Source organism: Rhodosalinus sediminis (genome assembly GCF_003385555.1).
GTDB lineage: Bacteria > Pseudomonadota > Alphaproteobacteria > Rhodobacterales > Rhodobacteraceae > Rhodosalinus > Rhodosalinus sediminis.
The window spans coordinates 1-53,383 of the sequence record NZ_QOHR01000010.1; the positions used below are offsets into that span (position 1 = coordinate 1).

A 53,383-nucleotide genomic window follows, 5' to 3' on the forward strand; every position below is an offset into this window, starting at 1 on the left:
CGTCTCCGCAGACGGCGGATGCGTGGTGGTCATGGCACTCCTCCCTCGTGGTCCGGGGCCTCGAACCCGCCCCCGCAAGCAGCCAGAAAGGGGGCGGGCGACCCGGCCTCCAGCCGCGGGACCGCGCCTAGATGGCCAGATACTCGGCGCGAAGCTGCTCGTCGCCGAGCACCTCCGCGGCGCTACCGTCGAACACGATCGCACCGGTGTCAAGAATCACCGCCCGGTCCGCGAGTTGCAGCGCGCGCACCGCGTTCTGCTCGACGAGGATCGTCGTCATGCCCTGCGCCTTGACGGTGTGCAGGGTCTTCTCGATCTCGTCCACGATGACCGGCGCGAGCCCCTCGTAGGGCTCGTCGAGCAGCAGCACCTTGATGTCGCGCGCGAGCGCCCGGGCGATCGCGAGCATCTGCTGCTCGCCGCCCGAGAGGGTCACGCCGTCCTGCTTGCGCCGTTCGCCGAGGCGCGGGAAGAGCTCGTAGAGCCGCTCGAGCGACCAGCCGACGGGCGGCGCGATCTGCGCGAGCTTGAGGTTCTCCTCCACCGTGAGGCCCGAGATGATGCGCCGGTCCTCGGGCACGAGGCCGAGGCCGCCCTTCGTCGCCGCCTCGTGCGCCTTCATCTGGTGGAGCGGCTGGTGGTCGAGCCAGATCTCGCCGTGGGTGACCTGGGGGTCGTCGAGCCGCGCGAGCGCGCGCAGCGTCGTCGTCTTGCCCGCGCCGTTGCGCCCGAGGAGCGCGAGGATCTCGCCCTCGTGCACGTTGAAGTCGATGCCCTGCACGATGTAGCTCTCGCCGTAGTAGGCGTGCATGTCCCAGACCGAGAGGAAGGCGGGCGCCGTCTCGGCCATGTTGGCGTTCTTCGAGAAATCCGGTTTGACGTTCATGGCTCGGCCTCCCTACGCCGCTTCGCCGAGATAGGCTTCCTGCACCTTGGGGTGGCCCTTGATGTTCTCGGGCGTGTCCTCGACGAGCGGCGTGCCCTGGGCGAGCACGGTGATCCGCTCGGCGAGGCTGAAGACCACGTGCATGTCGTGCTCGATGATCGCCATGGTGATGTCGCGCTTGTCGCGGATCTCGCGCAGGAGCTCGATGGTGTTGTTGGTGTCCGCCCGGCTCATGCCCGCCGTCGGCTCGTCGAGGAGCAGAAGGCGCGGGCGCTGCACGAGGCACATCGCCATCTCCAGCCGGCGCTTGTCCCCGCGCGAGAGCGAGGCGGCGTGGATGTCGCGCTTTTCCAGCATCTTGACGTCGGCGAGCATCTGTTCGGCCATGCTGACGATGTCGGTCTCGTGCCGCGTGTGCTCGTAGGCGTGCATGCGGAAGGCGCCGTCGCGCGAGGCGAAGCAGGGGATCATGACGTTCTCGAACACGGTGAGATCGCCGAAGATCTCGGGCGTCTGGAAGACGCGGGAAATTCCCATCTGGTTGATCTCGTGCGGCTTGCGGCCGAGCACGCTCTGCCCGTCGAACATCACCGAGCCGGTGTCGGGGATCAGCTTGCCGACGAGGCAGTTGAGCAGCGTGGACTTGCCCGCCCCGTTGGGCCCGATGATCGCGTGCACCGAGTTCTCGCGCACCGAGAGGTTCACGTCGGAGAGCGCCTTGAGCCCGCCGAAGTTCTTGTTGACGTCCTTGACTTCGAGAATGCCCATCTCAGGCCCTCCTCATTCGCCCACGTGGGGTTGGGGCTTCGGGTGATGCTCGGGGTCGTCCGTGGCGGCTGGCTTCCGCGTGCGGCGGAAGAGCTTGCCGATGCGCTGCGCGCCTTCCACGAGCCCGCCGGGCAGGAAGATCACCACCAGCATGAAGATGATGCCGAGCGTGAGGTGCCAGCCCTTGCCGATGAAGGGATAGACGATCGTCACGAGGAAGGTGTCGATCCCGTCCGGCATGACGGCGAACCACTGCTCGAGCACGCCCTTGTTGATCTTCGAGAGGATGTTCTCGAGATACTTGATGAGGCCCGCGCCGAGGACCGGCCCGATCAGCGTGCCGGCGCCGCCGAGAATGGTCATCAGCACCACCTCGCCCGAGGCGGTCCAGATCATGCGCTCGGCCCCCGCGAGCGGGTCCATCGCCACCATCAGCCCGCCGGCGAGCCCCGCGTACATCCCCGAGATCACGAAGGCCGCGAGGGTGTAGGGCCGGGAGTTGAGGCCGGTGTAGTTCATCCGCTGCTGGTTCGACTTCACCGCGCGCAGCATCATGCCGAAGGGCGAGCGGAAGAGCCGGATGGCGAGATAGAAGGAGACGAGCATCACCACCGCCGCGAGGTAGTAGCCCGCGGAGAAGGTGAACTCCCATCCGCCCATGCCGAGCTGCCAGGTCTGGTTCATCTCCAGCCCGAAGAGATGCGGCACGGGGATGTTGCCCTCCGCCGTCTGGCTCGCGCCGATGATGCGCGGATCGTCGAGGTTGAGCTGCAGCCCCGTCTCGCCCCCGGTGATCGGCGTGAGCACCGAGTAGGCGAGCGCGTAGCACATCTGCGCGAAGGCGAGCGTCAGGATCGAGAAGTAGATCCCCGAGCGGCGCAGCGAGATCCAGCCGATCAGAGCCGACAGGAGCCCGGCGAAGATGACCGAGATGATGATCGCGGGGATCACGTTCATCGTCAGCAGCTTCATCATCCAGACCCCTGCATAGGAGCCCACGCCGAGGAAGGCGGCGTGCCCGAAGCTCAGGTAGCCCGTGAGCCCGAAGAGGATGTTGAAGCCGATGGCGAAGATCCCGAAGATCACGAAGCGCTGCATCAGGTCGGGATAGCCCGCGTTGAACTGCGCGAGACCGGAGTCCGACGGGAACGGGTTGAGCAGGAAGGGCGCGAAGAGCGCCAGCGCGACGACGACGAGAAACAGCGTCAGGTCCTTGCGGTCGAGTCCGAACATAGGCTCACTCCTCCATCACGCCCTTGCGGCCCATGAGGCCGCGGGGGCGGGTGAGCAGAACGATGATGGCGACCAGATAGATGATGATCTGGTTGATGCCGGGAAGCACGGAAGTCACCTGCGACATCGAGGCGAAGCTCTGCAGGATGCCGAGCAGGAAGCCCGAGAGCACCGCGCCGGGCAGGCTGCCCATGCCGCCCACGACGACCACCACGAAGCTCAGCACGAGGAAATCCATCCCCATGTGGTAGTTGGGCGACAGGATCGGCGTGTACATCACGCCCGCCAGCCCCGCGACGATCGCCGCGATGGCGAACATGATCGTGAAGCGGCGGTCGATGTTGATGCCGAGAAGCCCCACCGTCTCGCGGTCGGCCATGCCGGCGCGCACCACCATGCCGAAGGTCGTGAACTGCAGGAAGGCGAAGACCGCGCCGATCACCACCATGGCGAAGAGGAAATAGACCAGCCGCCAGTAGGGATAGATGATCGTCATCGGGTCGAAGCCCAGCAGCGCGCCGAAGTCGAAGGAGCCCTTGAAGGCCTCGGGCGCGGGCGTCGGGATCGGGTTCGCACCGTAGTAGAACTTCACGATCTCCTGCAGCACGATGGCGAGGCCGAAGGTCACGAGGATCTGGTCGGCGTGCGGGCGCTTGTAGAAGTGCTTGATCAGCCCGCGTTCCATCACGAGGCCGATCAGCGCCATGACCGGGATGGCGACCAGGATGGCGAGCGGCACCGACCACTCGATCATCCAGCCGCCCACCTCCGGGCCGAACCAGGCCTCGACGTAGGGCGTCTCGATCTTGGCGGGGTTGCCGAGGAAATCGGTGCGCGTCTCGTCCACCGTGGTGAAGGAGAGCGTCAGGATCTTGTTCAGCGTGACGGCGACGAACGCGCCGAGCATGAAGAGCGCGCCGTGGGCGAAGTTGACCACCCCGAGCGTGCCGAAGATGAGCGTCAGTCCCAGCGCGATGAGCGCATAGGCCGAGCCCTTGTCGAGCCCGTTCAGGATCTGCAGGATAATCGCGTCCATACCCGCGCCTCCGCTACGTTGACAGGCGCCGCCCCCGGTCCGGGGACGGCGCGCGTGGGTCGGGGGCGATCAGGCCCCGTTGTTGCAGCTGCCGAGCGAGCCGCCCGCGAACTGCGGGTGATCCGGCGCATAGGTGACCTGATCGACCGGCGTGATCTCGACGATCTCGAGAAGGTCGAACTCGCTCTCCGGGTTCTCCTTGCCCTTCACCACCAGCACGTCCTTGAACGCCTGGTGATCCGCGCCGCGGTAGAGGGTCGGGCCGTTGCCGAGGCCGTCGAACTCGAAGTCCTCCAGCGCCTCGACCACCGCGCAGGGCTCGAAGCTGCCCGCGCGCTGGACCGCGTCCGCGTAGAGGAGCGTCTGCACGTAGCAGGTGTGCGCGGCCTGGCTCGGCGGGAAGCCGTATTTCTCGCCGAAGGAGCGGGTGAAGGTCTGGCTCGCCTCGTCGGAGAGCGACCAGTGCCAGTTGGTCGAGCCGAAGATGCCCTTGATGTTCTCGCCCGCGCCGCGCGCCATCAGACGCGAGAAGAGCGGCACGACGATCTGGAAGTCCTTGCCGTTGGCCTGCGCCTCGCGCAGCCCGAACTGCACCGCGTTGGTGAGCGAGTTCACCATGTCGCCGCCGTAGTGGTTCAGCACCAGCACGTCGGCGCCCGACTGCAGCACCGGCGTGATGTAGGAGGAGAAGTCGCCGGCGCCGAGCGGCGTCTTGACCGCGTTAACCGTCTCCCAGCCGATATCCTCGGTGGATTCGCGGATCGCCTGCTCGGTGGTGTAGCCCCAGTTGTAGTCCGCGGTCAGGTGATAGGCCTTGCGGTCGGTGCCGTAGGCGTTGGCCAGCACCGGCGCGAGCGCGGCGCCCGACATGTAGGAGTTGAAGAAGTGGCGGAAGCCGTTGGCGCGGCGGTCCTTGCCGGTGGTGTCGTTGGAGTGCGTGAGACCGGACATGAAGATCACGCCCGCCTCCTGGCAGAGCGCCTGCACCGCCACCGCGACGCCCGAGGAGGAGCCGCCGGTGATCATCACCGCGCCGTCCTTCTCGATCATCGAGCGCGCCGAGGCGCGCGCCGCGTCGGACTTCGTCTGCGTGTCGCCCGTGACGTATTCGACCTTCTTGCCGAGGATGCCGTTGCCCGAAAGCTCGGTCTTGGCGCCGCTGCCGTAGGTGAAGGTGTTCAGCATCCCGCCGTCGCCTTCGCCGTTCAGGTGCTCGACCGCGAGGCGGTAGGCGCGCAGCTCGTCGGCGCCCTCGTCGGCGTAGGGGCCCGACTGCGGCACGTTGAAGCCGAGCGTCACCGTGTCGCCGGTGGGCTCGTTCGTGTAGGCGTGCGCGCGCTTGGTAAAGATCGTGGGCAGGGCCACGCCGGCGCCCGCGATGGCACCGGTCTTCAACACGCCGCGGCGCGTGATGTCGAATTTGGTCATGTAAACCTCCCGAGATTGACCCCGGCGGACGGCTCCTCTCCGGCCGCGGGGCGCACCATGTGCAAAGGGAAGTATGCGGGAGGCGAAGTAAAATGCGCAACAAGCAGCTTTCGCCGCAGCATTTTTTTGTCAACAAATCCACAATGCTATGGTATGCACTGTAAATACTTTATTCGGCGCCGCAGAAAGTGCCTGAACGTCAAGGATTTTCGGCAATGTCGCGCGACACGCTCATCGGCAGCCGCATCCGCGAACGCCGCACGCTCGCCGGGCTCCGGCAGGCCGACCTCGCGCGGCGCGCGGGGATCTCGGCCTCCTATCTCAACCTGATCGAGCACAACCGCCGCAGAATCGGCGGCAAGCTCCTCGTGCGGATCGCCGAGGCGCTGGAGGTGGAGCCCTCGCTCCTTTCCGAGGGTGCCGAGGCCGCGCTCCTCGCCCGCCTGCGCGAGGTCGCCGCGGCGCATCCCGCCACCCGCGTGGAGCTGGAGCGGGTGGAGGAGTTCGCGGGCCGCTTCCCCGGCTGGGCGGAGCTGCTGGCCGAGGCCGGGCGGCGCATCGACGCGCTCGAGGATACGGTCGAGACGCTGACCGACCGCCTCGCCCACGACCCGCATCTCGCCGCCTCGCTGCACGAGGTGCTCTCGACGGTCACCGCGATCCGCTCCACGGCGGCGATCCTCGCCGGGACGGAGGCGCTGGAGCCCGAGTGGCAGGACCGCTTCCACCGCAACCTCGACGAGGACAGCCGGCGGCTGGCCGAGGGGGCGCAGGCGCTGGTCACCTATCTCGATAGCGCCGCCGACGCGCGGCGCTCGCTCACCTCGCCGCAGGAGGAGATCGAAGCCTTCTTCGCCGCGCGCGGCTTCCATTTCGCCGAGCTCGAGGGGCCGGAGGCCGACCCGGACGCGCTGATCGACCCCGAGCGGCTGACCTCCGAGGCGGCGCGGCAGATCGCCGCGCGGCTGCTCCGGGGCTACGCCGAGGACGCCGCGGCGATCCCGCTCGACCGCGCCGCCCGCGTGGTGGCCGAGCACGGCCCCGATCCGGTCGCGCTCGCGCGGGCGACGGGGTCGGATCTGTCCCGCGCGATGCGCCGCCTCGCCGCGATGCCGGCGGACATGCTCCCGACCCCCGCGGGCCTCGTGGTCTGCGACGCGGCCGGCGCGCTCACCTTCCGCAAGCCGCTCGACGAGTTCCCCCTGCCGCCCTTCGGCGGGGCCTGCGCGCTCTGGCCGCTCTTCGAGGCGCTGGGCCGGCCCGGCCAGCCCGTCGCGCGGCGCCTCGTGCAGGCCGGCGGCGAGGCGCGGCCGGTGCGCGCCCTCGCCGTGGCGGGGCCGGCCGCGGTACCCGATCCGGACGCCCCGCCGCTCATGCAGGCGCAGATGCTCGTGCTGCCGGAGGCGGAGGGCGCTACGGCGCCCGAACCGCTCGCCGTCGGGGTGACCTGCCGGATCTGTCCGCGCGCCGGCTGCCCCGCCCGGCGCGAGCCCTCGGTCCTCTCGTCGGGCTTTTGACTTTTCCGCCGGGAATGGTGTTAACATCCCCACGGAGAATGCGGGGTTGGGAGGCTCCGCAGGGGAGGAGACAGCCGCCATGGCCAAGCAGGTCCTCGTCATCGAGGATGAGCCGAACATCGTGGAGGCGATCCGCTTCATCCTGCACCGCGACGGCTGGCGGGTGGACACCCATGCCGACGGCGCCACGGCGGTGGAGGCGGTGCGCGCGCAGCGCCCCGATCTGGTGATCCTCGACGTGATGCTGCCCGGGCGCTCGGGCTTCGAGGTGCTGCGCGAGCTGCGCGCCGAGGACGGCCTCGCCGCGCTGCCGGTGCTGATGCTGACCGCGCGCGGGCAGGCCAAGGACCGGGAGTGCGCCGAGCGCGCCGGCGCCTCGCGCTACATGACGAAGCCCTTTTCCAACGCCGACGTGCTCGCCGCCGTGCGCGAGATGGCCGGGCCATGAGCGCGCCGCTCCGGCGCGTCTTCGTCTCGCGCGATGCCTATCGCTCGCGCCGGCTGAAGGACGCGGCGCGGCTGCTGCCCGTGCTCGGCGCGGCGCTCTTCGGGCTGCCGCTCCTCTGGCGCGGCGAGGAGACGGCGCGCGTCGGCACCGCCGGGACGCTTCTCTTCATCTTCGCGGTCTGGGCGGGGCTGATCCTCGGGGCCTTCCTCATCGCGCGGCGCTTCGCGCGGGCCGAGGCCGGCGCGGAGGCGGCCGGGCCGGGCCGTCCGGGGCCCGCGCCGGGCGGCGACTGACCGGCGGAGCGCGGGCGCGATGGTCTCGCTCAACCTCCTCGCGGCGATCTGCCTCGGCTACGTCGTCTTTCTCTTCGCCGTCGCCTTCGCGGCCGAGCGCGCCGCGGCGGCGGGGCGCACGGCGTGGCTGCGCAGCCCCTGGGTCTACACGCTGTCGCTTTCGATCTACTGCACCGCTTGGACCTTCTATGGCGCGGTCGGCTACGCGGCGCGCTCGGGGCTCGAGTTCCTGACGATCTACCTCGGCCCGACGCTGGTCATGGTGGGCTGGTGGTGGGGGCTGAACCGGCTCGTCCACATCGGCCGGACGCAGCGCATCACCTCCATCGCCGATCTCATCAGCTCGCGCTACGGCAAGTCCAACCTGCTCGCCGCCGCGGTCACCGTGCTCGCGGTGGTGGGCACCACGCCCTACATCGCGCTGCAGCTGCAGTCGGTGACGCTCGCGGTCGCGGCCTTCGCGCAGACCGATCCGGCCGCGCCCGCGCCCGCCGCGCCCTCGGTCACCGCGACCTGGGTCGCCGTGGGCCTCGCCGTGTTCACGGTGATCTTCGGCACGCGCAACCTCGACGCGAACGAGCGCCACCACGGCGTCGTCATGGCGATCGCCGTCGAGGCGGTGGTGAAGCTCTTCGCGCTGCTCGCCGTGGGCGCCTTCGTCGTCTGGGGCCTCGCCGGCGGGGCGGGCGGCATCGTGGAGCGCATCCAGGCCAGCCCCGAACTCGCCGCCTGGCGCATCGACGGGGCGCGCTGGGCGGGGCTGACGTTCCTCGCCGCGGCGGCCTTCCTCTGCCTGCCCCGGATGTTTCAGGTGATGGTGGTCGAGCTCGAGGACGAGCGCCACCTGCGCACCGCCTCCTGGGCCTTTCCGCTCTACGTCTTTCTCATCAGCCTCTTCGTCGTGCCGATCGCCGTTGTCGGGCTCGAGGCGCTGCCGGCGGGGGCCAACCCGGATCTTTTCGTGCTGACGGTGCCGCTCGCCTTCGGGCAGGAGGCGCTGGCGCTCCTCGCCTTTCTCGGCGGCTTCTCGGCTGCGACCTCGATGGTGATCGTCGCGGCCATCGCGCTTTCGACCATGGTCTCGAACCACATTGTCATGCCGATCTGGCTGCGCCTCGGGCGGGGCGGGGCGACCGTCTCGGGCGACGTGCGCCATGTCGTGCTGCTCGCCCGGCGACTTTCGATCGCGGGCGTGGTGTTCCTCGGCTACCTCTACTACCGCCTCTCGGGGGGCGGCGCGGCGCTCGCCGCGATCGGGCTCATCGCCTTCGCCGGGATCGTGCAGGTGCTGCCGGCGATGATCGGCGGGCTCTTCTGGCGCGGCGCGACGCGCATGGGCGCGCTCGCGGGCATCGCCGCCGGCTTCGCGCTCTGGCTCTACACGCTCTTCCTGCCGAGCTTCGGGCCGGACGTGGTGCTGCCCGCCGCGCTGATGGCCGAGGGGCCCTTCGGAATCGCCTGGCTGAGGCCCTACGGCCTCTTCGGGATCGAGGGGCTCGATCCGCTGATCCACTCGGTGCTCTGGAGCCTCTCGATCAACACGGTGCTCTTCCTCGCCGTCTCTCTGGCGAGCTTCCCCGGCCCGCTCGAGCGGCTGCAGGGCGCGCAGTTCGTCAGCGCGCTCGGCGCGCCGGGCGGCGCGCGCAGCTGGCAGGGCGGCGCGGTGCAGAGCGAGGACCTGATGATGATGGCGCAGCGCATCCTCGGCCCGGCGGAGGCGCAGGCGCTCTTTCGCCGCGAGGCGGCGCGCCAGGGCCTCGACGGCTACCTGCCCGAGGCGACGCCCGAGTTCCTCGACGCGCTCGAACGTGAGCTCGCCGGCTCCATCGGGGCGGCGGCGGCGCACGCCATGATCGCGCAGATGGCCGGTGGCACGGAGGTCTCGGTGCAGGATCTCCTCGCCGTGGCCGACGAGACCGCGCAGATGATGGAGTATTCCGCCCGCCTCGAGGCGCAGCAGGCGGAGCTCACCCGCACCGCGCGCCAACTGCGCGCCGCGAACGAGAAGCTCACGCAGCTCTCGGTGCAGAAGGACGCCTTCCTCAGCCAGATCAGCCACGAGTTGCGCACGCCGATGACCTCCATCCGCGCCTTCAGCGAGATCCTGCGCGATATGGGCGAGGACGGCGCGCAGGACGGGGGCGAGGACGGCGCGCAGGACGGCGCGCAGGACGGCGCGCAGGACGGCGCGGCGCAGGCGCGCTACGCCGGGATCATCCACGACGAGGCGATCCGGCTGACGCGGCTGCTCGACGATCTTCTGGACCTCAGCGTGCTGGAGAACGGGCAGGTCAGCCTGAACATCCGCGACGGCACGCTCGGCGACGTGATCGATCATGCCGTGGCGACGGCGGCGGCGGGCGGCGAGCGCCCCGCGCTGACAGTGCGCCGCGACCCGGCGAGCGAGCGCGTGCCGCTCTCGACCGACCTCGACCGGCTGAGCCAGGTCTTCATCAACCTCGTCTCCAACGTCCGCAAGTACTGCGAGGCCGAGGCGCCCGAGCTCACGATCCGCACCGGGGTCGCGGGCGGCTGGGTGACGGTGGATTTCATCGACAACGGCCGCGGTATCCCGACCGACCAGCAGGAGCTCGTCTTCGAGAAGTTCGCGCGCATCGGCGAGCAGGGCGCGGGCGGCGCGGGGCTCGGCCTCGCCATCTGCCGCGAGATCATGGCGCGTCTCGGCGGCACCATCGCCTATCTGCCGGGGCAGGGCGGCGCGGCCTTCCGGGTGCGGCTGCCCGCCGCGGTGGCGCTGGCCGCGCAGTAAGCGCGGGCGGCGTGGTGGGGCCGGCGCGATGCCGCTCGCGCGCTGTGTGGGGCCTGCGCCGATCCCGGCGCAGGCCGCGGCGCGTCAGCCGCGCGCCATCGCCTCGAGCGTCGGGCGCAGACCGTCGAGCATGTAGCCCGCCCGCGCCGTCATCGAGAGGATCTCGTCCGTAGGACGGTCGCCCGCCTGGCCGAGCGCCCAGACCACCGAGCACCGCGTACCCGAGGCGCAATAGGCGAGCACCTTGCCTTCGGCCGCGTCCACGAGCCCGGCCTGTTTCGCCACGTTCTCGGGCGTCATCGTCTGATGCGTGAGCGGCAGCGCGGCGAACTCCATGCCGGCGGCGCGCACCGCCTTCTCCACCTCCGCCGCCTGGTGGGAGGGGGGTACCTCCTCGTCCGGGCGGTTGCAGATGACGAGCTTCACGCCCGCGGCGGCGATCTCCGGCGCGTCGGCCGGGTCGATCTGCGGCGCGACGGCGTAGCGCTCGGTGATCTCGCGCATCTCCATGACGTTCTCCTTCACTCGGCCGCGACGGGGCGCTGCATCCGCGCCAGCACCGGCGGCGCGGCCAGCATGCCGCCGATCATCGCGGCGAAAAAGACCCAGTGTTCCACGCCCCCATAACTCAGCGAGGCGACCGAGGGTCCGGGGCAGAGCCCGGCGAGGCCCCAGCCCGCGCCGAACATGATGGACCCGAGGGCGAGCCGCGAATCGAGCCGCACCGGCGGCGGGGGCGGGAAGGTGCCGCCGAGCACCGGGGTCGCGCGGCGCGCGACGATCCGCCAGGCGATCGCCATCGGGATGATCGCGCCGCCCATGACGAAGGCCAGCGTCGGGTCCCAGTCGCCGAAGATGTCGAGCCAGCCCTGCACCTTCGCGGTGTCGGTCATGCCCGAGACGAAGAGCCCCGCGCCGAAGAGGCCGCCGGCCACGAATGCGAAGAGATTGCGCATGTCAGATCACCCCCAGGAGATGCCGGAAAACGAGCACCGAGACGCCGCCCGCCACGATGTAGAAACCGGTCGCCGCGAGCCCGCGCAGCGACAGCCGCGAGATGCCGCAGACCCCGTGGCCCGAGGTGCAGCCGTTTGCGATCCGCGTGCCGAAGCCCACGAGAAGCCCCGCCGCGATCAGCACGGTCCAGTTCGAGGTCACGTTCGTGTCGATCGTGCCGTAGAGCGGCAGAAGCGCGATCGGCAGCAGAAAGACCCCGGCGAGGAACGCCGCGCGCTCGCGCCAGGTCGATTTGCCCGAGCCGTCGATCAGCCCGCCGAGGATGCCGCTCGCGCCCATGATGCGCCCGTTGGCGAGCAGATACACCGCCCCTCCCGAGCCGATCAGCAGGCCGCCGATCAGGCCCCAGATCCAGTCCTGTTCCATTGTCGAGATGTTCCCTGCTTGGTCGTCGTGAAGGCGCCGCCCGCCCGGCCGTTCGCGCCCCGGGCGCGCGGCGCGGCGCCGGTCAGATCTTGTCGACCGGCACCTTGAGAAAGACGTCGCCCTGCTCGTCGGCCGGCGGCATCTGGCCCGCGCGCATGTTCACCTGCAGCGAGGGGATGATGAGCTTCGGCATGTAGAGCGTCGCGTCGCGCGTGTCGCGCATCTCGACGAACTCGTCCTTCGTCTTGCCGGCGCCGACGTGGATGTTCTTCGCCTTCTGCTCGCCCACCGTGCTCTCCCAGGCGTAGTCCTCGCGGCCCGGCGCCTTGTAGTCGTGGCCGACGAAGATGCGCGTCTCGTCCGGCAGGGCGAGGATCTTCTGCACCGAGTCGTACATCTGCTCGGACGAGCCGCCGGGGAAGTCGCAGCGCGCCGTGCCGAAGTCGGGCATGAAGAGCGTGTCGCCCACGAAGGCCGCGTCGCCGATCACGTAGGTCAGGCAGGCCGGCGTGTGGCCCGGCGTGTGCAGCACGTCGCCGCGCAGCTGCCCGATGTGGAAGCTGTCGCCCTCCTCGAAGAGGCGGTCGAACTGCGAGCCGTCGCGCTGGAACTCGGTGCCCTCGTTGAACACCTTCCCGAAGGTGTCCTGCACGGTCATGATGTTGGCGCCGATGCCGATCTGCCCGCCGAGCTTTTCCTGCAGGTAGGGCGCCGCCGAGAGGTGATCGGCGTGCACGTGCGTCTCGAGGATCCAGACGGGATCGAGGCCCTCGGCGCGCACGTAGTCGATCACCGCGTCGGCCGAGCGCGTGTCCGTCCGGCCGGAGGCGTAGTCGAAGTCCAGCACGCTGTCGATGATCGCCGCGGCCGAGCCGTTCGGGTCGCGCACGACGTAGGAGATGGTGTTGGTGGCGTCGTCGAAGAAGGCTTTGACGTGGGGTTTCATGGGCTCGTCCTCCGTTTGGTCCGACATATACGATTTCTGGAATACGTTTCAACGAAAATCATGTATCGATCGCCCTCTTTTCGTGTTGACCTGCATCAAGGCTTCGTGATCGCCCGGATGTCACGCTGACGTCACAATCGCGAACGGGACGGAGGAGGCCCGCATGACCACGCTCGACGCGCGCCGCGAGGCGCTGATGGCCCGCCTGGCCGAACTCGACAGCCGCATGCACGCGATCGAGGCCGAGCTCGATCAGCCCGCGTCCAAGGACTGGGAGGAGGCCGCCGTCGAGCAGGAGGACGACGAGGTCCTCGAGGCGCTGGGCGAGCAGAGCCGGACCGAGGTGCGCCGCATCCGCGCCGCGCTCGACCGCATCCGCCGCGGCGAGTACGGATATTGCGTCGAATGTGGAACCGAGATCGCCCCCGAGCGGCTTGATCTTCTGCCCGCCACGCCGTTCTGCGCGGCCTGCGCGGCCAACCACTGAGCGAGGAGGCGACCATGGACCGCGACGAGATCGAGACGCTCGAGGCCCGGATCGAGGAGATCGAGGCCGAGATCGAGGCGGCCGAGGGCGCGGACCGCGCCGAGCTTCAGGCGCATCTGGAGGCCGCGCTGCGCAAGCTGCGCGAGGCCAACGCCGACCTCGGCGGCGACGAGGGCACCGGCGAAGAGGACGACGGTTTCGACAACGTGCCCGTCTGAGCGTGCCGGTGTGAGCGTGCGGGTCCGACCGCGCGCGCCCCGGCCGTCAGCCCAGCGCGAGGCCGACCGAGACCGTCATCAGCCCGATCACCGAGACGAAGAGCGCCCCGAGGTTCCAGGGCAGCGCGCGGCGCATCACCTCGCGCAGCTCTTCGTCCGAGAGCTGGCGCCGCCGGGCCCCGAGCACGGTGAAGATGCTTCGGATCACTCCGGCGAGGCCGAGGAGCGAGAGCCCCGCGCCGATCCAGACCAGTGCCGCCATGCCTGCCTCCCGTCGAGAACCGCGCTCGCGCTAGACGATCCCCCGGCGCCGGGCAACCCCTTGCGGGACGGGGGACCGGGGGCTAGTCACACCCCGCGAGCAGAGGCGGAGACCCCCATGACCGACACCTTCCAGCACGGCGCGGGCGCCGGCGGCCAAGTCGCCGGCGAGGAGCTGCGCCAGTTCATCGAACAGTTCGAACAGCTCGACGCCGAGAAGAAGGACATCGCCGAGCGCCAGAAGGAGGTCATGGCCGAGGCGAAGGCCCGCGGCTACGACACCAAGGTGATGCGCAAGGTGATCGCCCTGCGCAAGCGCGAGCCCGACGACATCGCCGAGGAAGAGGCGGTGCTCGAGATGTACAAGGCCGCGCTGGGCATGAGCTGAGCCGTGGCGCCCAGGGCGTTCACCGGCGCGCGGGTCTTCGACGGCGAGCGGATCCTCGGCGGCCATGCCGTCTGCGTCGAGGCGGGGCGCGTCGTGGCCGTGGAGCCCGAGGCGACGCTCGCCCCCGGCGTCCCGCGCGAGCGGCTGGGCGGCGGGCTTCTCGCGCCGGGCTTCGTGGATCTGCAGGTCAACGGCGGCGGCGGGCTGATGCTTTCCGAGGCGGACGGGCCCGCGGACCTCGCCCGTATCGCCGAGGCGCACGCGCGCCGGGGCGCCACGACGATCCTGCCCACGCTGATCTCCGACACCGAGGCGGCGACCGAAGCCGCGATCGCCGCGGTGGCCGAGGCGGGGGCGGCGGGCGTGCCGGGGATCGCCGGGCTGCACCTCGAGGGGCCGCACCTCGACCCGGCGAAGGCCGGCGCGCACGATCCCGCGCATCTGCGGCCCATGACCGGCGCCGATCTCGACCGGCTGGCGACCGCGGCGGGGACGCTGCCGTGCCTGATGGTCACCCTCGCGCCCGAGGCGGCCGGGATGGCGCAGATCCGCGCGCTCGCCGAGGCGGGCGCGGTGGTGGCGCTCGGCCACACGGGCTGCGACGCCGGGACGGCGGAGCGCGCCTTTTCCGCCGGGGCGCGGGTCGTCACCCATCTCTTCAACGCCATGGCGCCGATGGGGCACCGCGCGCCCGGTCTCGCCGGGGCGGCGCTGGCCGCGGGCGGGGTGGACGCCGGGATCATTGCGGACGGCCACCACGTTAACCCGCGGATGCTGGGCGTGGCGCTCAGGGCGAAGGCGGGGCCGGGGGCGCTTTTCCTCGTCTCCGACGCCATGGCCCTCGCGGGGACGGAGGCGGAGAGCTTCGCCCTCGGCGGGCGGACCGTGCGCCGGGACGGCGGGCGGCTGACGCTCGACGACGGCACGCTCGCGGGCGCCGACCTCGACCTCGCCCGTGCGGTGCGCGGGATGATCGCCGCGGGCGCCGCGCCGGAGACCGCGCTCGCCATGGCGACCTCCGCGCCCGCGCGCGTCGCGGGGCTGGAGGCGGGGCGCCTCGCCCCCGGTGCGAAGGCCGATCTGGTCCACCTCGACGATGCCTTCGCGCTCCGCCGGGTCTGGCGCGGCGGCGTGGCGCTCGGAGATTAGGCTACCCGGGGCGCAGGAGGCCGTCGCGCGGATTGTCCGGCAGCGCGCGCCTTACCGCACCAGCACCAGCTCGCCGCCGGCGATCTCGATGCGCTCGAAGCGATTCAGGTAGCTCATGCCGAGAAGCGACGAGGGCATCTCGCCGCTGTTGACCCAGGCGCGGAAACCCGGCGCGGCGAGCGGGCCGGAGCCGAGCCGCTCCAGCCGCACGGGCGCGGTCGCCACCTCGCCGTTCGCCGTCATCGCGCGGCCGAAATAGGCGAGGGAGTCGGTGTCGATCCCTGCGCGCTCGGCCGCGGCCTGCGTCAGCACAACCTGGCTCGCGCCGGTGTCCACGACGAAGCGCGTGGGCGTGCCGTTGACCTCGAGCGTCATGTAGTAGTGCCCGTCGGCCGCCCGCGGCACGGTGATCCGCCCCTCCTCGAGCGCGAGCGTCTGGCGCGGCGCGACGGTCTGGCGGATGTCGCCCCAAAGCCCGACGGCCGCGATCACGCCGAGAAAGATCAGCCCCCAGACGGCGGCGTACTGCATCATGCGCCCGAGGCCGCCGCGCGCCTGCAGGAACAGCCAGAACGCCACCGCCGCCCCGAGCAGCAGCAGGTAGGTCAGCTGTGCGATCTGGTCTCCGGTCATGCGCGGCCCTCCGTCGCCCTCTATCTAGGGGCGGCGCGCGGCGGTTTCACGCCCCGATCACGCCGATCTCGCGCACGCCGTCGATCACGAACTGCACCGAGAGCGCGGCGAGCAGCATGCCGAGCAGCCGCGTGACCACGTTGACGCCGACGCGCCCGAGCGCGCGCTCGATCAGCGGCGCGGCGAGAAAGAGCACGAAGGCGAGCGCGACCACCGCCAGCATCACCCCGCAGACCGCCGCGAGCCCGGCGAGCCCCGGCCGCGCGCCGGTGAGCAGGATCATCGAGGCGATCGCCCCCGGCCCCGCGATCAGCGGGATCGCCAGCGGAAAGACCGAGGGGTCGGGGCGGTCCTCCACCGTCTGGTCCTCGCGCCGCTGCGTGCGCCGCTCGAAGAGCATGTCGAGCGCGGTGAGGAACAAAAGGATGCCGCCCGCGATGCGGAAGGCGGGCATCGAGATGCCGACGAAGCCCAGCACCGCCTCGCCGAAAGCCGCGAAGAGCGCGAGGATCGCGATCGAGATCAGGCAGGCCCTCGCCGCGACCGCGCGCCGCTCCGCCGCCGGCTGTCCGGCGGTCAGCGCGACGAACATCGGCGTGAGCCCGACGGGATCGATCACGACGAAGAGCGTCGCGAAGGCGGTGACGAGAAAGGCGATATCCACGCCCGCACTCTCGCGCGCGTGGGGGCGGGGCGCAAGCGGCTCAGGCGTCCTGCGCCGCCTCCAGCCGCTCCATCGCGCGGACCCAGAGCGCCTCGGCGCGCTCGAGCCCCTCCATGACCTCGGCGTACTTGCGCTGCCAGACCGCGGCCTCGTCGGCGCGCTCGGGCGCGTAGAGGGCGGGATCGGCGAGCTTCTTCGCCAGCTTCTCGCGCATCTCGGTCAGTTTCTCGACCCGGTCCTCGCAGCGCCGCGCCTCCGAGCGCAGCTCGGTGAGGCGCTCCTTCGACGGCCCGGGCTTCGGCTTGACGGGCTTGCGCGGCGCGGTCCGCTCGGGCTGCGAAAGCTCGGTGCGGTACCGCTCCAGATCGCCCTCGTAGGGCGCGACCGTGCCGTCCGCGACGCGCCAGAGACGGTCGGCCACGAGGCTCAGCAGGTGGAAGTCGTGCGCCACGAGGATCACCGCGCCCGAGTAGGCCGTCAGCGCCTCCACGAGCGCCTCGCGGCTCTCGATGTCGAGGTGGTTCGTCGGCTCGTCGAGGATCAGCAGGTGCGGCGCGTCGAGCGTGGCGATCAGCAGCGCGAGCCGCGCCTTCTGCCCGCCCGAGAGGCGCGCGACCTCGGTGTCGGCCTGCGCGGCGTGCAGCCCGAAGCCCGCGAGCCGCGCGCGGTGGCGCGGCGGCGCCTCCCCGGGGCGCAGCCGCGCGAGATGCGCGAGCGGCGTCTCGTCGGCGCGCAGCTCGTCGAGCTGGTGCTGCGCGAAATAGCCGATGCGCAGCTTCGGCGCCGCGATGCGCCGCCCCTCCATAAGCGCCAGCCGGTCGGCGAGCACCTTGGCGAGCGTGGACTTGCCCTGTCCGTTGCGGCCCAGAAGCGCGATGCGGTCGTCCTGATCGATGCGCAGGTCGAGACGCTTCAGCACCGCGCGTCCGTCGTAGCCGGCCGCCGCGCCCTCGAGCCGCAGGATCGGCGGCGAGAGCTGGTCCGGCTCGGGAAAGGTGAAGCGCTGCGCGGTGGCCTCCTCCGGCGCGGCGATGGGCTCCATCTTGGCCAGCATCTTGAGCCGCGCCTGCGCTTGGCGCGCCTTGTCGGCCTTGTAGCGGAAGCGGTCCACGTAGCTCTGCAGGTGGGCGCGCCGCGCCTCCTGTTTCTTCGCCTCCGCCGCCTGCGCGGCGCGGCGCTCCGCGCGGCCGCGGGCGAAGGCGTCGTAGCCCCCGGTCCAGAGGGTGAGCTTGCGCTCCTCGAGGTGGAGGATGTGGCCCACCGCCCGGTTCAGAAGCTCCCGGTCGTGCGAGATCAGCAGCACCGTGTGCGGGTAGCGCTGCAGATACCCCTCGAGCCAGAGCGCCCCCTCGAGGTCGAGGTAGTTCGTCGGCTCGTCCAGCAGCAGCAGGTCGGGCTGCGCGAAGAGGACGCCGGCGAGCGCCACGCGCATCCGCCAGCCACCCGAGAAGGCCGCGCAGGGCATCGCCTGTTCCGCCTCGGTGAAGCCGAGCCCCGAGAGGATCGCCGCCGCGCGCCCCTCGGCCGACCAGGCGTCGATGTCGGCGAGCCGCGTCTGGATCTCGGCGATGCGGTCGGGGTCGCGCGCCGTCTCCGCCTCGGCCAGCAGCCCCGCGCGCTCGGTGTCGGCGGCGAGCACCGTGTCGAGGAGCGAGACGTCGGAGGCCGGCGCCTCCTGCGCGACGCCGCCGATGCGCGCGCGCGGCGGCAGCGCGATCTCGCCCCCGTCGAGCGACAGCTCGCCCCGGATCAGCCGGAAGAGGGTGGTCTTGCCGGTCCCGTTGCGCCCGACGAGGCCCACCTTGTGACCGGCCGGAATGGTCGCCGAGGCCTGCTCGAAGAGCGGCCGGCCCTCGACCGAATAGGAAATGTCCTCGATCCGCAGCATGGCCGCGGTGTGACGCAGCCGCGGGGCCGGGTCAATCGGGGCGGCGGGCGAGAGCGCCGGGGCCGGGGGCATGCCGGTCGCCGGGGTCGCTGACGCGGCGCGCTCCCGTGCGCGATGCCGCGACCCATGCCGCGTTTGCAGGGACGTGACGCCTGAGCCCGCGGGCCGCCCGGGCCGGGCGCGGTGCGGGTGTCGGCCTGCTCGGGCGAGGTGGCAGACCCGCCGCCGGGCGAGGCGCCGAGCCCGCCACCCTTCGTATGGCAGACCACGCGCCCCGCGTGCAGGTCGCGCCGGCGCCACCCTGCACCCGGGCCGTGCCGTTGCGCTTTCCGTGATCGGCACGCGCTGCAAAGGCCCCACAGCCGGGCACCGTCCGGCTCACCGTGGTCGCCGGCCACCCCTGAGCGCGCCCGTTCGGCCCACGCCTACTCCGCCAGCGTCACCAGCGCGTGGCGCTTCTTGCCGGCCGAGAGCTTCACCGGGCTCGCCAGCGCGGCGCGGTCGAGCATCCGCCCCGGATCGTCGAGCGGCGCGTCGTCGAGGCGTGCGCCGCCCTCCGCGATGAGCCGCTTCGCCTCCTTGCCGGACTTGGCGAGGCCCGCGCGCACGAAGAGCTGCGCGACCGAGATGCCGTCGGCGATCTCCTCCGCGCCGAGCTCGAGCCGCGGCAGGTCCTCGCCCGTGCCGCCCCGCTCGAAGACCTCGCGCGCCGTGGCCTCCGCCGCGGCGGCGGCCTCGGCTCCGTGCAGGAGCGTCGTGACCTCGTTGGCGAGCCGGATCTTCGCCGCGTTGATCTCCGCGCCGCCCAAGGCGCCGAGGCGGTCGCATTCCTCCACCGGAAGCTCGGTGTAGAGCTTGAGGAAGCGGCCAACGTCGGCGTCCATCGTGTTGCGCCAGAACTGCCAGAAGGCGTAGGGCGAGGTGAGCTCGGCGTCGAGCCAGACCGCGCCGTCGGCGGTCTTGCCCATCTTGCGCCCGTCGGCCGTCGTCAGCAGCGGCGAGGTCAGCCCGAAGAGCTCCACCTGATCGGTGCGCCGGGCGAGGTCCACGCCGTTGACGATGTTGCCCCACTGGTCCGAGCCGCCCATCTGCAGCCGGCAGCCGTAGCGGCGCCAGAGCTCCACGAAGTCGTAGGCCTGCAGGATCATGTAGTTGAACTCGAGGAAGCTGAGCGACTGCTCCCGGTCGAGGCGGGATTTCACGCTTTCGAAGGAGAGCATCCGGTTCACGCTGAAATGCCGGCCCACGTCGCGCAGGAAGGCGAGGTAGTTGAGCCCGTCGAGCCACTCGGCGTTGTCGACCATGAGCGCGTCGGTCTCGCCCGCGCCGTAGGCGACGTAGGCGGCGAAGACGCGCCGGATGCCCTCGATGTTCTCGGCGATCTGCTCGGGCGTGAGCAGCGGGCGCTCGTCGGCGCGGAAGGACGGGTCGCCCACCTTCGTCGTGCCCCCGCCCATGAGCGTGATCGGGCGGTGGCCCGTCTTCTGCAGCCAGCGCAGCATCATGATCTGGATGAGCGAGCCCACGTGCAGCGAGCGCGCCGTGGCGTCGAAGCCGATGTAGGCGGTCACCGGCCCGGCGGCGAGCGCGGCGTCGAGCGCCTCGGCGTCGGTGCAGCCGTGCAGGAAGCCGCGCTCGGCCATCACCTGCATGAAGTCGGATTTCGGTCGCTCGGTCATCGGCCCCCGCGCTCTTGCCTGCTGCGCGGCGCGTCTATACTGGCGGGAGCCGCGGAGGGGAAGGGCGATGATCGACGGACCGGTCCGGGCGCTCGGCGCGATGTCGGGCACCTCGCTCGACGGGGTGGACGCCGCGCTCCTGCGTACCGACGGAGAGCGCATCTCGGGCTTCGGGCGGACGGGCTACCGCGAGTATTCCGGACCCGAGCGCGCGGCGCTGCGCGCGGCGCTGGGCAAATGGCCGGGCGACGCCCTCGGCGACGCGCCCCGCGTGGTGCAGCACGCCCACGCGGTCCTGCTGGCCGAGTTTCCCGAGGCCGCGATCGTGGGCTTTCACGGCCAGACCCTCGCGCATGACCCGAGGGGCCGCGGCACGCATCAGATCGGCGACGGCGCGGCGCTCGCCACCGCGCTCGGGCGGCCGGTGGTCTGGGATTTCCGCTCCGCCGACGTGCGCCTTGGCGGCGAGGGCGCGCCGCTCGCGCCCTTCTACCACTTCGCGCTGGCGAAATGGCTGGGCGCGACGCGCCCGCTCGCCTTTCTCAACCTCGGCGGTGTCGGCAACCTGACGTGGATCGACCCCGCCTGCGCCGCGCCCGAGGAGACGGGCGCGCTGCTCGCCTTCGACACGGGGCCCGCGAACGCGCCGCTCGACGACCTGATGCAGGCGCGCCGCGGGGCGCGGTGCGACACGGGCGGCGCGCTCGCCGCGCGGGGGCGCGTGGCCGAGGGCGCGCTCGAGCGGGTGATGGCGGCGCATTACTTCGACCGGATGCCGCCCAAGTCCCTCGACCGGGGCGATTTCGGCTTCCTCTCGGGGCTGGTCGCCGGGATGTCCGACGCCGACGCGGCGGCGACGCTGACGGCGGCGGTGGCCGCCTCCGTGATGCGCGGGATGGAGCATTGCCCGGCGCCGCCCGAGCGGCTGCTCGTCACCGGGGGCGGGCGGCACAACCCGGTGATGATGGAGATGCTCGCCGCCGCGCTCGACTGCCCCGTCGCGCCGGTCGAGGCGGCGGGCCTCGACGGCGACATGCTCGAGGCGCAGGCCTTCGCCCATCTCGCCGTGCGCGTCGCGCGCGGGCTGCCGACCTCCGCCCCCGGCACGACCGGCGTGCGCGCCGCGGTGGGCGGCGGCACCCTCTCGCGCCCGGTCTGAGCGGGGGGGCGGCGGGGCTGCGCGACCCGCGGCGCGTGCTGCCTCCGATCCAGCGCGGCGAGCAAACGCCCCGCGTCGCGCGCCATCGCGCCAATGCGGGCAGACGCCGCGCCCCGCGCCGGCCCCCGCGCCAAGGGCCTTGCAAGGCCCTTGGCCAAGGCGCTTGCAAGCGCCTTGGCCCTGTCCCCGCCCGGCGCGCTTCGCTATACCGGGGGCATGGTCTCCCGCGTCATTCCCGTCGAGCCCTTCGAGCTCATCGTCTTCGGCGCCACCGGCGATCTGGCGCGCAAGAAGATCCTGCCCGCGCTCTGGCGCCGCTTCCGCGCCGGGCAGATGCCCGAGGGCGCGCGGGTCATCGGCGCCGCGCGCACCGAGCTCGACACCGACGGCTGGCGGCGCATGGTGGCCGAGGCGATCGGCCCGGCGGAGGGCCTCGACGCCTTTCTCGAGCGGCTCGCCTACGTCACGCTCGACGCGACCGGCGAGGCCGGCTGGCCCGAGCTGCGCGCCGCTTGCGGCGCGCCGGAGGTGCGGGCGGTCTATTTCTCGGTCGCGCCCGCGCTCTTCGCCCCGCTCGCCGAGCGGGTGCGCGCCCACGGCCTCGCCGACGGCGAGACGCGCGTGGTGGTCGAGAAGCCCTTCGGCCACGATCTCGCCTCCGCGCGTGCGCTCAACGCCGCGCTCGCCGCGCAGTTCTCCGAGGATCAGATCTACCGGATCGACCATTACCTCGGGAAGGAGACGGTGCAGAACCTGATGGCGGTGCGCTTCGGCAACATGCTCTTCGAGCCGCTCTGGAACGCGCAATACGTCGATCACATCCAGATCACCGTGGCCGAGCAGGTCGGCGTCGCGGGCCGCGCCGAGTACTACGACCACGCGGGCGCCATGCGCGACATGGTGCAGAACCACCTGATGCAGCTTCTCTGCCTGACCGCGATGGAGCCGCCCGCGCGCTTCGAGCCGGGCGCGGTGCGCGACGAGAAGCTCAAGGTGATCCGCGCGCTCGAGCCGCCGCGCTGGCTGGTGCGCGGGCAGTACGGCGCGGGGCAGGGGCAGGCGGCCTATGTCGACGACGTGGGCGCGCCGGCGAGCGGGACGGAGACCTTCGTCGCCCTGCGCGCCGAGGTCGGCAACTGGCGCTGGGTCGGCACGCCCTTCTACCTGCGCACGGGCAAGCGGCTCTCGGCGCGCTCCTCCGAGATCGCGGTGGTCTTCAAGGACACGCCGCATTCGATCTTCGGCATCGACGCGGGCGCGCACCGCAACATCCTCGCCATCCAGCTTCAGCCGAACGAGGGGATGAAGCTCTGGATGACGATCAAGGAGCCCGGGCCCGGCGGCATGCGGCTTCTGGACGTGCCGCTCGACATGACCTTCGCCGAGACGCTGGGGCCGGAGGCGGAGCTCATCGCCGACGCCTACGAGCGGCTGATCATGGACGTGATCCGTGGCAATCAGACGCTCTTCATGCGCGGCGACGAGGTGGAGGCGGCCTGGGCCTGGACGGACGCCGCGATCGCGGGCTTCGAGGCCGCCGGCGAGCGGCCCGAGGTCTATCCCGCCGGCTCCGACGGGCCGCGCGGCGCGGAGCGCATGATGGCGCGGGACCAGCGCCTCTGGCGCGAGATCGCGGGCTGAGCGCCCCGGGGCTTGCCCGCGCCGCCCCGCGCGGGCAGGAATTGGGGACCGGGCCGCGGGAGGAAGCGATGGACTTCGTCGAGTATGCCGACCGGGAGCTGATGGCGATCGACCTCGCCAACAAGCTCGCGGGCGCCCTGCGCGCCGCGCTCGCGCGGTCGGAGCGGGTGCTCTTCGCGGTGCCGGGCGGATCGACGCCGGGGCCGGTCTTCGACGCGCTCTGCGCCGCGCGGATCGACTGGGCCTCGGTGGACGTGCTCTTGACCGACGAGCGCTGGGTGCGGCCCGATCACCCCCGCTCCAACACCCGGCTGGTGCGCGAGCGGCTGCTGGTGGAGCGCGCCGCTGCGGCGACGCTCCTGCCGATGTATCAGCCGACCGACACGCCGGAGGAGGCCGTCGCCCGCGTGACCGAGGCGATCGCGCCGCATCTGCCGATCTCCGTGCTGCTGCTCGGCATGGGCGACGACGGGCATGTCGCCTCGCTCTTTCCGGGGACCGAGGGGCTCGCCGCCGCGCTGGCCGAGGATGCGGCGCCGGTCATGGCGCTCCGCCCGCCCGAGGCCGAGGAGCCGCGGCTCACGCTGACGCGGCCGGTGCTCGACGGCGCGCTCTCCAAGCACCTCGCGATCGTGGGCGAGACCAAGCGCGCGGTGCTGGAGCGCGCGCAGCGCCGCTCGGAGGCCGAGGCGCCGGTGCGCGCGGTGCTCGGCGGGCTCACGGTGCACTGGGCGCCATGAGCGCGGCGGCGGAGAGCTGGGCGCGGCTCGACGCGCTGCGCGCCGCGCGCGAGGGCCGGCGCATCGCGGCGCTCTTCGAGGCCGACCCCGAGCGCGCGGCGCGCTTCTCGGTGCGCGCGGGGGGCATGCTCCTCGACTATTCCAAGACGGCGATCGACGCGCCCGTGCGCGCCGCGCTCCTCGATCTGGCCGCGGAGGCCGACGTCGCGGACCGGGCGCGCGCGATGATGGCGGGCGCGGTGGTCAACCCGACCGAGGGGCGCGCGGCGCTGCACACCGCGCTCCGCGCGCCCGAGGACGCGGGGCCGATCGAGGTCGGCGGCCGCAACGTGCTGCCGGAGGTGCACGCGACGCTGCGGCGGATGGAGGCCTTCGCCCGCGACGTGCGCGCGGGCCGCGCGCGGGGGCAGGGGGGCGCCTACACCGACGTCGTCAACATCGGCATCGGGGGCTCGGACCTCGGCCCGGCGATGGCGGTGCGCGCGCTTTCGCCTTACGCCGACGGGCCGCGCTGCCATTTCGTGGCCAACGTGGACGGCGCCGACATCGCCGACACGCTCGCGGGCCTCGATCCGGCGCGGACCCTGGTGATCGTCGCCTCCAAGACCTTCACCACCGTCGAGACCATGACCAACGCCGAGACCGCGCGCGCCTGGATGCGCCGGGCGGTCGCCGAGCCGGGGGTGCAGTTCGCCGCGCTCTCCACCGCCGCCGAGCGCACCGCCGCCTTCGGCATCCCCGGCGAGCGGGTCTTTCCCTTCGCCGACTGGGTGGGCGGGCGTTACTCGATGTGGGGGCCGATCGGGCTGTCGCTGATGATCGCCATCGGGCCGGAGCGGTTCCGCGAGATGCTCGCCGGCGGGCACTGGATGGACCGGCATTTCCTCGAGGCGCCGCCCGACGCGAACCTCCCGCTGACGCTGGCGCTGACCGGGATCTGGCACGCGCAGGTCTGCGGGCACGCGACGCGGGCGGTGCTGCCCTATGACCAGCGCCTCACGCGGCTGCCCGCCTACCTGCAGCAACTCGAGATGGAATCGAACGGCAAGGGGGTGACGGCGGCGGGCGAGGCGCCCGCGCGGCCCACGGCGCCGGTCGTCTGGGGCGAGCCCGGGACCAACGCGCAGCACTCCTTCATGCAGCTCGTCCACCAGGGCACGCAGGTCGTGCCCTGCGAGTTCCTCGTCGCCGCCGAGGGGCATGCGCCCGATCTCGCCCATCACCACCGGCTGCTCGTGGCGAACTGCCTCGCGCAGGCGGAGGCGCTGATGCGCGGGCGGAGCCTCTCGGAGGCGCGGGCGATGCTCGCGGATCGCTTCGCGGGCGAGGAACTGGAGCGGCAGGCGCGCCAGCGCGTCTTTCCGGGCGACCGGCCGTCGGTGACGCTCGCCTATCCGAAGCTCACGCCGGAGATGCTGGGCCGGATCGTCGCGCTCTACGAGCACCGGGTCTTCGTCGAGGGGGTGATCCTCGGGATCAATTCCTTCGACCAGTGGGGCGTGGAACTCGGCAAGGAGCTCGCCGGGAGTTTGGAGCCGGCGCTGCGCGGGGAGGAGGTGGCGGCCTCCGGCTCCACGCTGGCGCTGGCGGCCTTCCTGCGGGGGGCGTGAGCGGGCCGCTCCTCAGGCCCGTGCGGGCCGTCGTCGCGGGCGGCGCGCCTCAGCCCTCCGTCGCGCCGTCCGCCTCGATGAAGCGCCGGCGCAGCGCCTCCGGCAGCGCCACCTTGCCCGAGCGATCCGCCGCGATCAGCACGATCACGCAGCGAAAGCGCGCGGTGCAGCGGCCCTCGGACCAGAGCTCGCTCTCCAGCGTGAAGGAGGTGCGGCGAATCTCCGTGCAGCGGACGGTCACGACGTAATCCGGCTCGCCCCGCATCTCGGCGAGCCAGTCGATCTCGCCCCGCCGGATCACGGTGACATGCCCCGCCTCCGGCCCGACGACGCCGCGTTCGGCAAAGTAGCGGATGCGCGCCGTCTCGAACCAGACCATGTAGGCGGCGTTGTTCACGTGGCCGAGCTGATCGAGCTCGCCCCAGCGCACGCGGTCCGCGATGGCGAAGGGCCAGGGGGCGGGCAGGCCGGCGGCGGTCTGCTCCTCCGGCGAGAGGGGCGTGTGATAGCGCAGCGTCATGGCCCCGTCGCTAGCCCGGCGGCGCCGGGGGCGCAAGCCTCAGCCCCGCGGGATGTCGAAGCCCGGCGGGGCGAGCTCGAAGCCCTCGAAGCGAAAGCCGGGCGAGACCGTGCAGCCCATGAGCGCCCAGCCCGCGCCCGCCGCCGTCGCCTGCCAGTGGTGCGCGGGCACCCGGATCTGCGGCCGCTCGGCCGCGAGCACGTCCGGCCCGAGCCGGTGATCGCGCGCCGGGCCGTCCGCCGTCTCGGCGATCGAGAGCGTGGCCGGCGTGCCCGCGTAAAAATGCCAGATCTCGTCGGCGTCCACCCGGTGCCAGTGGCTGCGCTCGCCCGCCTTCAGCAGGAACCAGATGCAGGTCCCCGCCGGGCGCGCGCCCTCGGCCGCCTCGGCGCGCCAGGTCTCGCGGAACCACCCGCCCTCGGGGTGCGGCGCGAGGTCGAGGGTCTCGATGATCCGGTCGGGATCGGCGGGATCGGGCATGGGCGCCTCGCGGTCGTCGGTGGCGGGGCGAGGCTAACCCGCCGCGCGGCGGGAGGCCAGACGGCGCGTCGCCCGGGTCGCGCGCGTCGCGGGGACGCCGGGCGGCGGTCCTCCGCCGACGTCACGAAAACGTGCTGGAACGCTGTGGACCGAGTTGTGTTTTATCATTGCACCCGTGCCCTCGCGGCATGGACCAAGGAACGGGACATTCGGAACGAGGAGGTTTCACGATGCGGGTTTGGCTGATGGGCGCGCTGGGCGCCGCGGTGATGGCGCTGGGCGCCTGCGAGAACCTGACGACGCAGCAACGCACCGTCGCCGGGGCCGCCGGCGGGGCGGCCGGCGGGTTGATCGCGGCCGAAATCTTCGGGGCCGACGACGACTGGCGCGTTATCTCCGCGCTCGCCGGCGCGGCCGCGGGCACGGTCGTCGCGCAGAACCAGGCGACCGGCATGTGCGCCTACGCCCGGGGCGACGGCACCTATTACCGCGCGCCCTGTCCGTAACGGCGGCGCCCCCGCGGCCCGGCCGCGGGGGCTCACCCCGTTCGGAGGGTGGCGAGAAGGTCCGCGGGAATGTCCCGGCGGAGCGAGATTTCCGCGACGGTTTCGCGCGATCGCGTGCCGCCGCGCCCCGGCGCCGCGCGGTTGTGCCGAAACGCCGCCTCGCCGGCGCTGACGGATACGTAAAGCCAGTCGCCGCGCCGGGCCGGGCGGCGGGTGGCGTTTCCCGAATTGATGGGCGAGAGCCAGATGTCCGGCGCGAAGGCGTCGTGGAACGCGCCCGCGTCCAGCCGGATGACGGCCGCGTCGGGCAGGCTCCGCGCGAAGGCCGCGCCGCGCGCCGCGGGCCAGAAGAAGAGCCGCGCGTCGAGCACGGCCGCCCAGCTCTCCAGCGTGTGACCGTCGAGGAAGTCCTTGCCGCGGCCCGCGCGCAGGGGCCGCTGATGCGTGAGCGTGGCGGGGCCCTGCGCCGTCTCGAGGCGGACGGGGCCGGCGCGCAGCCGGTGCGCGCCGGGCGAGAGGCCGGCCGCCGCGATCAGGCTCTCGGCCCGGCGCAGACCCGCGGCCCGGATGCCCGGCAGATTGACCTCCGGCGTGACGTGCAGGAGCGCCCCGCCGACGCATTCGGCGAAGCGCGCCCGGTCCATCAGCCCCGGAGCACGTCGCGCCCGGCGTAGCGCGCCGCGGTGCCCAGCATCTCCTCGATGCGCAGGAGCTGGTTGTACTTGGCGAGCCGGTCCGACCGCGCGAGCGAGCCCGTCTTGATCTGCCCGCAGTTCGTGGCCACGGCGAGATCGGCGATGGTGGCGTCCTCGGTCTCGCCCGAGCGGTGGGACATGACGTTCGTCATGCCCGCGCGATGCGCCATCTCGACGGCGGCGAGCGTCTCGGTCAGCGTGCCGATCTGGTTCACCTTCACCAGCATCGAGTTGCCGCAGCCGCGCGCGATCCCCTGGGCGAGGCGCTCGGGGTTCGTGACGAAAAGGTCATCGCCGACGAGCTGCACCGCCCCGCCGAGGCGCTCGGTCAGGAGACGCCAGCCCTCCCAGTCGTCCTCGGCGCAGCCGTCCTCGATCGAGAGGATCGGGTAATCGGCGCAGAGCGACGCGAGCCAGTCGACATTTTCCGCGGGGCTGAGGGTTTTGCCCTCACCGGAAAGAACATATGCGCCGTCCCTGAAGTATTCCGTCGAGGCGCAGTCGAGCGCGAGCTGGATGTCATCGCCGGGGCGGTAGCCCGCCTTCTCGATGGACTTCAGAATGAAATCGAGGGCTTCGCGCGTGGAGCTCAGGTTCGGCGCGAAGCCGCCCTCGTCGCCCACGCCGGTGGCGAGCCCGGCGGCGGAGAGTTCCTTCTTCAGGGTGTGGAAGACCTCGGCGCCCATGCGGATGCCCTCGCGCATGGTTTCGGCGGCGACCGGCATGATCATGAATTCCTGCACGTCGATCGGGTTGTCGGCGTGCTCGCCCCCGTTGACGATGTTCATCATCGGCACCGGCAGCACCCGCGCCTGCGCGCCGCCCACGTAGCGGAAGAGCGGCAGCGCCGCGCTCTCGGCCGCCGCCTTCGCCACGGCGAGCGAGACGCCGAGGATCGCGTTGGCGCCGAGGCGGCCCTTGTTGGGCGTGCCGTCGAGCTCGATCATCGTCTCGTCGATCTCCACCTGCTCGGTCGCGTCGAGGCCGACGAGCGCCTCCGCGATCTCGCCGTTGACGGCGGCCACGGCCTCCAGCACGCCCTTGCCGAGGTAGCGGCCCGTGTCGCCGTCGCGCCGCTCCACCGCTTCGTGCGCGCCGGTGGAGGCGCCGGAGGGGACCGCGGCGCGCCCCATCGTGCCGTCCTCCAGCGTCACGTCGACCTCAACCGTGGGGTTGCCCCGGCTGTCGAGGATCTCGCGTGCGTGGATGTCGATGATGGTGGTCATGGCGCCTCGGCCTCCCGTTTCCTGTAGCGATGCCGCGGGCGTCATAACGGCGCGGCGGCGGAACCGGAAGGGCGCGGGCGCGGATTCCGCTCAGCGCGGCGCGGCGCCCGGGCTCGCGGGCGCGGCCCTCGCGGCGCGCCGCCGGCCGAGCCGCGCCTCGCGCCAGAGCGTGTAGAGCCCCGAGCCCACGATCAGCGCCGCGCCCGCGAGCGTCCAGGCGTCGGGCCGCTCGCCGAAGACGAGCACACCGATGACGAGCGCGAAGACGAGGCGCGAATAGCGGAAGGGCGTGATCGCCGCGACCTCGCCCATGCGCATCGCCTGCGTGAGCGACCAGTACCCCGCCACGCCGAGCAGCACCGCCCCCGCGAGCATGCCGAGCGTCGCGCCCGACGGCACCGCCGCGCCGCCCGTCAGCGCGAGCAGCGCCGCCCCCGTCGGGATCAGCATGGAAAAGCCCCAGGCCGAGAGCACGACCGAGGTGGTCGCGCGCGGCACCGCCCGCGTCGCCAGATCCCGCGTGGCGAGCCCCGCGACGCCCAGAAGCGCGAAGAGCGAGGCGGGCTCGAAGGCCGCGGTGCCCGGCCGGATCACGATCAGCACGCCGAGGAAGCCCGCGCCGATCGCGCTCCAGCGCCGCCAGCCCACCGGCTCGCGGAAGACGAGCGCCGCGCCCAGCGTCACGGCGAGCGGCATCGCCTGCAGGATCGCCGAGGCCGAGGAGAGCGGCGTCAGCACGATCGCGGTGACGAAGCCGAAGGTGCCCGTGAGCTCGCCGAGGTTGCGCAGCACGACCGCGCGCGAGAAGAAGACCGGCGAGACGAGGGGCTCGCGCCGCGCCAGCGCGAGCAGGGCGAAGCCCGCCGCGCCGCCCGCGCCGAGCATCATCAGGATCTGCCCGGGCGGCATCGTGGCGCCCATCCATTTCACGAACATGTCCTCGATCGCGAAGGCGGCCATCGCCCCCACCATCAACAGGATGCCCCTCAGGTTTTCCGCCATGCGCCGCGCCTCCCCGCCCGCCGATACGCCCGTTCCCGCGCGAGGGGAAGGGCCGGCGCGCCGGTGGCGAAGGCGGCGCGCGCCACGGGCGCGGCGCGCGGCACGGAAACGACATCCGGTGTCGCGGGCGGACTTGTCAGCCCGCCCGGCGCGGCCGAGGGTGCCCGATGAACCTGTCGGAGGCATCCCATGCAGACCACCACCCGGGTCGCGGTGATCGGCGGCGGCGTCGTCGGCGCGAGCGTGCTTTACCACCTGACGAAGCTCGGCTGGACCGACGTCATGCTGATCGAGCGTTCGGAGCTCACCTCCGGCTCGACATGGCACGCGGCGGGGGGCTTTCATACGCTCAACGGCGACACCAACATGGCGGCGCTGCAGGGCTACACCATCCGGCTCTACAAGGAGCTCGAGGAGATCACGGGGCTCTCCTGCGGGCTGCATCACGTGGGCGGCGTGACGCTCGCCGAGGACCGGGATCGCTTCGACATGCTGCTCGCCGAGCGGGCGAAGCACCGCTACATGGGCCTCGACACCCACATCGTCGGCCCCGAGGAGATCCGGCGGATCGCGCCCATCACCAACACCGAGGGGATCGTCGGCGGGCTCTACGACCCGCTCGACGGGCATCTCGACCCCTCGGGCACCACCCACGCCTACGCCAAGGCCGCGCGCATGGCGGGCGCGGAGGTGGTCACGCACTGCATGGTGCGCGAGACCAACCAGCGCGCCGACGGCACATGGGACGTGGTGACCGACCGGGGCACGATCCACGCCGAGCACGTCGTCAACGCCGCCGGGCTCTGGGCGCGCGAGGTGGGGGAGATGGCGGGGATCTACTTCCCGCTCCACCCGATGGAGCACCAGTACGTCGTCACCGACGAGGTGCCCGAGATCTACGAGCGTGATCAGGAACATCCGCACGTCATGGACCCGGCGGGCGAAAGCTACCTGCGCCAGGAGGGCCGCGGGCTCTGCATCGGCTTCTACGAGCAGCGCGCGAAGCCCTGGGCGGTGGACGGCACGCCGTGGGACTTCGGGCATGAGCTTCTACCCGACGATCTCGACAAGATCTCCGACAGCATCGAGTTCGCCTACCGCCGCTTCCCGGTGCTGGAGCGCGCCGGCGTCAAGAGCGTCATCCACGGCCCCTTCACCTTCGCCCCCGACGGCAACCCGCTCGTCGGGCCGGTGCCGGACGTGCGCAACTACTGGGCCGCCGTGGGCGTCATGGCGGGGTTTTCGCAGGGCGGCGGCGTGGGGCTGATGCTCGCGCAGTGGATGGTCGAGGGCGAGTGCGAGCGCGACACCTTCGCCATGGACGTGGCGCGCTACGGCGACTGGATCACGCCGGGCTACACCCGGCCCAAGGTCGTCGAGAACTATCAGAAGCGCTTCTCGGTCGCTTACCCGAACGAGGAACTGCCCGCCGCGCGCCCCTTCCGGCAGACCCCGATGTACGACACCTTCGACGCGATGGGCGCGGTCTGGGGGCACCAGTACGGGCTCGAGGTCGTCAACTACTTCGCGGAAGGCGACGAGCCGCGCTTCGAGACGCCGAGCTTCCGCCGCTCCAACGCCTGGGCGGCGACGCGGCGCGAGGTGCAGGCGGTGCGCGGCGCCGTCGGCATCAACGAGACGCACAACTTCGGCAAGTACCGCGTCACGGGGCCTGCGGCGCGCGCCTGGCTCGACCGGATCATGGCCGGCCGCATCCCGGCGCCGGGGCGGTTGGCGCTGACGCCGATGCTCTCGCCCAAGGGGCGGCTCTGGGGCGATTTCACCGTCTCCTGCGTGGAGGAGGGGCAGTTCCACCTGACCGCGAGCTACGGCGCGCAGGCCTTCCACATGCGCTGGTTCCTCGACAACCTCGAGGAGGGCGTGACGGTCGAGAACGTCTCGGACCGCGTCACCGGCTTTCAGATCGCGGGGCCGAAGGCGCGCGACGTGTTACAGGCCGCGACGCGCGCCGACGTCTCGGGCATGCGTTTTCTGGACGTGCGGCGGGTGACGATCGGCATGGTGGACTGCCTCGTGCAGCGGGTGAGCTTCACCGGCGATCTCGGCTACGAGATCTTCTGCGATCCGATGGCGCAGCGCGCGCTCTGGACCGCGCTCTGGGAGGCCGGGCGCCCGCACGGGATGACGCCCTTCGGCATGCGCGCGATGATGTCGCTGCGCCTCGACCGCTTCTTCGGCGCCTGGGGGGCGGAGTATTCGCCCGACTACACGCCGGGGGAGACGGGGCTGGATCGCTTCATCTCGTGGAAGAAGAATGTCGATTTCGTCGGCCGCGCCGCCGCCGAGCGCGAGCGCGCCGAGGGCGCGGCGCGCACGCTCCGCCCCTTCGCGGTCGATACGCTCGACGCCGACGTGCACGGTTACGAGCCGATCTGGATCGGGGGTGAGGTCAAGGGCTTCTGCACCTCGGGCGGCTATTCGCACCACGCCGACACGGCGGTCGCGCTCGGCCTGATCCCGACTGAGGCGGCCGCGCCGGGGCTCGAGGTGGAGATCGAGATCCTCGGCGAGATGCGCCCGGCGCGGATGCTCGAGACGCCGCTCTTCGACCCGGAGGGCGCGCGCCTGCGCGGGTGAGCGCGCCTTGAACCGCGCGGACGGGGCGCGATACCCTGCGGCGCGTCACGTGGTCGGGGAGATGATGAACGAGATCGGGATCCTGATCCCCGCCGCCGGCGCCTCTTCGCGTATGCGCGGGCGCGACAAGCTGCTGGAGCCGGTGGGCGGCGTCCCGCTATTGTCCCTGATCGCGACGCGGGCGCGGGCGGTCACGCGCTGCGTTTGCGTCGCCCTGCCCGGGGCGGAGGGACCCCGGCACGCCGCCATCGCGGGGCTCGACGTAAAATGGGTGCAGGTGCCCGACCCGTCCGAAGGCATGGCGGCGAGCCTGCGCGCCGCCCTCGCGGCGCTGCCGGAGCGCATGTCTGGCGTGATGATCCTCCCGGCCGACATGCCGGAAATCGACGCGCCCGACCTGCGGACGCTGATCGACGCCTTCCGCGATGCGCCCGGCATTTGGCAGGCCACGGCGGCGGATGGCACGCCCGGCCACCCGGTGATCTTTCCGGCCGACCTCTTAGGCGAGCTCGCCGAGGTCAGCGGCGACCGCGGCGGGCGCGACCTGCTCGCACGGCACGCGAACCGGCTGCACCGCCTCGCGCTGCCGGGGCGGCGCGCGGTCACGGACCTCGACACGCCCGAGGACTGGGCGCGCTGGCGCGGCGCGCCGGCCTGAGCCTCAGGCGTTGGCCTCGCGGATCTTCTCGGCGGCCTGCTTGTCGTAATTCACGCCCTTCTGGTCGAAGAGCTGATCCAGCTCGCCTGAGAGCGTCATCTCCGTGATGATGTCGCAGCCGCCGACGAATTCGCCCTTCACGTAGAGCTGCGGGATGGTCGGCCAGTCGGAGTAGTCCTTGATGCCCTGCCGGATGTCCTCGTCGGCGAGCACGTTCACGTCGGTGAACTCGACGCCCATGTAGTTTAGCACGCCGGCGACGCGGCTGGAGAAGCCGCACTGCGGCATGGATTTCGTGCCCTTCATGTAAAGCACCACGTCGTTGGCGTTCACCGTCTCGTCGATCTGGGTCTTGGCGTCGCTCATGGTCGCCTCTCGCCTTTCGTGTCCTCGGGCGCCTCGCCCGTCCCTGCATCCTGAGCCGCGGAAGCGTCCTCCGCCGGCCCGTCGTCATCCGTCTCCGCCGGCGGCTCCTCGTAGCTCGGCGCCTCCGTGTCGAAGGTGAAGGCGTCGCGCGGGTCCTCCGGCGCGTCCAGCGCGCGGCGGCGGCGCCACTCGTGCACGCCGGCGGCGAGGAAGATGGTGGCGAATCCGGCGACGATCACCCATGGCAGCCAATCGAGCAATCCGCCTCACTCGGGCGCCTTGGTGGTCAGCGCGAGCGCGTGCAGATCGCCCTGCGATCCGGCCATCTTCTCCTTGAGCGCGGCATAGACGGCGCGTTGCTGCTGCACGCGGTTCTTGCCGCGAAAGCTCTCGTCGATCACCTCGGCGGCGTAGTGGTTCCCGTCGCCGGCGAGATCCGTGATGGTCACCTTCGCGTCGGGAAAGGCCGCGCGGATCAGCGTCTCAATCTCTTGCGCCTCGATGGGCATCTGGGCAGCCGCCTCCTCTGTGTCGCGCTTCGGGGAAGACTTAATCTCGCCCCGCGAGGCGTGCAAGGGAACGTGACCCGCGCTCACACCTTCCACGCGCGCAGCGCCGCCGCGATCCAGAGCCCGGCGAGCGCGAAGGACAGGAGCGCGTTCCACTCCGCCATGCTGAGCCCGGCGAAGGCCCAGGCCACCTCGTCGCAGCGCACGACCGGCGCCGCCATGATCTGCGCCGTCAGCTCCTCGACCGAGAGATCGCCGACGGGCGCCCCGCCCGAGCAGCTTTCCGGCCCCGCCCAGAGCCCGCGCTCGACGCCCGCGTGGTAGAGCCCGATGCCCCCCGTCGCCGCCGCCGCCGCGGCCCCGAAGAGCGCCGGCAGCGCGCCCGGCACGGCGAGCGCGAGCGCGCCGATCGCCACCGCCGCCGCATGCGGCCAGCGCTGCCAGAGGCAGAGCGCGCAGGGCGGCAGCCCGCCGAGGTGCTGAAAGCCGAAGGCCAGCGCCAGCAGGAGCGCGGAGCCGCCCGCGGCGGCGAGGATCAAACGGTTGCGCGTCACATCACCCTCAACACGGCGAAGCCCCCGATCAGGAGCGCGACGAACAGGACGAACATCAGCCCGAGCCGACGCTCGATGAAGGTCCGGATCGGCGCCCCGTAGACCCGCAGGAGCGCCGCCACCAGAAAGAACCTGAGCCCCCGCGCCAGCACCGAGGTCACGAGGAAGGTGCCCATCGACAGCCCCGTCCAGCCCGACATGATCGTGATGACCTTGTACGGAAAGGGCGTCACCCCGGCGGCGAGCACCGCCCAGAAGCCCACGCCGTTGAACGTCGCGTTGAAGGCGGCCATCGCCTCCTTCTTGCCGAGCGCCTCGAGCACCGGACGCCCGAGCGACTCGTAGGCGAGCGCGCCGATCGCGTAGCCCGCGAGCCCGCCGAGCACCGAGGCGACGAGCGCGACCCCCGCGATCGCCCAGGCCCGGTGCGGCGCGGCGAGGATCATCGGGATCATCAGGACGTCCGGCGGGATCGGAAAGACCGAGCTCTCCGCGAAGGACATCGCCGCGAGCACCCAGAGCGCCCGCGGATGCTCCGCCATGGAGATCGTCCAGTCGTAAAGCGCCCGTATCATCCCGGCCCGCTGCTGCCCCGCCCCGCTCAGACCACGCCCCCGCGCGCCGGTCAAGCTGGCGGCCCCATCATCTTGGCGCAAATACTCCGGGGGGTGAGGCGGCCCCGCCGCCGAGGGGGGCAGCGCCCCCCTCCCACCCCGGCCGGACTGCACGCCCGGCCGGTGGCTCAGCCGAGCGTGTCCCAGAGCCACGGTTCCGCGATCTCGATCGAGTTGCCGGCCGGGTCGCGGACATAGATCGAGCGCGCGCCGTTCGGCCAGTGGAAATCGGCCTCGATCTCGACGCCGGCCGCCTCGAGCCGCGCGCGCCACGCCGCGATCTCCTCCGCGGGCGCGGCGAGGCAGAAGTGCCCGGGCCCCTCGGCGCCGTGTGGTGGCACCGGTATCCGCGGATTGCCGGGCGGTTTCACGGTCTCGTCGGGGTTGAAGACGAGGACGACCTGCGCGCCGGCGCGGAAGAAGACATGGCGCGCGCCCACCCGCTGGATCCGCGCGAGCCCGAGCGTGCCGCCGTAGAAGGCCTCCGCCGCGTCGAGGTCGCGGGCGTAGACCGCGGCCTCCAGAACGCCGCGGGCGGCCGGCGCCGGGGGGAGGGTGTCGTCGTGCATGATATCGAGCCTAGCAAAGCGGGCAGCGCCTGTCAGCGCGGCGTCACGGGCACGTTACACGGCGGCGCTAGGTCCTGTGACCGACACCGGATCTTGCGGGGCTTGCCCTCGGGGTAACGCGAGATATAGTTGACGCATGCGGCGGGGCGACGGACCGGCCGGGCCGGACGCCGCGCCGCCGACTGGGCGGAGGCGCGGGACGCGATGGACGGCGATTTCAGAACGAGCTTCGTGAGGGAGCCGGCGGCGCTCCGACGGCACCCGTCGCTCGTGCTCAACGCGGATTACCGCCCGCTTTCCTACTATCCGCTGTCGCTCTGGCCCTGGCAGGAGGCGGTCAAGGCGGTCTGGCTCAACCGGGTGCGCATCGTCGCCGAATACGAGGAGACGGTGCACAGCCCCTCGACCGAGATCCGAATACCCTCGGTCGTCGTCCTCAAGGAATTCGTCAAACCCCGGAAGCGCGTGGCCTTCACGCGCTTCAATCTTTTTCTGAGGGACGAATTCACCTGCCAGTACTGCGGCGCGACGGGCGATCTGACCTTCGATCACGTGGTGCCGCGCGCGGCCGGAGGCGTGACGAGCTGGGAGAACGTCGTCGCCGCCTGCGCCAAGTGCAACCTGCGCAAGGGCTCCAAGAGCCTGCGGCAGTCGGGCATGCGCCTGCGCACGCCGCCCCGGCGACCGGGCGCTGAGGAGCTGCGCAACCTCGGGCGCAAGTTCCCGCCCAACCACCTGCACGAAAGCTGGATGGATTTCCTCTACTGGGACGCCGAGCTGGAGGCGTGAGCCGGCGCGCGGGCGGCCCCGGTTCGGACACGTGCCCTGTTCGGCAAGGGGAGGTGCCCGGTGGCGATGCGGCAACGGGTGACGCGCGCGCAGTGGTGCAGGGGAGGGGCTAGACGCGACTGCGGGCGCGTCGAAGCTGTGCGCTTGCCTTCCGTCAGGCCGTGCTGGGTCGGCGAAGCTCACGGGAGAGAGGCCCGCCCACACGCGAGGGCAGATGTGCGACCGGCCACCTAGCCGCGCCTCAGTGCGGAGCTATCGCCCGGCGTCAGGCTGCGCGCGCTGACACGCTGACGCGGCAGCGGGCGGCGCACCCCTGTCAAGGAGCGGCGCGGCGCGCGACCCGTCGGGCGCGCGCCCGGGGGCTCAGGACGACGCGCCCTGCTTCTGGCCCTGACCGCCGCCTTGCTGCTGCCCGCCGCCTTGCTGCTGCTGCGCGGGCTTGGCCTTCGCCTGGCCCCCGCCCTGCGCTTGGCCGCCGCCCTGCGCCTGGCCGCCGCCCTGCGCGGGCTTCGCCCCCTCGCCGGTGGCGAGCGGGTCGTCCTGACGCTGCACGGAGCCCTCGAAATGGGCGCCGGATTCGATGGCGATGGTCTTGTGGATGATGTCGCCCTCGACCCGCGCGGTGGAGGTCAGCCGCACCTTGAGGCCGCGCACGCGGCCGACGATCCGGCCGTTGATCACCACGTCGTCGGCGGTGACTTCGCCCTTGATGGTGGCGGATTCGCCCACGGTCAGGAGATGGGCGCGGATGTCGCCCTCGACCGTGCCCTCGACCTGAACGTCGCCGGTCGTCTTGATGTTGCCGGTGATGTGCAGATCGGACGAGAGCACCGAGGGCGACGGCTTGGGCTTCTGCGCCGCGCCGGAGGACTCGGCGGAGCGGGGCGCGGGCGCGCTTTCCGGCGCGGGCGCGGGCGACGACTCCGCGGCCTTCGGGCCCGGCTCGTTGATCTTGCTCTTAGAAAACATCTCTCGCAGCCTTGATGTAGGTCATGGGGTTCACGGCCTTGCCGTCGACGCGGACCTCGTAGTGCAGATGCGTGCCGGTAGAGCGTCCACTGTTCCCCATATCACCGATGCGATCCCCGCGCGAGACCCTTTGCCCCTCGCGCACGCGCAGGCGGGACATGTGCGCGTAGCGCGTCTCGATGCCGAAGGCGTGGCGGATCTTCACCACCCGGCCGTAGCCCGACATCCAGCCGGCGTGCGTCACCACGCCGTCGGCGGTGGCGTAGATCGGGGAGCCGTGCGCCGCGGCGAAATCGGTGCCCTTGTGCATCCGGCCCCAGCGCATGCCGAAGCCGCTGGTGAAGCGGAAGTTGCCCTCGAGCGGCAGGGCGAAGGGCGCCTTCTCGGCGGCGATGCGGTAGAGGTTGATCTCGTCGAGGCGCTCGAGGATGCGCCCGGCGCGCTCGGCCTCGGGCGGCGTCGGGCCGCCGCGCGTCGAGATCGCCGCCGGCAGCCCCGGTCCGCCGAGGCCCGAGTAGCCGCGCCGCACCTCGTCGAGCAGGTCGTCCGCGTCGAGGCCGGCCTTCTCGAACATCCGGTCGAGCGGCTCCACGGAGACGAGCATCGCCTCCTCGAGTTCGCGGAAGATCGTCTCGTTGCGGTCCTGCACGAGGCGAAGCTCCTGCGCGATGCGGTCGGCGGCCAGTTCGGCGTCCTCGGCCTGCGTCGCGAGCGCGTCGCGCTCCGCCGCCGTCTCCGCGAGCGCGCGGGTCAGGAAGGCGACCGTCGCCTCCGCGCCGTCGCCGCCGCCCGTCGCGGCGTCGCCGCGCTCGATCGCGCGTTCGAGCGTGGCGAGGCGCGTCTCGGCAGCGTCGCGGGCGCGCTGCGTCTCGTGCAGGCGCGTGCGCATGACCTCGAGGCCCGAGGCGAGCTCGCGCTGGCGCGTCTCCGCCGCGAGGAGCGCCGACTGCATCTCCGAGACCTCGCGCAGCGCCGCGTCGAAGCGCGCCTGCGCCGCCGCGGCCTCGGAGGCGCGCGTGTCGCGCTCGGCGGCGAGCTCGTTCAGCCGCGCCTCGTAGGTCTCCATGTCGCGGCGCGCCTGCTCGCGGAAGTTGCCGCCGCCGATCGCGTCCATCATCAGGATCGCGGTGGCGAGGATCGTCCAGCCCACCACGAGCGTTCCGCCGAGCGTCGCCAGCGCCTGCGTCCCCGGCCGGAGCCGGATGAAACGCATGTCGTCGTCGGATTTCAGAAAGAGCCGTCGCTCTGGAAAAACGCGCTCAAGCCGCGCATGAAGTCGTGTCGCCAGCTGCGTTCGCACGAAGCCTGCCCCTCGAGCCTGTCTCAATCGCGGCGTTCGGTCTCCCCAAACCGACGCCTTGCCCGGTTGGTTAGCGTCTGCCCGCGCGATGGGCAACTTTTTGTTAATTGAATCTGGCCGACATCATGGCGGACCGCGCCGAACTGGCGGAAATCCGCCGATTCGCGTCCCGCCGCCGCCTCAGCGCGCCTCCTCGGCGAGCGGCCAGTAGAAATCCGGCGGCAGGCCCGCCTCGGCGCGTTTCTCGGTGTTGAAGGGCGGCTTCAGCCCGCCCTTGAAGTAGCGCCGCACGAGGGCGTGGAAGGTCTCTTTCGGGTCCTCCTCGTGGCGCCCGCAGAGGAAGTGGAACCACTTGGAGCCGTAGGCGACGTGGCTCACCTCCTCGGCGTAGATCGTCTCGAGCGCGGCGACGGCGTCGGTCTCGTCGTGGCGGCGGAAGAGCGCGATCATGTCCGGCGTCACGTCGAGCCCGCGCGCCTCGAGCACCATGGGCACCACGGCGAGGCGGCCCATGATGTCCTCGGCCGTGTCCTCGGCGGCGCGCCACATGCCGGCATGGGCGGGCAGGGCGCCGTAGTGCGCCCCCCGCGCGGCGAGGCAGTCCGACAGCAACCCGAAGTGCTTCGATTCCTCGTCGGCGGCCTGCACCCAGTCGTCGTAGAAGCCCGCCGGCATCGGGATGTGCGCGAAGCGCGCGATCACGTCCCAGTGCAGGTCCACCGCGTTGAGCTCGATGTGCGCGACGGCGTGCAGCATGGCCGTCCGCCCCTCGGCGGAGCCGGGCTTGCGCTTGGGCACCTCGCGCGGGTCGAGAAGCTCGGGCCGGTCGGGGCGCGCGGGCCGCAGGGGCGGATCCGCGCGCCCCACCGGCGGCACCTCGCCCGCGGCGCGCGCGGCGAACCAGTCGGCGGCGTGTGCGCGCGACAGCCGGGTCTTCTCGGCCGCGTCGGCGGTGGAGAGCACCTCGGCCGCGCAGTCGGCGAGCGGGCGCATCACAGCGCCTTCGCCGCCTCGAGCACCTCCTCGGCGTGGCCGGGCACCTTCACCTTGCGCCACTCGCGCGCGATGCGGCCCTCGCCGTCGATCAGGAAGGTGGAGCGCTCGATGCCCCAGAAGGTCTTGCCGTACATCTTCTTCTCGGCCCAGACGCCGTAGCGCTCGGCCACGTCCGAGCCCTCGTCCGACAGGAGCGGCACCGTCAGCGCGTGTTTCTCGGCGAATTTGTCGTGGCTCTTCAGGCTGTCCTTGGAGATGCCGAAGACCTGCACGCCGAGCGCGTCGAACTCCGCCTTCAGCCCCGAAAAGGCGATCGATTCCTTCGTGCAGCCGGAGGTGTCGTCGCGGGGATAGAAGAACAGCACCACGGGCGCCGGGCGCAGGGCGGACAGGGTGACCTCGCCCCCGCCGGTGACGGGCAGCGTGAAATCGGGCGCGGTGGTGTCGCTCATGGAGGGCTCCTCGGATGATGTCGCGTCAACGCGCGATAATAGAGACATTCCACACGGAGGAAAGGCGGGAGGCGGCGGCGACCCGGTCGCGCCCCGGGCCGCTCGAACCTGCGTCGCTCGACGGACGCGCCGTCACCGACGCCACCGGGCTCCGGCGCGACCGGGGCCGGGCGCGCGCGCCGGGGCGCCCGATCGGCCCGCGCGCGGCCTTGACCCCGGGCATGTTCGGGGAAATCTTCCGGCCGAGCCCGGCGAGGGTGATTCAGCAGGACGATGGCCGCGATGAAACTCTCCGAGTTCGACTTCGATCTGCCCGAGGAGCTGATCGCGACGCGGCCGGCGCGGCCCCGCTCCTCCGCCCGGCTCCTCGTGGCCGAGGGCGATCGGATCACCGACGCCGTGGCGCGCGACCTGCCCGAGTTCCTGCGCCCCGGCGACCGGCTGGTGCTCAACGACACTAAGGTGATCCCCGCGCGGCTGAGCGGCACGCGGCAGCGCCACGGCGATGCGGGCCCTTCGGAGGCGCGGATCGAGGTGACCCTCCTCGAGCCGCGGGCGGGCGGGCTCTGGACCGCGCTCGTCAAGCCGATGAAGAAGCTCGCGGCCGACGAGGTGATCCGCTTCTCCGACGAACTCTCGGCGCGGATGGAGGGGCGAGAGGAGGAAAAGGCGCTTCTCGCCTTCGACCTCACGGGCAAGGATTTCGACGAGGCGCTCGCGCGCGCCGGCGCCATGCCGCTGCCGCCCTACATCGAGCGCCGCCGCGCGGCGGACGCGCAGGACGCCGAGGACTATCAGACCGTCTGGGCCCGCCGCCCCGGCGCCGTCGCCGCGCCCACGGCGAGCCTGCATTTCGACGAGACGCTGCTCGACGCGCTCCGCGCCGCCGGGATCGGCATGACCCACGTCACGCTCCACGTCGGCGCGGGCACCTTCCTGCCGGTGAAGGTGGACGACGTGACCGAGCACCGGATGCACGCCGAATGGGGCGAGGTGAGCGAGGCCGCCGCGGCCGAGATCGCCGAGACCCGCCGCGCGGGCGGGCGGATCATTCCGGTGGGGACCACGGCGCTGCGCCTTCTGGAGACCGCGGGGCGGTCGGGCGAGGTCGTGCCCTGGTCGGGCGATACGGACATCTTCATCTACCCGGGCTTCGAGTTCCGCGTCGCCGACGCGCTGATGACGAATTTCCACCTGCCGAAATCCACGCTGATGATGCTGGTCGCCGCCTTCATGGGGCGCGCGCGGATCGAGCGGATCTACGCCCACGCGATCGCGGAGCGGTATCGCTTCTTCTCCTACGGCGACGCCTCGCTCCTGGTGCCGGCGTGACGCGCGCCGCGTCGCGGGAACCCACCCGGCAGGTCGCGTCTTGACGCGCGGACCCGCGCGCCCGGTGGCAGGATCGGCGCGCGCAGGCCGCGCGGAGACGGAGACATCATGCTGAGCGTGCTCAACAGCGCCTGGGCGCTCCTGCTCGGGCTTCTTCTGCTGATGATCGGCAACGGGCTGCAGGGCACGCTCCTCGGCGTGCGCGGCGAGATCGAGGGGTTCTCGGCCTTCGAGATGTCGATCGTCATGGCGGCCTACTTCGGCGGCTTCCTCGGCGGCTCGCGCATGGCGCCGGGGATGATCGCGCGGGTGGGGCACGTGCGCGTCTTCTCCGCGCTCGCCTCGATGGTCTCGGCGGTGGTGATCCTCTTTCCGGTCATCACCGACCCCTGGGCCTGGTCCATCGGGCGGCTGATCATCGGCTTCTGCTTCTCGGGCGTCTACGTGACCGCGGAAAGCTGGCTCAACAACACCTCCACCAACGAGACGCGGGGCCAGACGCTGGCCATCTACGTGCTGGTGCAGATGATCGGGCTGATCCTCGGGCAGGCGCTTCTGGTGGTGGCGGACCCCTCGGGCTTCGTCCTCTTCGTGATCCCGGCGGTGCTGGTCTCCATCTCCTTCGCGCCGATCCTGCTGTCGGTCTCGCCGGCGCCGGCCTTCGGCACGGCGAAGCGGATGACGCTCGGCGATCTCTACCGCGCCTCGCCGCTGGGTCTCGTGGGGATGCTGCTGCTCGGCACGGTGTTTTCCGCGCAGTTCGGCATGTCGGCGGTCTACGGCGCCGAGTCGGGGCTTTCGGTGCGCCAGATCTCGGTCTTCGTCTCGGCCTTCTTCGTGGGCGCGCTGGTGCTGCAGTATCCGCTCGGCTGGCTGTCCGACCGGATGGACCGCCGGGTGCTGATCCTCGCGCTGGCGGCGCTGGGCACCGGGGGCGCGGTGCTCGGCCTCCTGCTCGGCGGCGTGCGCACCGAGCTTTTGCTGGCGGCGGCCTTCACGATCGGCGCGGTGGCCAACCCGCTCTATTCGCTGCTCATCGCCTACACCAACGACTTCCTCGAGCCCGACGACATGGCCGCGGCCTCGAGCGGGCTCGTCTTCGTCAACGGCGTGGGCGCCATCGTCGGGCCGCTGGTGGCGGGCTGGGTGATGCAGGTGATCGGCCCCGCCGGTTTCTTCGCCACGATCGCGGGCTTCTTCGCCGCGCTCTCGGCCTATGCCGCCTGGCGCATGACGCGCCGTCCGGCGCCGGCTGCCGAAGAAACGGGCAGCTATGCGCCGCTCGGGCCGACGGTCACGCCGGTCGCCGTGGAACTCGCGCAGGAATACGCGATCGATACGGCGCTGGAAGAGCAGGACAATCCGGAGCCGGGCGCGTGAGCGGGGCGTCGGAACTGTCGCAATTCGTGAAAAGGTCACGGTTGAGCCGCGGCGCTCGGGGGCCTTTACTGGACACCGTGTAAATCAGCCGTGACGCAAGGGAGAACGGGATGACCGGCGCGGAGGAGGTCCTCGGTTTCTGGCTCGACGAGGTGGGGCCGGAGGGATGGTACAAGGTCGACCCCGACCTCGACGCCCGCATCCGCGAGCGATTTCTCGGGATGTGGGATGGCGCGACGGAGGGCCGCTTCGCGCTCTGGCTCACCTATCCCTCGGGCGCGCTCGCCTACATCATCCTCACCGACCAGTTCCCGCGGAACATGTTCCGCGGCGAGCCGCGCGCCTTCGAGACGGACATGGCCGCGCTCGCCGCGGCGAAGTCTGCGATCCAGCGGGGCTGGGACCTGCGCATCGACGAGCCGGCGCGGCAGTTCTTCTACCTGCCGCTGATGCATTCGGAAAACCTCTGCGATCAGGACCGCTCGGTGCGGCTGATCTGCGAGCGGATGCCCGAGACGGGCGCCGAGACGCTGCGCCACGCGCGCGCGCACCGCGAGGTGATCCGCCGCTTCGGGCGCTTCCCCTACCGCAACGCGGCGCTCGGCCGGACCGACACCACCCCGGAGCGGAGCTTCCTCGACGAGGGCGGCTACGGCGCGGTGGTGCGCGGGCTCGAAGAGGTCGCCGCCTGAGCCCGCCCGCCATTGTTCCCGCGGGGCGTTTCGCATAGCGTCCCCGGGACGCACGCGGCAGGAGGCGACATGGCGGGCAAGTCTTTCGATGTTATCGTTATCGGCGCGGGGCCGGGGGGCTACGTCTGCGCCATCAGGGCTGCGCAGCTCGGGCTGTCGGCGGCCATCGTCGAGCGCGAGCACATAGGCGGCATCTGCCTCAACTGGGGCTGCATCCCGACGAAGGCGCTGCTGCGGACCTCCGAGCTCTATCACCAGATGCACCGCGCCGGTGACTTCGGCCTCTCGGCGGAAGGGCTCGATTTCGACTTCGACAAGGTGATCGACCGTTCGCGCAAGGTCGCGGGGCAACTCGCCTCCGGCGTCGATCACCTGATGAAGAAGAACAAGGTCACCGTGGTGCGCGGGGACGGGCGCCTCGCCGGCGGGGGCCGTGTCGCGGTGGCGACCGAGGCGGGCGAGGAGGTGCTCGAGGCGCCGCACATCGTGCTCGCCACCGGCGCCCGCGCGCGCGAGCTGCCGGGGCTCGAGGCCGACGGCGCGCGCGTCTGGACCTATCGCCACGCGCTGAAGCCGCCGCACATGCCCGCGCGGCTGCTGGTGATCGGGTCGGGCGCGATCGGCATGGAATTCGCGAGCTTCTATCACACCATGGGTGCGCAGGCGACGGTGGTCGAGGTGCAGGACCGCGTGCTGCCGGTCGAGGACGCCGAGATCAGCGCCTTCGCCCGCAAGGCCTTCGAGAAGCAGGGCATGGAGATCCGCACCGGCGCGACGGTCAAGTCGCTCGCGCGCCACGCGGACCGGGTGACGGCCGAGATCGAACAGGGCGGCGCGACCGAGACGCGCGATTTCGACACGGTGATCTCCGCCGTGGGCATCGTGGGCAATACCGAGGGGCTCGGGCTGGAAGAGGCCGGGGTGACCGTGGAGCGCGGGCAGGTGAAGGTGGACGCCATGGGGCGGACCGGCGTGCCGGGGCTCTACGCGATCGGCGACATCGCCGGCGCGCCGTGGCTCGCCCACAAGGCCAGCCACGAGGGCGTGACGGTGGCCGAGCTCATCGCCGGGGGCGACCCGCACCCGGTGACGCCGGACCAGATCGCCGGCTGCACCTATTGCCACCCGCAGGTGGCCTCCATCGGGCTGACCGAGGAGCAGGCGGCGGAGCAGGGCCGCGCGGTGCGCGTCGGCCGCTTCCCCTTCATCGGCAACGGCAAGGCCATCGCGCTCGGCGAGCCGGAGGGGCTGGTCAAGACGCTCTTCGACGCGGAGACGGGCGAGCTTCTGGGCGCGCACATGGTGGGCGCCGAGGTCACCGAGCTCATCCAGGGCTATGTCGTCGGCCGCACGCTGGAGACGACGGAGGCGGAGCTCATGCAGACGGTCTTCCCGCATCCGACGCTGAGCGAGACGATGCACGAATCGGTGCTCGCGGCGCACGACCGGGCGCTGCATTACTGAGGGCGCCGGTTACGGCCGCTGCGGGAGGGGGGCTGTCTGCCCCCCTCGGCCCTGCCGGGCCTCACCCCCCGAGGATATTTCGATCCAAGAAGAAGGGCGGGACGCCGCGGCGGGGCGGCATGGCGACGGGGCGGGTCAGAAGGACCAGACCGCCGCGTCGTCGGCGAGGAGCGCGTCGGCCATCGCCGGGGGCTCTGCGACGCCGACGCCGTCCATCAGCACCTCGGGCCCTTCGCCGCGCCCGGGCAGGTAGATCGCGCAGACCTCCGCCGTGGCGCCGTTCTCGATCGCGGCCTTCAGCAGGCCCTGCGGGCTCATGTCGCGCGGCGGCTGCGGGGCGGTGGCGCTCTCGGGCGCCTCGGCGAGGGCCATGTCGCCGGCCGGGCCGCAGAGCAGGATGCGCGCGTCGACGCCCTTCTGCACGGCCTGCATGGTGAGCACCATGCTCATCAGCTGGGTCTGCGGCTCGGGCGAGGTGACGACGGTCACCAGGGTCTCCTCCATCTCGGCGGCGGCCGGAGCGGCGAGCGTCGCGGCGGCGGCGGCCGCGGCGAGGGTCTTGCGGATCATGTGACGTCCTTTCGGATTAGGGGCGCGTTTCCTGCTGGCCACCTTATAGATGTATATGAGATTTGGAATACGATATCCTGTCGCAGGGGGCGATGCTCCGCGCCGGCCCGGGCGCCCGGCCCGATCTCAGGCGCTGCGGCGGCGTCCGCCGCGCCGGCCGCCGCCGCGGCCGCCCGCGGCCTGCGCCGCGCGCGCGGCGTCGGGGAAGGGCGTGCCCTCGGCCACCACGTCGAGCACCTTGGCGAAGCGGATCCACTCGCCGCCGTTGGGGTCGTTGTTCATCAGGAAGTTGGCGGCCTTGATCGCCTCCATCTCGACCTGGCGCACCGGGTTCATGATCGCGCTCGTCATGCCGGCGGTGATCGCCATCGGCAGGAAGGCGGCGTTGATCCCGTGGCGGTGGGGCAGCCCGAAGGAGATGTTGGAGGCGCCGCAGGTGGTGTTGACGCCGAGTTCCTCGCGCAGGCGACGCACCAGCGTGAAGACCTGCCGCCCGGCGGTCGCCATCGCGCCCACCGGCATGACCAGCGGATCGACGACGATGTCGTGCGCCGGGATGCCGTGGTCGGCCGCGCGCTCGACGATCTTCTTCGCCACGGCGAAGCGCACCTCCGGGTCCTCGCTGATCCCGGTGTCGTCGTTGGAGATCGCCACCACGGGCACGTCGTATTTCTTCACCAGCGGCAGGATCGCCTCGAGCCGTTCCTCCTCGCCGGTGACGGAGTTCACGAGCGGGCGCCCCTCGGCCACCGAGAGCCCGGTCTCGAGCGCGGCCGGGACGGAGCTGTCGATGCAGAGCGGCACGTCGACGAGCCCCTGCACCAGTTCGATCATGCGCCGCATCAGGGGCGGCTCGGTCTCGTTCGGGTTGGGGTTGGAATTGTAGACGACGCCCGCGTTGACGTCGAGCACCATGGCCCCGCAGGCGACCTGCTCCAGCGCGTCCTTCTCGACGGTGGAGAAGTCGCCCGCCTCGAGCTCGGCGGCGAGCTTCTTGCGGCCCGTGGGATTGATGCGCTCGCCGATGACGCAGAAGGGCTCGTCGAAGCCGATGGTCACGGTCTTCGACTTGGAGGCGACGAGGGTGCGGGTCATGTGGGTCCTTTCCGGGGTCAGACGGCGGCGCGGGCGGCCGGGCGGGCCGCGGCGCCGCCATGGGCGGCGAGCCAGTCGGCGGCGGCCTGGATGCCGCCGAGCGGGAAGAGGTGCAGCGCCTCGATGTTGGTCGCCTGCCCGGCGGCGCGGCGCGCGGCGAGATCGGCCACCAGCTCGGTCGGCTCGAAGGGCTTGACGAGCTTCGAGACGTCCATCGCCCGGCGCTGCAGCACCTTGAGGGAGGGGCCGACGCCGCAGGCGACGGCGAACTTGATGAGCGTCTGCAGCTTCGCCGGCCCCGCGATGCCGAGGTGGACGGGCATGCGGATGCCCTCGGCCGCGAGCCGCTCGGCCCAGGCCACCATCGGGCCGGCCTCGAAGGCGAACTGCGTGACGATCGCCATCTCGGCGTCCGTCCGGTCGGCGAAGGCCTGCTTCCAGCGCAGCGCCGCGTCCACCTCGCGGGTGCCGCCCCCGGGGTCGATGTCGCGGTTGCCCTCCGGGTGGCCCGCGACGTGCAGCCGGCCGAAGCCGTGCGCGTCGAAGAGCCCGGTCTCGAGGAGTTGCATGGAGGAGTCGAAGGCCCCGTGCGGCGTGGCGACGCCGCCGGCGAGCACCAGCGCCTCGCGCACGCCGGCCTCGCCCTGATAGCGCGCGATCCAGTCCGCGAGCGTGGCGCGGTCGGGGATGATGCGCGCGGGGAAATGCGGCATCGGCTCGAAGCCCTCGGCGCGCAGCCGCGCGGCGGTGGCGACCATGTCGGCGATGGGCGTGCCCTCGATGTGCGCGATGTAGACGCGCGTGCCCGCGGGCAGCAGGGCGCGGAAATCCTCCACGCGCGCGGCGGTGCGCGGCATCACCTCGATGGAGAAGCCCGCGAGCATCGCCTCGATCTCGGGGTTCCGGGGCCCCGGCGCCCCTGCGCCGCGCTTCGGGAAGTTGAGAATCGCCATCAGGGCCTCCTTCCATGGCATCGGGCCGTCAGGCCCATCCGTCGTTGTCGATGAGCGCCCTGAGCCGGGCCGGATCGTAGGTCGCCTCGAGGCGCGCGGCCTCGGCGTCGGCGACCTCCGCCGGGTCGCCCTCGGCGGGGTAGGGGGGCGCCTTGCGCCACTCGGCGAGATAGGCGTCGCTGTCGCGCGCGCCGATCTTCATCGCCGCGCGGTCGATCGCCTGCTCGAAGCGCTCGGGCAGGGCGCGCTTCGCGCCGCGCCGGCCCTTGCCGACGATGACCTGCGCGGGAATGTCGCGCCAGTAAACGATTGTCACCTCGGGCATCGCGGTGATTCTCCTCCCATCTCGTCACCTCTCTACGTCACGGACCGGGCGCGGCCCGGTCTGATTTCGACTCCTGTGCGTCGCCGAGCGACTCGGGCCGAAAAGATGCGCGGCACCTTGTTCGATCCGCCCCGCGCACGTATCTTCATGACAACTTTGTATCCGGAGGGCGTGAGACATGGCGCCCAGGCGTCCCGACGGTGCGGGCGCGTTCCCGGTCCCGGTCGAAAGCCCCGCGCCCCGACCGCCCGATCCGGCGGAGCTCTATGCTGCGCTCGATCTGGGCACGAACAGTTGCCGCATGCTGATCGCCCAGCCGAAGGGCGGGCAGTTCCATGTGGTGGACAGCTTCTCGAAGACCGTCCAGCTCGGCGAAGGGCTGGAGCGGACGGGCGCGCTCGGCCGCGCGTCGCAGCGGCGCACGCTGCAGGCGCTGCGAATCTGCCAGCAGAAGATCCGCCGCCACGACGTGCGCCGCATGCGCCTCGTCGCGACGGAGGCCTGCCGGCGCGCGCAGAACGGCCCGGAGTTCCTGCGCCGCATCCAGCGCGAGACGGGCCTCACGCTCGAGATCATCGAGCCCGAGGAGGAGGCGCGCCTCGCCGTGATCTCCTGCGCGCCGCTCGTCTCCACCAAGACCGAGCAGCTCCTCGTCGTCGACATCGGCGGCGGCTCGACCGAGCTCGTCTGGATCGACCTCTCGTCGGTGCCCAACCGGGAGCGCCCGCGCGCCATCATGCGGCTGCACGCGGGCTTCCACCCGCCCGAAAGCCCCTTTCCGGCGGCCAAGGTCGTGGACTGGATCAGCGTGCCGCTCGGCGTGGCGACGCTGCGCGACCAGTTCCGCGACGTCGAGGACGACGCGGCGCGCTACGCGTTGATGAGCTGGTTCTTCGAGGAAAACCTCGCCGAATTCGCGCCCTACAAGGACGAACAGACCCGCGCCGGGTTCCAGGTGATCGGCACCTCCGGCACGGTCACCACCGTCGCGGCGAGCCACCTCGGCCTCAGGCGCTACGACCGCACGAAGGTCGACGGGCTGCGCATGACCTCCGACCAGATCGACCGGGTGATCCGCGACTACCTCGCGATGGGGCCGGTGGGCCGGCGGCGCGATCCGCGCATCGGGCAGGACCGGCAGGCGCTCATCATGTCCGGCGCGGCGATCCTGCAGGCGCTTCTCCGGCTCTGGCCGACGGACCGGCTGTCGGTGGCCGACCGCGGGCTGCGCGAGGGGCTTCTCTACGCGCAGATGTCGGCCGACGGGGTGCTGGAGGATTCGCCGGTCTGACGCGCGCCGGAGGGGTGCTCGTCAGAGGCCGCGAATTTTCGTACGAAAATTCGCACCCGGCCGCGTGGCGCAGCGTGGAGATTTTTCGTACGAAAAATCTCCCGCGATGGGTGAGGGAAGAGATGCCGAAGAAAGCCGGAAACTCGGGGCGCGGGCAGCGCGATCTCAAGGTCAAGGTGCGCACCGCGCGCGGGCGCAAGCCGTCGTCCACGCGCTGGCTACAGCGCCAGCTCAACGACCCTTACGTCAAGCGCGCCCGGGCCGAGGGCTACCGCGGCCGCGCCGCTTTCAAGATCCTCGAGCTCGACGACAAGTACCGCTTCCTCGTGCCCGGGGCGCGGGTGGTCGATCTGGGCTGCGCGCCCGGCGGCTGGAGCCAGGTCGCCGTCGCGCGCGTCAACGCCCTCGGCGAGAAGCCGGGCAAGGCCGAGGGCCGCGTGCTCGCCGTCGATCTGCAGGAGGTCGAGCCGATCCCGGGGGCCGAGGTGCATCGCCTCGACTTCATGGAGGAGGGGGCCGACGATGCGATCAAGGGCTGGCTCGGCGGCCGCGCGGACGTGGTGATGTCGGACATGGCCGCCGCCTCTTCGGGCCATCGGCAGACCGACCACCTGCGCATCGTCGCGCTCTGCGAGGCCGCCGCCGCGCTCGCCTTCGACGTGCTGGAGGAGGGGGGCACATTCGTGGCCAAGGTCCTCGCCGGGGGCGCGGAGGACGGGCTGCAGGCGGAGCTCAAGCGCCGCTTCGACAAGGTCGCCAACGTCAAGCCGCCCGCCTCGCGCGCCGACAGCGCCGAGAAATTCGTCGTCGCCACGGGCTTCCGGGGCCGCGGGGCGGAGGATTGAGCGGCCCCGTCATCCGCGCGTGACACGGGGTTTCTATCCCCGGCGTCATGTCCCATGCTGCAGGGCAGCACGACGGATGCGGAGACCGGGATGCACCTCGAGAACAAGACCTTCGACGACCTGGAGATCGGCGACAGCGCGGAGCTCACGCGGCTCTGCACGCTCGACGACCTACTGATCTTCGCCAATGTCTCGGGCAACCACAACCCGATGCACATTCAGGACCCGGACGGCCCCGGCCCGCGCGAGCCGGTCGTGCCCTCGATGTTCGTGGGCGCGCTCGTCTCGGCGGTGCTCGGCAACCTGCTGCCGGGGGCGGGGACGCTCTATCGCCACCAGACGCTGGAATTCCGTGACCGCGCGGAGGCCGGCGACGAGCTTCTGAGCCGGGTCACCGTGACGGCCAAGAACGCCGACGACGGCACCGTGACGCTCGAGACCGAGGTGCGGCGCGTGGCCGACGACGCGCTCGTGATGCGCGGCGAGGCGGTGGTCGAGGCCCCGCGCGAGAAGCTCTCCTACGACGACAAGGACCTGCCGGGGCTGATCGTGCAGCGTCATCGCCATTTCGAGGCGCTGATGCGGCAGGCCGACGACCTGCCGCCCCTGCCCATGGCCGTCGTCGCACCGGAGGAGGAGAACGCCCTCGGCGGTGCCGCGCTCGCCGCGCGGCGGGGGCTGATCACGCCGATCCTCGTGGGCGCGCGCGGGAGGATCGAGGCCGTGGCCGAGGCCGCCGGCGAGGACATCTCCGGCTTCGAGATCCACGACGAGGCCGACCACGCCGCCGCCGCGCGCCGCGCGGTCGCGCTCGTCCGCGAGGGGCGCGCGGGCGGGCTGATGAAGGGGCATCTGCACACCGACGTGCTGCTGCGCGCGGCGCTCGACAAGGAGCAGGGCCTGCGCGCCGGGCGGCGCTTCACCCATGTCTTCGTGATGGACGTGCCGGGGCTGCCGCATCCGCTGCTGGTCTCGGACGCGGCGATCAACATCTCGCCCGATCTCGATTGCAAGACGGACATCGTGCAGAACGCGATCGAGGTGGCGCGCGCCATCGGGATCGAGCCGCCGCGCGTCGCGGTGCTCTCGGCGATCGAGACGGTGAACCCGGCGCTGCCCTCCTCGATGGACGCGGCGCTCCTGTCGAAGATGGCCGACCGCGGGCAGATCACCGGCGGCTACGTCGAGGGGCCGCTCGCCATGGACAACGCGGTGGACATGGGCGCGGCGCGGACCAAGGGGCTCGGCGAATCGGACGTCGCGGGCCGCGCGGAGGTGCTCATCGCGCCCAATCTCGACGCGGGCAACATGATCGCCAAGCAGCTGACCTTCATCGCCCATGCGGAGGCGGCGGGCGTCGTGGCGGGGGCGAGCGCGCCCATCGTGCTCACCAGCCGCGCCGACGACGAGATGGCGCGGCTCGCCTCCTGCGCGGTGGCGGCGCTGCATCACCGCAGGCTGACGGGGGGCGCCGAATGACCGACCATGTGCTGACGCTGAACGCAGGCAGTTCCTCGCTCAAGATCGGGCTCTTCACCGCCGCGGCCGAGCCCGAGGTCCGCGCGACGGGCGCGGTGGAGCGCATCGGCGGCGCGGCGGCGCTCACCCTCGAGGACGGTGCGGGCGCGACGCTCGGCACCCGCGATCTGGGGGAGGGCGGAGCCGATCACGCAGGCGCGCTCGACGCCGCGCTCGCGATGCTGCGCGAGCATTTCCCCGAGGCCGGCATCGCCGCCGTGGGCCATCGCGTCGTCCACGGCGGGCAGGATCACGACGCGCCGGTGCGCCTCGACGACGCCGTGCTCGCCCGGCTCGCCGAGCTCGAGCCTTTCGCGCCGCTTCATCAGCCGCACAACCTCGCCGGGGTGCGGGCAGCGCGCGCGGCCTTTCCCGAGGCGGTGCAGGTCGCCTGCTTCGACACGGCCTTTCACCGCCATCACCCCTTCGTCAACGACGTCTTCGGCCTCCCGCGCGAACTCTACGACCGCGGCGTGCGGCGCTACGGCTTCCACGGGCTGAGCTACGACTACATCGCGGGCGAGCTCGCGCGGGCGCACCCCGCGCTGCACGCGGGCCGCGTCGCGGTCGCGCATCTGGGCAACGGCGCGTCCATCTGCGGCATGGTTCAGGGCCGCTCGGTCGCCTCCACCATGGGCTTCACCGCGCTCGACGGGCTGCCGATGGGCACGCGGGTCGGCCAGCTCGACCCCGGCGTGGTGCTCCACCTGATCGAGCAGGAGGGCATGTCGGCGGCCGAGGTGACGGGGATGCTCTACAAGCGCTCGGGGCTCCTCGGCCTGTCGGGTATCTCGAACGACATGCGCACGCTCGAGGCCTCGGACGATCCGCGCGCCGACGAGGCGATCGCCTATTTCACCTTCCGCATCCGGCGCGAGATCGGCGCGATGGCCGCGGCGATGGAGGGGCTCGACGGCATTGTTTTCACAGGAGGCATCGGCGAGAACTCGGCGCGCGTGCGCCGCGAGGTCTGCGCGCCGATGAGTTGGCTCGGCGTCGCGCTCGACGCGGCGGCGAACGAGGCCGGCGCGGCGCGCATCGACGCGGGCGGCGACGTCGGCGTGCTGGTGATCCCGACCGACGAGGAGCGCGTGATCGCCCGCGCCGCGGCCGCCGCGCTGGGCTGAGCGCCGGTGCCCGGCCGAGCCGGCGGAACGGGGGCTCTGCCCCCGCCGCGCCTGCCGGCGCGACTCCCCCGGAGTATTTCCGCCAAGATGATGGGCGGGGCGCCCTGCCGGGCCCGCGCTGCGGTGCGGCGACGGAAAAGGGCTGACGCGGGCGCGCCTTCTGCGCTACGACTTCACCGAAGAGCGGGCCGCGCCGGCCGCGCGCGGCGCAGCAGGGAGAGACGACGCGATGCACATGACGGGCAGCCGGGAGATCCGCGCCGACCGCGAGACCGTCTGGGCGGCGCTTCTGAGCGCGGAGGTTCTGAAGGCCTCGGTGCCCGGGTGCAAGGAGCTCGAGGGCGACGCCGAGGAGGGCTTCCAGGCGAGCGTCACGCAGAAGGTCGGCCCGGTGAAGGCGACCTTCAAGGGCACGGTGACGATCTCGGACATGCAGCACCTCGAGAGCCTGCACCTCGCCGGGGAGGGCAAGGGCGGCGCGGCGGGTTTCGCCAAGGGCGGCGCCGACGTGACGCTCGAGCCGACCGAGGATGGCACGCGGCTCTCCTACGAGGTGGAGGCGAAGGTCGGCGGCAAGCTCGCGCAGCTCGGCTCGCGCGTGATCGACGGCTTCGCCAAGAAGATGGCCGATCAGTTCTTCGAGCGCTTCCAGGAGGCGATCGAGGGGCCGGCCGACCCGGAGGAGGCCGAGGCGGCCGAGGGCACGGGCGGCAAGAAGGGCTGGTTCAAGCGGCTGGTGAAGGGCGAGGCCGGGGCCTGACGG

Annotated in this window: 58 protein-coding genes; 25 read left to right on the plus strand and 33 right to left on the minus strand. The window is 71.9% G+C overall.

Annotation, left to right across the window (positions count from 1 at the left end):
* Positions 1-127 precede the first annotated feature (127 nt).
* From DRV84_RS08875 to DRV84_RS08895, 5 genes are all read right to left on the minus strand, one after another.
* A complete protein-coding gene (locus DRV84_RS08875) occupies positions 128-886 on the minus strand; it encodes an ABC transporter ATP-binding protein (protein ID WP_115979532.1) in 759 nt (252 codons plus the stop codon).
* Positions 887-898: 12 nt separating this feature from the next.
* Positions 899-1,654, minus strand: coding sequence for an ABC transporter ATP-binding protein (locus tag DRV84_RS08880; protein WP_115979533.1), 756 nt, complete (start codon positions 1,652-1,654; stop codon positions 899-901).
* Between the two features lie 12 nt (positions 1,655-1,666).
* Positions 1,667-2,887: a branched-chain amino acid ABC transporter permease gene (locus tag DRV84_RS08885; RefSeq protein ID WP_115979534.1), complete on the minus strand. Its 1,221-nt coding sequence runs from the start codon at positions 2,885-2,887 to the stop codon at positions 1,667-1,669.
* A gap of 4 nt (positions 2,888-2,891) precedes the next feature.
* A complete protein-coding gene (locus DRV84_RS08890) occupies positions 2,892-3,923 on the minus strand; it encodes a branched-chain amino acid ABC transporter permease (protein ID WP_115979535.1) in 1,032 nt (343 codons plus the stop codon).
* A 69-nt stretch (positions 3,924-3,992) separates the two neighbouring features.
* A complete protein-coding gene (locus DRV84_RS08895; protein ID WP_115979536.1) occupies positions 3,993-5,351 on the minus strand; it encodes a substrate-binding protein in 1,359 nt (452 codons plus the stop codon).
* A 215-nt stretch (positions 5,352-5,566) separates the two neighbouring features.
* On the opposite strand from DRV84_RS08895, the gene DRV84_RS08900 reads away from it, so the two are divergent.
* From DRV84_RS08900 to DRV84_RS08915, 4 genes are all read left to right on the plus strand, one after another.
* Complete coding sequence (locus DRV84_RS08900) at positions 5,567-6,868, plus strand: helix-turn-helix domain-containing protein (RefSeq protein ID WP_115979537.1); 1,302 nt, start codon at positions 5,567-5,569, stop codon at positions 6,866-6,868.
* A gap of 79 nt (positions 6,869-6,947) precedes the next feature.
* On the plus strand, positions 6,948-7,316 hold the full coding sequence (locus DRV84_RS08905) for a response regulator transcription factor (RefSeq protein ID WP_115979538.1): 369 nt from the start codon (positions 6,948-6,950) through the stop codon (positions 7,314-7,316).
* Complete coding sequence (locus tag DRV84_RS08910) at positions 7,313-7,609, plus strand: hypothetical protein (RefSeq protein WP_115979539.1); 297 nt, start codon at positions 7,313-7,315, stop codon at positions 7,607-7,609. Before DRV84_RS08905 ends, DRV84_RS08910 begins: the two co-directional genes overlap by 4 nt.
* 19 nt (positions 7,610-7,628) lie before the next feature.
* Positions 7,629-10,379 (plus strand): ATP-binding protein, encoded by a 2,751-nt coding sequence (locus DRV84_RS08915; RefSeq protein ID WP_115979540.1) that lies wholly within the window; start codon positions 7,629-7,631, stop codon positions 10,377-10,379.
* 84 nt (positions 10,380-10,463) lie between these two features.
* On the opposite strand, the gene DRV84_RS08920 is transcribed toward DRV84_RS08915, so the two are convergent.
* The 4 genes from DRV84_RS08920 to DRV84_RS08935 all read right to left on the minus strand — a co-directional run bounded on the left by DRV84_RS08920 (position 10,464) and on the right by DRV84_RS08935 (position 12,708).
* Positions 10,464-10,889 carry a protein tyrosine phosphatase family protein gene (locus DRV84_RS08920; protein ID WP_115979541.1) on the minus strand — a complete coding sequence of 142 codons (426 nt, stop codon included), beginning with the start codon at positions 10,887-10,889 and terminating at the stop codon, positions 10,464-10,466.
* Positions 10,890-10,900: 11 nt separating this feature from the next.
* A complete protein-coding gene (locus tag DRV84_RS08925) occupies positions 10,901-11,335 on the minus strand; it encodes a DUF6691 family protein (RefSeq protein ID WP_115979542.1) in 435 nt (144 codons plus the stop codon).
* A gap of 1 nt (position 11,336) precedes the next feature.
* On the minus strand, positions 11,337-11,762 hold the full coding sequence (locus tag DRV84_RS08930; protein ID WP_115979543.1) for a YeeE/YedE family protein: 426 nt from the start codon (positions 11,760-11,762) through the stop codon (positions 11,337-11,339).
* 82 nt (positions 11,763-11,844) lie between these two features.
* Positions 11,845-12,708 carry an MBL fold metallo-hydrolase gene (locus DRV84_RS08935; protein WP_115979544.1) on the minus strand — a complete coding sequence of 288 codons (864 nt, stop codon included), beginning with the start codon at positions 12,706-12,708 and terminating at the stop codon, positions 11,845-11,847.
* Between the two features lie 163 nt (positions 12,709-12,871).
* Here DRV84_RS08935 and DRV84_RS08940 point away from each other — a divergent pair, with 163 nt between their 5' ends.
* Together DRV84_RS08940 and DRV84_RS15610 are read left to right on the plus strand one after the other, a co-directional pair.
* Positions 12,872-13,195 carry a TraR/DksA family transcriptional regulator gene (locus DRV84_RS08940; protein ID WP_115979545.1) on the plus strand — a complete coding sequence of 108 codons (324 nt, stop codon included), beginning with the start codon at positions 12,872-12,874 and terminating at the stop codon, positions 13,193-13,195.
* Between the two features lie 14 nt (positions 13,196-13,209).
* Complete coding sequence (locus tag DRV84_RS15610; RefSeq protein ID WP_158547783.1) at positions 13,210-13,413, plus strand: hypothetical protein; 204 nt, start codon at positions 13,210-13,212, stop codon at positions 13,411-13,413.
* 46 nt (positions 13,414-13,459) lie between these two features.
* On the opposite strand, the gene DRV84_RS08950 is transcribed toward DRV84_RS15610, so the two are convergent.
* Positions 13,460-13,675, minus strand: coding sequence for a hypothetical protein (locus tag DRV84_RS08950; protein ID WP_115979546.1), 216 nt, complete (start codon positions 13,673-13,675; stop codon positions 13,460-13,462).
* Positions 13,676-13,792: 117 nt separating this feature from the next.
* Here DRV84_RS08950 and DRV84_RS08955 point away from each other — a divergent pair, with 117 nt between their 5' ends.
* Positions 13,793-14,062 carry a DUF2312 domain-containing protein gene (locus DRV84_RS08955; protein WP_115979547.1) on the plus strand — a complete coding sequence of 90 codons (270 nt, stop codon included), beginning with the start codon at positions 13,793-13,795 and terminating at the stop codon, positions 14,060-14,062.
* Positions 14,063-14,065: 3 nt separating this feature from the next.
* Entirely contained in the window at positions 14,066-15,211 is a 1,146-nt protein-coding gene (gene nagA, locus DRV84_RS08960; protein WP_115979548.1) for an N-acetylglucosamine-6-phosphate deacetylase, read from the plus strand.
* Positions 15,212-15,262: 51 nt separating this feature from the next.
* On the opposite strand, the gene DRV84_RS08965 is transcribed toward nagA, so the two are convergent.
* The 4 genes from DRV84_RS08965 to tyrS all read right to left on the minus strand — a co-directional run bounded on the left by DRV84_RS08965 (position 15,263) and on the right by tyrS (position 20,075).
* Positions 15,263-15,844: a retropepsin-like aspartic protease family protein gene (locus tag DRV84_RS08965; RefSeq protein WP_115979549.1), complete on the minus strand. Its 582-nt coding sequence runs from the start codon at positions 15,842-15,844 to the stop codon at positions 15,263-15,265.
* Between the two features lie 46 nt (positions 15,845-15,890).
* Positions 15,891-16,508, minus strand: coding sequence for a MarC family protein (locus DRV84_RS08970; RefSeq protein WP_115979550.1), 618 nt, complete (start codon positions 16,506-16,508; stop codon positions 15,891-15,893).
* Between the two features lie 40 nt (positions 16,509-16,548).
* Positions 16,549-18,396, minus strand: coding sequence for an ABC-F family ATP-binding cassette domain-containing protein (locus DRV84_RS08975; protein ID WP_115979603.1), 1,848 nt, complete (start codon positions 18,394-18,396; stop codon positions 16,549-16,551).
* A 425-nt stretch (positions 18,397-18,821) separates the two neighbouring features.
* The gene (tyrS, locus tag DRV84_RS08980) at positions 18,822-20,075 is read right to left on the minus strand and encodes a tyrosine--tRNA ligase (protein ID WP_115979551.1); all 1,254 of its coding nucleotides are present in this window, start codon (positions 20,073-20,075) and stop codon (positions 18,822-18,824) included.
* A 67-nt stretch (positions 20,076-20,142) separates the two neighbouring features.
* Here tyrS and DRV84_RS08985 point away from each other — a divergent pair, with 67 nt between their 5' ends.
* The 4 genes from DRV84_RS08985 to pgi all read left to right on the plus strand — a co-directional run bounded on the left by DRV84_RS08985 (position 20,143) and on the right by pgi (position 25,225).
* Positions 20,143-21,234 (plus strand): anhydro-N-acetylmuramic acid kinase, encoded by a 1,092-nt coding sequence (locus DRV84_RS08985; RefSeq protein ID WP_115979552.1) that lies wholly within the window; start codon positions 20,143-20,145, stop codon positions 21,232-21,234.
* Positions 21,235-21,450: 216 nt separating this feature from the next.
* Entirely contained in the window at positions 21,451-22,875 is a 1,425-nt protein-coding gene (gene zwf / locus DRV84_RS08990) for a glucose-6-phosphate dehydrogenase (protein ID WP_115979553.1), read from the plus strand.
* Positions 22,876-22,943: 68 nt separating this feature from the next.
* Positions 22,944-23,615, plus strand: a complete 672-nt coding sequence (gene pgl / locus DRV84_RS08995) for a 6-phosphogluconolactonase (RefSeq protein ID WP_115979554.1) — start codon at positions 22,944-22,946, stop codon at positions 23,613-23,615.
* The gene (gene pgi / locus DRV84_RS09000) at positions 23,612-25,225 is read left to right on the plus strand and encodes a glucose-6-phosphate isomerase (protein ID WP_115979555.1); all 1,614 of its coding nucleotides are present in this window, start codon (positions 23,612-23,614) and stop codon (positions 25,223-25,225) included. Before pgl ends, pgi begins: the two co-directional genes overlap by 4 nt.
* A gap of 49 nt (positions 25,226-25,274) precedes the next feature.
* Here pgi and DRV84_RS09005 read toward each other — a convergent pair whose 3' ends face one another.
* Positions 25,275-25,745, minus strand: a complete 471-nt coding sequence (locus DRV84_RS09005) for an acyl-CoA thioesterase (protein WP_115979556.1) — start codon at positions 25,743-25,745, stop codon at positions 25,275-25,277.
* A 39-nt stretch (positions 25,746-25,784) separates the two neighbouring features.
* Positions 25,785-26,225, minus strand: a complete 441-nt coding sequence (locus DRV84_RS09010; protein WP_115979557.1) for a cupin domain-containing protein — start codon at positions 26,223-26,225, stop codon at positions 25,785-25,787.
* 230 nt (positions 26,226-26,455) lie between these two features.
* On the opposite strand from DRV84_RS09010, the gene DRV84_RS09015 reads away from it, so the two are divergent.
* On the plus strand, positions 26,456-26,731 hold the full coding sequence (locus DRV84_RS09015) for a glycine zipper 2TM domain-containing protein (RefSeq protein WP_115979558.1): 276 nt from the start codon (positions 26,456-26,458) through the stop codon (positions 26,729-26,731).
* 32 nt (positions 26,732-26,763) lie between these two features.
* Here the strand turns inward: DRV84_RS09015 and DRV84_RS09020 are convergent, their stop codons facing one another.
* From DRV84_RS09020 to DRV84_RS09030, 3 genes are all read right to left on the minus strand, one after another.
* Complete coding sequence (locus tag DRV84_RS09020) at positions 26,764-27,375, minus strand: DUF7002 family protein (RefSeq protein ID WP_115979559.1); 612 nt, start codon at positions 27,373-27,375, stop codon at positions 26,764-26,766.
* The gene (gene eno / locus DRV84_RS09025) at positions 27,375-28,652 is read right to left on the minus strand and encodes a phosphopyruvate hydratase (protein ID WP_115979560.1); all 1,278 of its coding nucleotides are present in this window, start codon (positions 28,650-28,652) and stop codon (positions 27,375-27,377) included. The genes DRV84_RS09020 and eno overlap by 1 nt, the downstream gene beginning before the upstream one ends.
* A 90-nt stretch (positions 28,653-28,742) precedes the next feature.
* Positions 28,743-29,654 (minus strand): DMT family transporter, encoded by a 912-nt coding sequence (locus DRV84_RS09030; RefSeq protein WP_115979561.1) that lies wholly within the window; start codon positions 29,652-29,654, stop codon positions 28,743-28,745.
* A gap of 189 nt (positions 29,655-29,843) precedes the next feature.
* Here DRV84_RS09030 and DRV84_RS09035 point away from each other — a divergent pair, with 189 nt between their 5' ends.
* Together DRV84_RS09035 and DRV84_RS09040 are read left to right on the plus strand one after the other, a co-directional pair.
* Positions 29,844-32,252 (plus strand): GcvT family protein, encoded by a 2,409-nt coding sequence (locus DRV84_RS09035; RefSeq protein WP_115979562.1) that lies wholly within the window; start codon positions 29,844-29,846, stop codon positions 32,250-32,252.
* A gap of 61 nt (positions 32,253-32,313) precedes the next feature.
* The gene (locus DRV84_RS09040) at positions 32,314-32,910 is read left to right on the plus strand and encodes a nucleotidyltransferase family protein (RefSeq protein ID WP_338052693.1); all 597 of its coding nucleotides are present in this window, start codon (positions 32,314-32,316) and stop codon (positions 32,908-32,910) included.
* 3 nt (positions 32,911-32,913) lie between these two features.
* Here the strand turns inward: DRV84_RS09040 and grxD are convergent, their stop codons facing one another.
* The 6 genes from grxD to DRV84_RS09070 form a co-directional block, all read right to left on the minus strand.
* Positions 32,914-33,276, minus strand: a complete 363-nt coding sequence (gene grxD / locus DRV84_RS09045) for a Grx4 family monothiol glutaredoxin (RefSeq protein ID WP_115979563.1) — start codon at positions 33,274-33,276, stop codon at positions 32,914-32,916.
* A complete protein-coding gene (locus DRV84_RS09050) occupies positions 33,273-33,536 on the minus strand; it encodes a hypothetical protein (RefSeq protein ID WP_115979564.1) in 264 nt (87 codons plus the stop codon). The genes grxD and DRV84_RS09050 overlap by 4 nt, the downstream gene beginning before the upstream one ends.
* Before the next feature lie 6 nt (positions 33,537-33,542).
* A complete protein-coding gene (locus DRV84_RS09055) occupies positions 33,543-33,785 on the minus strand; it encodes a BolA/IbaG family iron-sulfur metabolism protein (RefSeq protein ID WP_115979565.1) in 243 nt (80 codons plus the stop codon).
* Between the two features lie 83 nt (positions 33,786-33,868).
* Positions 33,869-34,339: a disulfide bond formation protein B gene (locus DRV84_RS09060; RefSeq protein ID WP_115979566.1), complete on the minus strand. Its 471-nt coding sequence runs from the start codon at positions 34,337-34,339 to the stop codon at positions 33,869-33,871.
* Positions 34,336-34,914, minus strand: coding sequence for a YqaA family protein (locus DRV84_RS09065; RefSeq protein WP_115979567.1), 579 nt, complete (start codon positions 34,912-34,914; stop codon positions 34,336-34,338). Before DRV84_RS09065 ends, DRV84_RS09060 begins: the two co-directional genes overlap by 4 nt.
* 167 nt (positions 34,915-35,081) lie before the next feature.
* A complete protein-coding gene (locus DRV84_RS09070) occupies positions 35,082-35,522 on the minus strand; it encodes a VOC family protein (protein WP_115979568.1) in 441 nt (146 codons plus the stop codon).
* A gap of 204 nt (positions 35,523-35,726) precedes the next feature.
* Between DRV84_RS09070 and DRV84_RS09075 the strand changes: the two genes are divergently transcribed.
* Positions 35,727-36,311, plus strand: coding sequence for an HNH endonuclease (locus DRV84_RS09075; RefSeq protein ID WP_115979569.1), 585 nt, complete (start codon positions 35,727-35,729; stop codon positions 36,309-36,311).
* A gap of 363 nt (positions 36,312-36,674) precedes the next feature.
* On the opposite strand, the gene DRV84_RS09080 is transcribed toward DRV84_RS09075, so the two are convergent.
* The 4 genes from DRV84_RS09080 to DRV84_RS09095 all read right to left on the minus strand — a co-directional run bounded on the left by DRV84_RS09080 (position 36,675) and on the right by DRV84_RS09095 (position 40,028).
* Positions 36,675-37,280 (minus strand): bactofilin family protein, encoded by a 606-nt coding sequence (locus DRV84_RS09080; protein WP_115979570.1) that lies wholly within the window; start codon positions 37,278-37,280, stop codon positions 36,675-36,677.
* Positions 37,270-38,580, minus strand: a complete 1,311-nt coding sequence (locus tag DRV84_RS09085) for a M23 family metallopeptidase (RefSeq protein ID WP_115979571.1) — start codon at positions 38,578-38,580, stop codon at positions 37,270-37,272. Before DRV84_RS09085 ends, DRV84_RS09080 begins: the two co-directional genes overlap by 11 nt.
* A gap of 180 nt (positions 38,581-38,760) precedes the next feature.
* Positions 38,761-39,573: a ferritin-like domain-containing protein gene (locus tag DRV84_RS09090; protein ID WP_115979572.1), complete on the minus strand. Its 813-nt coding sequence runs from the start codon at positions 39,571-39,573 to the stop codon at positions 38,761-38,763.
* Entirely contained in the window at positions 39,573-40,028 is a 456-nt protein-coding gene (locus DRV84_RS09095; protein ID WP_115979573.1) for a peroxiredoxin, read from the minus strand. Before DRV84_RS09095 ends, DRV84_RS09090 begins: the two co-directional genes overlap by 1 nt.
* Positions 40,029-40,310: 282 nt before the next feature.
* Here DRV84_RS09095 and queA point away from each other — a divergent pair, with 282 nt between their 5' ends.
* From queA to lpdA, 4 genes are all read left to right on the plus strand, one after another.
* Complete coding sequence (queA, locus tag DRV84_RS09105; protein ID WP_115979605.1) at positions 40,311-41,360, plus strand: tRNA preQ1(34) S-adenosylmethionine ribosyltransferase-isomerase QueA; 1,050 nt, start codon at positions 40,311-40,313, stop codon at positions 41,358-41,360.
* 108 nt (positions 41,361-41,468) lie between these two features.
* Positions 41,469-42,740, plus strand: a complete 1,272-nt coding sequence (locus DRV84_RS09110) for an MFS transporter (RefSeq protein WP_115979575.1) — start codon at positions 41,469-41,471, stop codon at positions 42,738-42,740.
* 110 nt (positions 42,741-42,850) lie between these two features.
* The gene (locus DRV84_RS09115; RefSeq protein WP_115979576.1) at positions 42,851-43,432 is read left to right on the plus strand and encodes a DUF924 family protein; all 582 of its coding nucleotides are present in this window, start codon (positions 42,851-42,853) and stop codon (positions 43,430-43,432) included.
* A gap of 69 nt (positions 43,433-43,501) precedes the next feature.
* Positions 43,502-44,896, plus strand: a complete 1,395-nt coding sequence (gene lpdA / locus DRV84_RS09120) for a dihydrolipoyl dehydrogenase (protein WP_115979577.1) — start codon at positions 43,502-43,504, stop codon at positions 44,894-44,896.
* A 135-nt stretch (positions 44,897-45,031) separates the two neighbouring features.
* Here the strand turns inward: lpdA and DRV84_RS09125 are convergent, their stop codons facing one another.
* The 4 genes from DRV84_RS09125 to DRV84_RS09140 all read right to left on the minus strand — a co-directional run bounded on the left by DRV84_RS09125 (position 45,032) and on the right by DRV84_RS09140 (position 47,839).
* Positions 45,032-45,466, minus strand: coding sequence for a DsrE family protein (locus DRV84_RS09125; protein WP_420852971.1), 435 nt, complete (start codon positions 45,464-45,466; stop codon positions 45,032-45,034).
* Positions 45,467-45,592: 126 nt separating this feature from the next.
* Complete coding sequence (locus DRV84_RS09130) at positions 45,593-46,561, minus strand: methyltetrahydrofolate cobalamin methyltransferase (RefSeq protein WP_115979578.1); 969 nt, start codon at positions 46,559-46,561, stop codon at positions 45,593-45,595.
* Positions 46,562-46,578: 17 nt separating this feature from the next.
* Positions 46,579-47,514 (minus strand): methylenetetrahydrofolate reductase, encoded by a 936-nt coding sequence (locus DRV84_RS09135; protein ID WP_115979579.1) that lies wholly within the window; start codon positions 47,512-47,514, stop codon positions 46,579-46,581.
* Between the two features lie 28 nt (positions 47,515-47,542).
* Positions 47,543-47,839 carry a virulence factor gene (locus tag DRV84_RS09140; protein WP_115979580.1) on the minus strand — a complete coding sequence of 99 codons (297 nt, stop codon included), beginning with the start codon at positions 47,837-47,839 and terminating at the stop codon, positions 47,543-47,545.
* Positions 47,840-48,017: 178 nt separating this feature from the next.
* Between DRV84_RS09140 and DRV84_RS09145 the strand changes: the two genes are divergently transcribed.
* The 5 genes from DRV84_RS09145 (at position 48,018) to DRV84_RS09165 (ending at position 53,380) form a co-directional block, all read left to right on the plus strand.
* The gene (locus tag DRV84_RS09145) at positions 48,018-49,130 is read left to right on the plus strand and encodes a Ppx/GppA phosphatase family protein (protein WP_115979581.1); all 1,113 of its coding nucleotides are present in this window, start codon (positions 48,018-48,020) and stop codon (positions 49,128-49,130) included.
* A 122-nt stretch (positions 49,131-49,252) separates the two neighbouring features.
* The gene (locus DRV84_RS09150; protein ID WP_115979582.1) at positions 49,253-49,975 is read left to right on the plus strand and encodes an RlmE family RNA methyltransferase; all 723 of its coding nucleotides are present in this window, start codon (positions 49,253-49,255) and stop codon (positions 49,973-49,975) included.
* Positions 49,976-50,065: 90 nt separating this feature from the next.
* Positions 50,066-51,454, plus strand: coding sequence for a bifunctional enoyl-CoA hydratase/phosphate acetyltransferase (locus DRV84_RS09155; protein WP_115979607.1), 1,389 nt, complete (start codon positions 50,066-50,068; stop codon positions 51,452-51,454).
* On the plus strand, positions 51,451-52,620 hold the full coding sequence (locus tag DRV84_RS09160; RefSeq protein WP_115979583.1) for an acetate/propionate family kinase: 1,170 nt from the start codon (positions 51,451-51,453) through the stop codon (positions 52,618-52,620). Before DRV84_RS09155 ends, DRV84_RS09160 begins: the two co-directional genes overlap by 4 nt.
* A 229-nt stretch (positions 52,621-52,849) precedes the next feature.
* Positions 52,850-53,380 carry an SRPBCC family protein gene (locus tag DRV84_RS09165; protein WP_115979584.1) on the plus strand — a complete coding sequence of 177 codons (531 nt, stop codon included), beginning with the start codon at positions 52,850-52,852 and terminating at the stop codon, positions 53,378-53,380.
* Positions 53,381-53,383: the final 3 nt, after the last annotated feature.

Bases quoted from the DNA above. Each gene is read 5' to 3' on its own strand.
- lpdA (WP_115979577.1), top strand. From the start codon at position 43,502: ATGGCGGGCAAGTCTTTCGATGTTATCGTTATCGGCGCGGGGCCGGGG.
- DRV84_RS15610 (WP_158547783.1), top strand. From the start codon at position 13,210: ATGGACCGCGACGAGATCGAGACGCTCGAGGCCCGGATCGAGGAGATC.
- DRV84_RS09070 (WP_115979568.1), bottom strand. From the start codon at position 35,522: ATGCACGACGACACCCTCCCCCCGGCGCCGGCCGCCCGCGGCGTTCTG.
- DRV84_RS08905 (WP_115979538.1), top strand. From the start codon at position 6,948: ATGGCCAAGCAGGTCCTCGTCATCGAGGATGAGCCGAACATCGTGGAG.
- DRV84_RS08950 (WP_115979546.1), bottom strand. From the start codon at position 13,675: ATGGCGGCACTGGTCTGGATCGGCGCGGGGCTCTCGCTCCTCGGCCTC.
- DRV84_RS08890 (WP_115979535.1), bottom strand. From the start codon at position 3,923: ATGGACGCGATTATCCTGCAGATCCTGAACGGGCTCGACAAGGGCTCG.
- DRV84_RS09165 (WP_115979584.1), top strand. From the start codon at position 52,850: ATGCACATGACGGGCAGCCGGGAGATCCGCGCCGACCGCGAGACCGTC.
- DRV84_RS08875 (WP_115979532.1), bottom strand. From the start codon at position 886: ATGAACGTCAAACCGGATTTCTCGAAGAACGCCAACATGGCCGAGACG.
- DRV84_RS08985 (WP_115979552.1), top strand. From the start codon at position 20,143: ATGATCGACGGACCGGTCCGGGCGCTCGGCGCGATGTCGGGCACCTCG.
- eno (WP_115979560.1), bottom strand. From the start codon at position 28,652: ATGACCACCATCATCGACATCCACGCACGCGAGATCCTCGACAGCCGG.
- DRV84_RS09115 (WP_115979576.1), top strand. From the start codon at position 42,851: ATGACCGGCGCGGAGGAGGTCCTCGGTTTCTGGCTCGACGAGGTGGGG.
- DRV84_RS08880 (WP_115979533.1), bottom strand. From the start codon at position 1,654: ATGGGCATTCTCGAAGTCAAGGACGTCAACAAGAACTTCGGCGGGCTC.
- DRV84_RS08915 (WP_115979540.1), top strand. From the start codon at position 7,629: ATGGTCTCGCTCAACCTCCTCGCGGCGATCTGCCTCGGCTACGTCGTC.
- DRV84_RS09015 (WP_115979558.1), top strand. From the start codon at position 26,456: ATGCGGGTTTGGCTGATGGGCGCGCTGGGCGCCGCGGTGATGGCGCTG.
- DRV84_RS09125 (WP_420852971.1), bottom strand. From the start codon at position 45,466: ATGATCCGCAAGACCCTCGCCGCGGCCGCCGCCGCCGCGACGCTCGCC.
- queA (WP_115979605.1), top strand. From the start codon at position 40,311: ATGAAACTCTCCGAGTTCGACTTCGATCTGCCCGAGGAGCTGATCGCG.
- DRV84_RS09145 (WP_115979581.1), top strand. From the start codon at position 48,018: ATGGCGCCCAGGCGTCCCGACGGTGCGGGCGCGTTCCCGGTCCCGGTC.
- DRV84_RS09140 (WP_115979580.1), bottom strand. From the start codon at position 47,839: ATGCCCGAGGTGACAATCGTTTACTGGCGCGACATTCCCGCGCAGGTC.
- DRV84_RS08900 (WP_115979537.1), top strand. From the start codon at position 5,567: ATGTCGCGCGACACGCTCATCGGCAGCCGCATCCGCGAACGCCGCACG.
- pgi (WP_115979555.1), top strand. From the start codon at position 23,612: ATGAGCGCGGCGGCGGAGAGCTGGGCGCGGCTCGACGCGCTGCGCGCC.
- DRV84_RS08955 (WP_115979547.1), top strand. From the start codon at position 13,793: ATGACCGACACCTTCCAGCACGGCGCGGGCGCCGGCGGCCAAGTCGCC.
- DRV84_RS09110 (WP_115979575.1), top strand. From the start codon at position 41,469: ATGCTGAGCGTGCTCAACAGCGCCTGGGCGCTCCTGCTCGGGCTTCTT.
- DRV84_RS09065 (WP_115979567.1), bottom strand. From the start codon at position 34,914: ATGATACGGGCGCTTTACGACTGGACGATCTCCATGGCGGAGCATCCG.
- tyrS (WP_115979551.1), bottom strand. From the start codon at position 20,075: ATGACCGAGCGACCGAAATCCGACTTCATGCAGGTGATGGCCGAGCGC.
- DRV84_RS08910 (WP_115979539.1), top strand. From the start codon at position 7,313: ATGAGCGCGCCGCTCCGGCGCGTCTTCGTCTCGCGCGATGCCTATCGC.
- DRV84_RS09160 (WP_115979583.1), top strand. From the start codon at position 51,451: ATGACCGACCATGTGCTGACGCTGAACGCAGGCAGTTCCTCGCTCAAG.
- DRV84_RS09035 (WP_115979562.1), top strand. From the start codon at position 29,844: ATGCAGACCACCACCCGGGTCGCGGTGATCGGCGGCGGCGTCGTCGGC.
- DRV84_RS09055 (WP_115979565.1), bottom strand. From the start codon at position 33,785: ATGCCCATCGAGGCGCAAGAGATTGAGACGCTGATCCGCGCGGCCTTT.
- DRV84_RS09020 (WP_115979559.1), bottom strand. From the start codon at position 27,375: ATGGACCGGGCGCGCTTCGCCGAATGCGTCGGCGGGGCGCTCCTGCAC.
- DRV84_RS09130 (WP_115979578.1), bottom strand. From the start codon at position 46,561: ATGACCCGCACCCTCGTCGCCTCCAAGTCGAAGACCGTGACCATCGGC.
- pgl (WP_115979554.1), top strand. From the start codon at position 22,944: ATGGACTTCGTCGAGTATGCCGACCGGGAGCTGATGGCGATCGACCTC.
- DRV84_RS08965 (WP_115979549.1), bottom strand. From the start codon at position 15,844: ATGACCGGAGACCAGATCGCACAGCTGACCTACCTGCTGCTGCTCGGG.
- DRV84_RS08895 (WP_115979536.1), bottom strand. From the start codon at position 5,351: ATGACCAAATTCGACATCACGCGCCGCGGCGTGTTGAAGACCGGTGCC.
- DRV84_RS09040 (WP_338052693.1), top strand. From the start codon at position 32,314: ATGATGAACGAGATCGGGATCCTGATCCCCGCCGCCGGCGCCTCTTCG.
- DRV84_RS09010 (WP_115979557.1), bottom strand. From the start codon at position 26,225: ATGCCCGATCCCGCCGATCCCGACCGGATCATCGAGACCCTCGACCTC.
- DRV84_RS09030 (WP_115979561.1), bottom strand. From the start codon at position 29,654: ATGGCGGAAAACCTGAGGGGCATCCTGTTGATGGTGGGGGCGATGGCC.
- DRV84_RS08925 (WP_115979542.1), bottom strand. From the start codon at position 11,335: ATGCGCAATCTCTTCGCATTCGTGGCCGGCGGCCTCTTCGGCGCGGGG.
- DRV84_RS09090 (WP_115979572.1), bottom strand. From the start codon at position 39,573: ATGCGCCCGCTCGCCGACTGCGCGGCCGAGGTGCTCTCCACCGCCGAC.
- DRV84_RS09155 (WP_115979607.1), top strand. From the start codon at position 50,066: ATGCACCTCGAGAACAAGACCTTCGACGACCTGGAGATCGGCGACAGC.
- DRV84_RS09005 (WP_115979556.1), bottom strand. From the start codon at position 25,745: ATGACGCTGCGCTATCACACGCCCCTCTCGCCGGAGGAGCAGACCGCC.
- DRV84_RS09075 (WP_115979569.1), top strand. From the start codon at position 35,727: ATGGACGGCGATTTCAGAACGAGCTTCGTGAGGGAGCCGGCGGCGCTC.
- zwf (WP_115979553.1), top strand. From the start codon at position 21,451: ATGGTCTCCCGCGTCATTCCCGTCGAGCCCTTCGAGCTCATCGTCTTC.
- DRV84_RS08940 (WP_115979545.1), top strand. From the start codon at position 12,872: ATGACCACGCTCGACGCGCGCCGCGAGGCGCTGATGGCCCGCCTGGCC.
- DRV84_RS08930 (WP_115979543.1), bottom strand. From the start codon at position 11,762: ATGGAACAGGACTGGATCTGGGGCCTGATCGGCGGCCTGCTGATCGGC.
- DRV84_RS08975 (WP_115979603.1), bottom strand. From the start codon at position 18,396: ATGCTGCGGATCGAGGACATTTCCTATTCGGTCGAGGGCCGGCCGCTC.
- DRV84_RS09095 (WP_115979573.1), bottom strand. From the start codon at position 40,028: ATGAGCGACACCACCGCGCCCGATTTCACGCTGCCCGTCACCGGCGGG.
- grxD (WP_115979563.1), bottom strand. From the start codon at position 33,276: ATGAGCGACGCCAAGACCCAGATCGACGAGACGGTGAACGCCAACGAC.
- DRV84_RS08920 (WP_115979541.1), bottom strand. From the start codon at position 10,889: ATGGAGATGCGCGAGATCACCGAGCGCTACGCCGTCGCGCCGCAGATC.
- DRV84_RS09150 (WP_115979582.1), top strand. From the start codon at position 49,253: ATGCCGAAGAAAGCCGGAAACTCGGGGCGCGGGCAGCGCGATCTCAAG.
- DRV84_RS09135 (WP_115979579.1), bottom strand. From the start codon at position 47,514: ATGGCGATTCTCAACTTCCCGAAGCGCGGCGCAGGGGCGCCGGGGCCC.
- DRV84_RS09080 (WP_115979570.1), bottom strand. From the start codon at position 37,280: ATGTTTTCTAAGAGCAAGATCAACGAGCCGGGCCCGAAGGCCGCGGAG.
- DRV84_RS08935 (WP_115979544.1), bottom strand. From the start codon at position 12,708: ATGAAACCCCACGTCAAAGCCTTCTTCGACGACGCCACCAACACCATC.
- DRV84_RS08885 (WP_115979534.1), bottom strand. From the start codon at position 2,887: ATGTTCGGACTCGACCGCAAGGACCTGACGCTGTTTCTCGTCGTCGTC.